The following is a 54,188-nucleotide window of genomic DNA, read 5'->3' as shown; positions in this document are numbered from 1 at the left end:
CGCGCTTGCTGGCGGTGCTGGTGGAGGCGTCGACCGTCGTTTTGGAGGTTTTCTTCGTTGCCACCTTGCGCGCAGGCGCGGCGGTCGCTGTCGCAGCACTGCCTTTACCTGCAGCACGCGCCTTGGCCGGCGCGGCGCGGTCGCCGCCCAACTCGCTCATGGGTTTGTCCTCGCGCAGACGCTTGAATGCGGCCTGCCGCAGCAGGCCTTCCTTCGCCCAGCCGCGGAAGGCGACCTCGGCGATCAAGACCGGCCGTACCCAATGCACATCGCGTGGCCGCCCCGGGATGTGCGTCGGCAATTCCAGCGTGGCGGTGTCGCTGTGCAGCGCCTGCAACAGCGCGGTGATCTTGCCGAGCAAGGCATCGTCGAAGCCGGTGCCCACGCGCCCGACATAACGCAGCGTCTTGCCCTCACGTTGCGCCATCAGCAAGGCACCGAAGCCGCTGCGCGCGCCCTTTGGGTCGGTGTAGCCCACCACCACGAACTCGTCGCTGTCTGCGTGCTTGGTCTTGACCCAATCGGCACTGCGCCCTTCGCGATACCGCGCATCGGCGAGCTTGCTGACGATGCCTTCCCAGCCGGTGCCGGCGCTGGCCGCAAAGACCTCCGGGCCGTGGCCGATCACATGGTCGCTAAACGCCAGCGTGCCCGGCACATCGCCCAGCACGTCGTGCAGCAACTGCTTGCGTTGCAACAGCGGGGTGTCGCGCAGATCCACTCCGGCCACGCCGAGCAGGTCGAACACGATGTAGCGCAGCGGCTGCGTGACGCTGCCATCGAGCGCGCGTTGCAATGCCGAGAAATCGCTGCGCCCCTGCGCATCCAGCACCACCAGCTCGCCATCCAGGCGCGCATCGCGCACCGGCAGGGCCTGCACTGCGCGCACCACGTCCGGGAAGCGCTGTGTCCAGGCCTGGTCGTTGCGCGAGCGCAGCTGCACCTGGCCATCGACCATGTCGGCCAGCAGGCGGTAGCCGTCCCACTTGATCTCGTGCAACCAGCGCTCGCCATCCGGCGCCTGCTCGCGCAGCAAGGTCAGTTGCGCGCGCAGCTCGGTTGGGCATGGCGCATCGCGCGCACCGTCCAGCGCCAGGGCGCGGGTACGCCATTGCCGGGCGTCCGCACGCGCCGGGCGCGCGCGTTTGCCGGCTGCAGTTGTCCCGGCGCTCGCCGTTGCTGCCGGCGCACGCCGCGCCCGGCTAGCCTTGGCACGGGTTGCCGGCGCCACTGCAGCCGATGCGCCAGCGGCCTGCTGCGCCACCAGCGCATCGGCATCCAGATCGGCCGCGTACGCATCGCTGCGCTTGAACAGCAGCCATTGCGGTTTGCCGCCGCGCATCTGCGTGCGCACCAATGCAAAACCGCCGCGCAGCAGCGTGCCCTGCAGTTCGAATTCCAGCTTGCCGGCTTCCAGTGCCGCCAACGCATCGCCTTCGCACTGCCAATGCCCGTGGTCGAACACATCCACATGCCCGGCGCCGTAATGGCCCTGCGGAATATCGCCCTGGAAGCTGGCATACGACAGCGGGTGGTCCTCCACCTGAACCGCCAGGCGCTTTTCGCCCACGCGCAACGATGGGCCCTTCGGCACGGCCCAACTCTTGAGCACGCCGTCGGCTTCCAGCCGGAAGTCGTAATGGCGCGAGCTGGCGTGGTGCAACTGCACGACGAAGATCGGCTGCTTGCTGGCGCGCGCCGGCGTGTCGCCGGCCGGTTCCGGGGTCTGGTCGAAGCGGCGCTTGGCGTTGTAATCGTGCAATGACATGAGCGGGGCCTAGCCGGCCTTGCGGCGCGGCGCCGCCTTGCTGGCGTTGGCTTTGGTGGCCTTGGTGGCCTTGGCCGCGGTCTTCTTGGTGGCCTTCTTGGCCACTTTCTTGATGGCGGTCTTTTTGGCCGACCCCGTTGCCGGCGCGCTACTCTTCTTGGCCGGCGTGCGCGTATTGGCCTGCAGGCTCTTCTGCAGCAGCGACATGAAGTCGACCACATTGGTGCTGGCGTCTTCGTGCTGCGGTGGCTCGACATCCACGGTGGTGGTGCCGCCCTTGGCCTGGATGCGCTTGCGCAGGATCTGCTCGAGCTTGCCGCGGAACTCGTCGTGGTAATCCTCCGGCTGCCAGGTGCCGGACATCGACTCGATCAGCTGCTTGGCCATCTCCTGTTCCTTGGGCGTGATGCGGTACTCGCCCACCGCGCCGGCCGGCAGCTTGAAGTCCTGCGGGTCCACCACTTCCTGCTGGTAGCGCAGCAGCAGCAGGATCAATGCATCGCCCTGCGGCATCACCGCGGCCAGGTATTCGCGCGTGCGGATGACCACCTTGGCAATGCCCACCTTGCCGGTGTCGCGCAGCGTCTCGCGCAGCAGCACATAGCCTTTTTCGGCCTTCTTGCCCGGCACCAGGATGTAGGGCTTTTCGAAGTAACGCGGGTCGATATCGGCGGCATCGACAAAGGTTTCCACCTCCACCGTCTCGTGGCTTTCCGGCGAGGCCGAACGGATGTCCTGTTCCTCGACGATGACATAGCTGCCCTTGTCGTACTCGAACGCCTTGACGATCTCCTTCCACGGCACCTCATCGCCGGTGTCGGCGTTGACGCGCTCGAAGCGGATCGGCTTCTTGTCGCGCGAATCGAGCATGCGGAAATGCAGATCCACCTTGCGCTCGCCCGACATCAACGACACCGGCACATTGAGCAAGCCGAACGAGAGCGTTCCGGTCCAGATCGGTCGTGCCATCGGCGTGTGACTCCGGGTGTTGTATGAGTTGACCCATAGCTGTAGCGCGGCCACCGTGATCCATGCGTGAGCCGTGCGTCTGCAGCAGCCACTGCGCCCCCTTCACCCGGCGCGCGGTGAACTGCGCATCCATCCCCATGACCAGGAGCACCGCATGTCCCGCGACCCACTGCGCGACCAACCGACCCAGCCGGGCGAACAGCACGGCAAGCGCGATGCCGAACACTATGAAGACCGCGGTGCCGGCGATGCGCCCGACACGTTGGTTCCCGCCAATGGCGACACCCCGGCCAAGAAGCCCGGCACCGCGCCGTCGACCGTGGCAGACCGCTGAAACCAGCCGGCTGATTCCCCGCCCGGCAGCACCGCCAGGCGGGCCAGGGTTACGCCCGGCCTGCCCGCTGCAGCTGGGCGAACTCCTCGTCGGCAAACAGGCGCGAGCGCACCAGAAAGCGCACGCCCTCGCCGTTTTCCAGCGAGAACATGCCACCGCGCCCCGGCACCACATCGATGATCAGCTGGGTGTGCTTCCAGTATTCGAACTGCGCGGGGCTGATGTAGAACGGCGCGCCGCCGATCTCGCCCAGCAGCACGTCGCGGTCGCCGACGATGAAGTCGCCCACCGGGAAACACATCGGCGATGAGCCATCGCAGCAGCCGCCGGATTGATGGAACAGCACATCGCCGTGGCGTGCGCGCAGCGTGTCGATCAACTGCAACGCCGCCAGCGTGGCCATCACCTGCAAGGGCGGGTCTGTCTGCGTGGTGGTGCCCTGCATCGTCTGCCTCCTGCGGCGCGGTCAGGCCGCCATGTCGAGCACGATACGCCCCTCGATCGTTCCGGCGTGCATGCGCGCGAACACCTCGTTGATGTTGTCCAGGGTGTCAGTGGCCACGGTCGCCGCGACCTTGCCCTGCTCGGCGAAGGCCAGCGACTCCTGCAGGTCCAGCCGGGTGCCGACGATCGAGCCGCGCACGGTCACGCCATTGAGCACCATGCCGAAGATGTCCAGCGGGAACTGGCCCGGTGGCAGGCCGTTGAGCGACACCGTGCCGCCGCGGCGCACCATGCCGATCGCCTGCTCGAAGGCCTTGGGCGATACCGCGGTAACCAACGCGCCGTGTGCGCCGCCGATTTCCTTCTTGAGGTAGGCCACCGGATCGGTGGTGCGCGCATTGACCGTCACCGTGGCGCCCAGGCGCCTGGCCAGTGCCAGCTTGGCGTCGTCCACATCCACGGCGGCCACGTTCATTCCCATCGCCTTGGCATATTGCACTGCCATGTGGCCGAGCCCGCCGATGCCGGAAATCACCACCCACTGGCCCGGCTTGGTATCGGTGACCTTCAGGCCCTTGTAGACGGTGACGCCCGCGCACAGGATCGGCGCGACCTCGACGAAGCCGATGTCCTTGGGCAGATGCCCGACGTAATCGGCATTGGCCAGCGCGTACTGCGCGAAGCCGCCATTGACCGAGTAGCCGCTGTTCTGCTGCGCCTCGCACAGGGTTTCCCAGCCGCCCAGGCAGTGCTCGCAATGCCCGCAGGCCGAATACAGCCAGGGAATACCCACCCGGTCGCCTTCCTTGACGTGACGCACACCCGCACCCACCGCCACCACATAGCCCACGCCCTCATGGCCGGGGATGAACGGAGGATTCGGCTTGACCGGCCAGTCCCCCTGCGCGGCGTGCAGATCGGTGTGGCAGACCCCGCAGGCCTGGATTTTGACCAGCAGATCGCCGGCCTGGGGCCGCGGCACCTGCACTTCCTCGATCACCAGTGGTGCGCCGAACTGGCGCACCACTGCGGCTTTCATTGTCGTGTCCATGCTGCACTCCGCACTGATAGTGCGGCCCACCCTAGGCGCCTTGAGGACGCCGTGCCTTGATCGAGGTCAATTCGCGCGTGCGCGGTTCATGAACAGCCGGTGCAGCGGCCCGGCGTTCCTGTGCCCGATCCATCACGCATTGCAGTCGAGCAGTAGCAGGCCTACGCATCAGAAAAACCCTAGCGCCTTCGGCGAATAGCTCACCAACAGGTTCTTGGTCTGCTGGTAATGGTCGAGCATCATCTTGTGATTCTCGCGGCCGATGCCCGACTGCTTGTAGCCGCCGAACGCGGCATGCGCCGGATAGGCGTGGTAGCAGTTGGTCCACACGCGCCCGGCCTGGATCGCGCGGCCCATGCGGTACAGGCGCGACGCATCGCGGCTCCACACACCGGCACCCAGGCCGTACAACGTGTCGTTGGCGATCGCCAGCGCCTCGGCCTCGTCCTTGAAGGTGGTCACCGACACCACCGGCCCGAAGATCTCTTCCTGGAACACGCGCATCTTGTTGTGGCCCTTGAACACCGTCGGCTTGACGTAGAAGCCCTCGGCCAGCTCGCCATCGAGTGTGTTGCGTTCGCCGCCGATCAACACCTGCGCGCCCTCCTGCTTGCCGATGTCGATATAGGACAGGATCTTTTCCAGCTGCTCGCTGGAGGCCTGCGCGCCGACCATGGTGTTGGGATCGAGCGGGTTGCCCTGCTTGATCGCGGCCACGCGTGCCAGCGCCTTTTCCATGAACCTGTCGTAGATCGATTCCTGGATCAGCGCGCGCGAGGGGCAGGTGCACACCTCGCCCTGGTTGAAGGCGAACAGCACGAAGCCTTCCACCGCCTTGTCGAGAAAATCGTCGTCTTCGGCCATGACATCGGCAAAGAAGATGTTGGGCGACTTGCCGCCCAGCTCCAGCGTCACCGGGATCAAGTTCTGGCTGGCGTATTGCATGATCAGCCGGCCGGTGGTGGTTTCGCCGGTGAAGGCGATCTTGGCGATACGCGGGTTGCTGGCCAGCGGCTTGCCGGCCTCGAGCCCGAAGCCGTTGACCACGTTGAGCACGCCCGGCGGCAACAGGTCGCCGATCACCTCCATCAACACCAGGATCGAGGCCGGGGTCTGCTCGGCCGGCTTCATCACCACGCAGTTGCCGGCGGCCAGCGCCGGTGCCAGCTTCCAGCACGCCATCAGCAGCGGGAAGTTCCACGGAATGATCTGTCCGACCACGCCGAGCGGTTCGTGGAAGTGATAGGCGATGGTGTCGCTGTCGATCTCGGAGATGCCACCTTCCTGCGCGCGGATGGCGCCGGCGAAATAGCGGAAGTGATCCACGCACAGCGGCACATCGGCATTGAGCGTCTCGCGCACCGGCTTGCCGTTGTCCCAGGTCTCGGCATAGGCAAGCAGCTCCAGATTCTGTTCGATGCGGTCGGCGATCCTGAGCAGCACATTGGAGCGCTCGGTGGTGGAAGTCTTGCCCCAGGCATCCTTGGCCGCATGCGCCGCATCCAGTGCGGCTTCGATGTCCTGCGCGTTGGAGCGCGCGATCGAGGTGAACACCTTGCCGTTGATCGGCGTGGTGTTGTCGAAGTACTGGCCGCTGTGCGGCGCCACCCACTGGCCGCCGATGAAGTTGTCATAACGCGGTTTGAAGATGGACTGCGGGTCGGTGTTGAGCGGTTTTGCAGAGGCAAGCGCGTTCATCATGGTCTCCTGCGGAGGTGGTCCGATGCGCACGTGTATACCCGCGCGAGCGCTAGCGCAATGTCATGTCATGCGCTGTTGCGCTGCGTCATTGCAGCGCAGCCGTGTTTCCCCGCGCCGTGGTGGACGTTGCGCTGCAGCGCATCATCCGCGTGCACGCGGCAAGGGCTCCGCAACCAGGCGCCGGATCGGCCGCCGTGCACCAGCACGCATTGCACAACCATCAAATCCAGACGTCGTTGTCTGCGGTGTATGCGCCGCCCGCATCGCCGGTATTGACCACACCGCGCGGCTCGACCAGCAGCACGCTGCATTCGTGCTCCGCCGCCGGGCGGTGTTCGACCCCCTTGGGCACCACGTGCATCTGCCCGGCCGACAGCGCCACCACGCCGTCGCGAAACTCGATGGTCATGTTGCCGTCCAGCACGATGAACACCTCGTCCGTGTCCGCATGCTGATGCCACACGAACGCACCTTGCAGCTTGACCAGTTTGAACTGGTAGTCGTTCATTTCCGCGACGACACGCGGGGACCAGTGCTGCGACAGCAGGGCGAGCTTGTCGCTGAAATCGATCGGGGCGTAGCGCGTCTTCAACGGAAACATCCTTGTGCAGGGAGTGCGCTTGCAAGCTTAGTGCATCGCATCACCGGCAGTCACCGCTGCATCAACGCGGCGCATTGCAGCCGCGCGTGGCGAACAGCGCAAGCGGTTTGCCCGGCGCGATGGGTTCATGCGCGCGCGTTGCGGGCGTCTGACGCGCGCCACGCCCGCACCGCTGCGATGACCTGCGCACCGTGGCTGGCGCTGGCATCACGCGCGGCAAAATCGTGCGGCCGCCATTGCACCTGTGCGGCCAGCCGTGCGCAGGCGGCATGCCCGTCTGCCAGCACGTCGGCCTGCTCTTTTGCGTTCAACGCCAGCAGAAGCGAGAAGCCGGTGGCCGAGATCGTGCAGTTGATGTCCAGCCAGTAGCGATTGTCCGCACGCAGCAGAAACCAGTCTGCGGGGGCGTGATCGATGACGATCATGGTGGGGCCTGGTGTGGTCAGTGGCGTGTCGATGGCAGACCTTGCGTTGGCGGGATGGCTTTGTCGCGCCCGGGGGCGCTCCTACGGGCGGTGCGTGTTGTTGAATGCGCACCGCCTGCGGCCGGATCAGCCGCCGAAATCACGCTGCAGGCCGAGCGTTTGTTGGAGATGCATCGCCGTGGCGACGCGCGCGTTGGCGGGACGGCCTTGTCGCGCCCGGGGGCGCTCCTACGGGCGGTGCGTGTTGTTGAATGCGCGCCGCCTGCGAGTAGCTCAGCCGCCGAAATCCCATTGCAGGCCAACCGTGTAGGTGCGGTCCGGACCGGGTTCGTAATAGCGCCCGTTGCCGTCGTTGACGATCACCGAGCCGATGTAGTGCCGGTCCAGCGCATTGTCGATGCGGGCGAAGGTGCGCACCCCACCCAGCGTGGTGGTCCAGCGCCGGGAGGCTTCCAGGTTGACCAGCGCGTAGCCGGGCGCACGCTCGCTGGCAAGGTCGTTGACCACGGTGGCGTCGGAGGCCACCGTTTCGGCGGCGAACTGCCATTGCGCCGGCTGCCACTGCCAGCGCGCGAACAGCTGCTGGCGCGGCACACCCGGCAGGCGCGCGCCGCTGGCCACCGGCGCGGTGGGCGTGGCGCAGCCGCTGCTGGCGCAGGTGAGGTAGCCATCGCGCACGGTGGCATCGACGAAGGTGTAGGCCAGCTGCAGCTGCTGGGTGGTGCCCACCGGTTGATTCCAGCTCAGCTCCGCGCCCTGGCGGCGGGTGGCGCCGATGTTGCGATAGGTGCTGCGGCCATTGGTGTTGCTGGCCACGGCCAGTTCGTCGTCGGTGTCGGCGCGGAACAGCGCCACTTCCACCGCTGCGCCGCTCTGCGCGCGCCACTTGCTGCCGATCTCATAATTGCGGCTGGTCGCCGCGCCCAGATCCAGCGCCAGGCCGGCGCCGCCATCGCTGCGATAACCCAGCTCGTTGAAGGTGGGCGTTTCGAAACCGCGCCCGACCGAGGCGTAGAAACGCAGGTCTTCGGCGGCACGGAACACGATGCCGGCCACCGGCGTGGTTGCCGAATAATCGCGCCGGCCGCTGTCGTCGGGGTTGCGCCCGAGGATGTAGTGATCGTCCGAGTCGAAGCGCACCTGGCTATGCCGCACGCCCAACAAGGCGGACCAGCGCGCGCTCCACTGCCACCACGCCTGCGCAAACTGGTCCACGTTCTCGACCTGGTCGCGCTGGTTGCGGCGCAGCGCGCCCTTGACGCCGAGCGTGTCGCCGACGAAGTTTTCGTAACCGGTGCGGTGCTGACGCTGGCGATCGACGTTCGCGCCCACGGTCAGCTGCAACGGCCGGCCCAGCGCCTCGCCCTGCCAGGCCCAGCGCGCATCGGCGCCTTCGTAATTGCTGTCCAGATCGATCACCCCGCCCGAATGCAGCGGGTTGCGCTGCACCGCCACCGGGATCGCCAGGAATTGCTCCACGCTGCGCTGCCCGCCGTAGGCCATCAGCCGCAGCGTCTGGCTGTCGAACTGCTGGGTGAAGATGGCGCCGGCCTGCGACTGGCGCACCGACTTGCGGGTGTTGAACTGGGTGGCCACCGCCGTGGCCTGCGCCGGGTCGGCATTGAACTGCGCGCGGGTCAGGCCGAGCGGGTCCTGCGCGTCGGGTGCGTCCAGATAGTTGAGCACCAGGTCCAGCCGGCGCCCCTCGGCCAGATCGAAGCCGAGCTTGGCATTGACCGAATCGCGCTTTGCGCGGCTATGGGCGCGGAAGCCGTCGGTTTCGAAATGATTGGCCGCCAGGTTGTAGTGCACCGCGCCCTGCTGGCCGAGCAATTGCGCGCCCGTGTTGACGGTGGCATTGCTGCCATAGGTGGCGCGCAGCCGCCATGGGTCGCCCGGCGCGCCGTCGGCGCTCCACAGCTGCAGCACGCCGCCGGAGGAGTTGCCGTACAGCGCCGAAAACGGCCCGCGCAGCACTTCCACCCGCTCGGCGCCCAGCACGTTGAAGTGCGAGAGCTGGCCCTGGCCATCGGGCATGCTGGCCGGGATGCCGTCGACCAGCAGGCGCACGCCGCGCACGCCGAAGGTGGAGCGCGCGCCGAAGCCGCGGATCGACAGCTGGGTGTCCTGCGCGTAGTTCTGGCGATCGCGCGCCACCAGGCCGGGGATGCCGTCCAGCAGCTCGGACACCTGCGCGCCGCGGCGGTTGTCGGCATCGGCCGCCACCACGGTGAAGGAGGCCGGCAGGTCGAAGTCGTCCACCCCGCGCACGCGTGCGGCGTCCACCTGCACGGTGGGCAATCGCTGGATCGGTGTGGAGGCGGGCGGCGCCGGATCGGCAGCCAGGACGGGCGGCGCGGCGCTCGTGGCGAACAGGCCGCAGGCGGCGGCCAACAAGGTAAGTCTGGGCATGGGCGTAGTGTCCCTCATCCGTACTGTGGCCGCATCGTTGCGTACGGAACGAAGCATGCTACGCCGGCCATGGGCTGCTACGATGAAGTGGTTTGGCCCAGCCGCGGCCGAGCATCCCGGAAGTCCCTCACTCTTTCGTCCTTCAGCGAGTCATGCCGTGTCCTTCTTTGCAAACGTGGAACAGGTTCCAGGCGACCCCATCCTGGGCCTGACCGAGGCCTACAACGCCGACAGCCGCCCCAACAAGGTCAACCTGGGCGTGGGCATCTATTACGACGAAAACGGGCGCATCCCGCTGTTGCGCGCCGTGCACAAGATCGAGCAGCAGCTCGCGCTGGACGCCAAACCGCGCGGCTACCTGCCCATCGACGGCCTGGCCGCCTACGACAAGGCCACCCAGGAGCTGCTGTTCGGCGCCGAGTCGGCGCTGGTGGCCTCCGGCCGCGTGGCGACCTCGCAGACCGTCGGCGGCAGCGGCGCCTTGCGCGTGGGCGCGGACCTGCTCAAGAAGCTGCTGCCCACCTCCACCATCGCCATCAGCAACCCGAGCTGGGAAAACCATCGCGCAGTGTTCGGCGCGGCCGGCTTCGAGGTCGTGGACTACACCTATTTCGATGCCGCCAGCCATGGGCTGAACTTCGACGGCATGCTCGCCGATCTGGCAAAACTCGAACCGGGCACCGTGGTGCTGCTGCACGCCTGCTGCCACAACCCGACCGGCGCGGACCTGAGCAAGGAGCAGTGGAAGCAGGTTGCCGGGCTGTTGAAGGAACGCAACCTGTTCCCGTTCGTCGACATCGCCTACCAGGGCTTCGACAAGGGCATCGAGGCCGATGCGTATGCGGTGCGCCTGCTCGCTGCCGAAGGCATCGACAGCTACGTGGTCGCCAGCTCGTACTCCAAGTCGTTCTCGCTGTATGGCGAGCGCGTGGGCGCGCTGTCGGTGGTCTCGGCCACTGCGGCCGAAGCCAAGGCCGTGCAGTCGCAGGTCAAGCGCATCATCCGCACGATCTACTCCAGCCCGTCCACGCACGGCGCCGCCCTGGTGGCCGGCGTGCTGACCAGCCCGGAGCTGCGCGATCTGTGGGAGCAGGAGCTGACCGAGATGCGCGAGCGCATCCACGCCCTGCGCGCGGGCCTGGTGGCCAAGCTGGACACATTGGGCGCGCCGGAGTTTGCGTTCATCCAGCGCCAGGCCGGCATGTTCTCGTACTCGGGCCTGACCAGGACCCAGGTGGACCGCCTGCGCGAGGAATTCGCGATCTACGCCGTCGGCACCGGCCGTATCTGCGTGGCCGCGTTGAGCCAGCGCAACCTGGACTACGTGGCACAGGCCGTGGCCACCGTCAGCCGCATGTAAGCGCATCGCGATCGGCCGACGCGGCCGACGCCGGCAAACCGGGAGCGCGCCAGCCTCCCGGTTTTTTTATGCGTGTTCGCCGCTCCTGCGCGCGTGCAGAGCTGCGCCAAGACCGCGTGGTACATGTCTGCAACCCCAGTCTTGGGCACCACATTCGAGCATGTTCGATCAGGTTTGCTGCAAAACGCGCATCCAGTGATCGAAATCTAACGGCGCAATGGCGACAATGGCGGACCACTTCCTACACAGGCTGCCCGCTCCCATGTCGCGTCCCTCGCTGACCCGCTTCCTGATCGAAGAGCAACACGCCGGCCGTATCGACCCGGAATTGCGCCAGCTGATCACCATCGTCTCGCGCGCCTGCAAGCGCATTTCCATCGCCGTGAGCAAGGGCGCCCTGGGCGGCGTGCTCGGCGATGCCGGCACCGGTAACGTGCAGGGCGAGGCGCAGAAGAAGCTCGACGTGCTCAGCAACGACATCCTGCTCGAAGCCAACGCCTGGGGCGGCCACTTGGCCGCGTGCGCGTCGGAAGAAATGGATCACAGCCAGCCGGTGCCCGACCAGTACCCCAGCGGCGATTTCCTGCTGCTGTTCGATCCGCTGGATGGCAGCTCCAACATCGACGTCAACGTCTCGGTGGGCACCATCTTCTCGGTGCTGCGCGCGCCCAAGGGCACCGAGAAGCCCGGCGACGAGCACTTCCTGCAGCCGGGCACCCAGCAGGTTGCCGCCGGCTACTGCATCTACGGCCCCAGCACGATGCTGGTGCTCACGCTCGGCCACGGGACCCACGCCTTCACCCTGGAGCGCGAGGAAGGCAGCTTCCTGCTGACCCAGGCCAACATGCGCGTGCCCGAAGACACCGCCGAATACGCCATCAACATGTCCAACCAGCGCCACTGGGAACCGGCCATGCAGTCCTATGTCAGCGACCTGCTGGCCGGCAAGGACGGCACCCGCGGCAAGGACTTCAACATGCGCTGGATCGCCAGCATGGTCGCCGACGTGCACCGCATCCTCACCCGCGGCGGCATCTTCATCTACCCCTGGGACAAGAAGGACGCATCCAAGCCGGGCAAGCTGCGCCTGATGTACGAAGCCAACCCGATGAGCATGCTGGTGGAACAGGCCGGCGGCGCGGCCACCACCGGGCGCGAGCGCATCCTGGACCTCCAGCCGACGCAGCTGCATCAGCGCGTGCCGGTGTTCTTGGGGTCGAAGAACGAAGTGAACGAGGCCACGCGCTATCACCTTGAGTTTGATAACGCACAAGGCTGATATTTCAGCTCTTTTTAGCGGCCCTACGGGCGCGGCATCCGAGACCTGATTCCGGATGCCGGTTCCATGGAGCCCCATCGCCATGCGTGGGACTGTCGCGTCGTTCCGTTGCGTTGTTCAAGGATTCCTGCAACTCAAGGGTGTCACTGAGGACTTCCGGTCTCCAGCTGACCAGCAGCCTTGAGAAGTGCAAGCGCCCACTCCACACGCGCCGATGCGGTGGCGACCAGGTCGTCCGGGTGCTCGCCCAGCAGCGCGCGCAGTTGATGCGGCGCGAACACCAGGTCGACGAAGTGGCTTGCCAACGCAGATGGATTGGCCGGTTGATCCGGGCCGTCCAGGATCGTCATCTGCACGCGCCGCAGCCCGCCCTCCCAGCCGATGCGGTTGACTTCAGCGGCAAGCGCTGGCGCGCGGATGGAGGTGCCGACGACCAGGCGCATCATGGCCACCGTCTGTGGCTGTAATGCATGCGCAAGTATCCCTTGTCCTGCGTGTCTCAGGCGCCCCTCCAGATCCATGGGGACGCTGGCTGCGGCAGGCAGCGGCTGGGTGTCGACATCGCGACGGACCACCGCCTCGAAGATGGCGTCTTTGTTGGCGTAGCGCGCGTAAAGGCTTGCCTTGCCCGCGCCTGCCAGCCGCGCGATGTCCTCGCACGAGGTGTGCTCGAACCCGCGTTCCAGGAAGAGTTGCAGTGCCGCATCAAGTAAGCGCCGTTCGACATCGCCCGCCTTATCGAGTGGCGGCCGTCCGCCTTTTGATTTTTGCTTGACCGCTTTCATGCACGAAAACTTACACGCCGCTTGCATTGCCATCAACTGAACGTTATCGTTCAGTTATTCGCTGTGTGGTCTGCCAAGCCGGCGAATGGCCTGGGTGCTGCGTGACAGACAGCCTGCATCTTCTGTTGCAGTTCCCGTTGCCGTCGTTGGCGCAAAAGACCCAAGCGAGAGGCAAGTCATGACGTCAGATGTGAGATCCCCAATCGTTGTTGCAGGCGCCACCGGCGACCTGGGTTGCCGCATCGCCTTTGCCCTGCAGGACCAGGGCGCCGCGGTGGTTGCGCTTGTTCGGCAAGGCGCAGGCAAGGACCGTATTGCGGCCCTGCAACGCAGGAACATCACGATCCGCTACGTCGAGATGGAAGACGCCAACTCGTTGCGTGAAGCGGTCGGGAATGCGGCATGCGTCGTTTCCGCGCTCAACGGCCTGGAAGACGTCATGCTGGGTCAACAGGGAAAGCTGTTGCATGCAGCGGTCAGCGCCGGCGTGCCTCGCTTCATCCCGTCTGATTTCTCGCTGGACTATACGAAGACACGGCCGGGCGACAATCGAAACCTGGATTTCCGGCGCCGATTCAGAGACCAACTGGATGCCGCGCCGATCGCGGCCACCTCGGTTCTGTGCGGCGGTTTTCTTGAGCTTCTTGAGGGCAGTGCGCGCCTCGTGGTGCCGGGCCGTCGCGTCATGCATTTTGGCGACGCCAACCAGCAGCTCGATTTCACCGCCAAAGATGACGTCGCCAGCTACACGGCGGCAGCCGCGCTGGATCCCACGGCCCCACGGGACCTGCGCATTGCCGGCAACAGCATTTCGCCCAACGACATCGCGCAACTGCTCACCCAACTCACCGGGCAGCGCTATCGCACGCTCAGGCCGGGCGGGCTCGGGACGATGTCGGCAATCATCAGTGCGGTGCGTGCACTCACGCCCGCAAGCGATGACCCCTTCCCTCCCTGGCAGGGCATGCAATACCTGCGCGACATGATGAGCGGGCGCGGCAAACTGGTCCCACTGGATAACGATCGCTACGGTGCGCGCGCCTGGCAAACAGCCCGCCACACACTGGCCAATACGTATGTACGGGAGTCTTGAGATGCGCGATGGCATTGCAGCGTTCCACATCCAGGTTGCACAGGCGGAGCTGGATGACCTCGCACACCGGCTTAGGCAAACGCGGTGGCCAAGTAGGGAAACCGTGGAGGACCACAGCCAGGGCCCGCAGAGCGAGCGCATCCGGCGCCTGGTGGACCGCTGGCAGTCTGGCTACGACTGGCGTGCGACCGAGCGGTTATTGAACGGCTGGAACAGCAGTCGCACCACGATCGATGGACTGGAGATCCAGTTCCTGCATGTCCGCTCGCCGGAGCCAGACGCGCTTCCGTTGCTGCTGACGCATGGGTGGCCCGGATCGGTGCTCGAATTCCGCGAGGTGATCGGCCCCTTGAGCGACCCGGTGGCCCATGGCGGGCAGGCGTCGGACGCGTTTCATCTCATCATCCCATCCCTGCCTGGCTTTGGTTTCTCTGCAAAGCCAACCGCCCGTGGCTGGGGCGTCGGGCGCACGGCTGCCACATGGGTCGAACTGATGCGCCGTCTGGGGTATGGCAAGCGTTGGGCCGCACAGGGCGGCGATTGGGGCAGTGCGATCACCACCGCGCTTGGATTCATGCAGCCACCCGGCTTGCGGGGTCTCCATCTGAACATGGTGATGTTCGAACCCAGCACGCAGGACATCGCCGAAGCCACACCGGCCGAGCAGAAGATGCTGGAAGACGCCCAGCGCTACTACGCGGAATTTTCCGGCTACATGAAGCTGCAAAGCACACGGCCGCAGTCGGTGGGCTTCAGTTTGGCTGACTCCCCGGTGGGCCTGGCTGCATGGATCTATGCACTCTTTCAGGACGTCTCACAAAGCGACGGCGAACCGGAGAACGTGTTCGCCCTGGACCACCTCATCGATGACATCATGCTGTACTGGCTCCCGAACGCAGGGCCCAGCTCTGCACGCCTGTATTGGGAAGCCGCGCATGAGGCGATGGCGGAGATGCCTTCGCATCCAATGCCCACACCCACCGGCATCAGCATGTTTCCCGGCGAGCAGGTGCGCATTTCCCGGCGCTGGGCAGAGCGACGCTTTGCCGACCTCCGCTTTTTCGGCGAAGCGGAGCGGGGCGGACATTTTGCGGCAATGGAGAATCCGCCGGTGTTTGTCGATCATCTGCGAACGACCTTTCGGTCTCTGCGGTAACGGCGGCCGAGCCTGGCATGCCGGCACGGCCTTCGCGCCACGGCCCTGCCGACGCTGCCGATGTCTCCGCTTTGCAGCTGGAGTTGCCTGACGCCAGGCCGGCACTGCCCCCTTGACCGCCGTCGCCTGCACGGGCCAGTCTCGGGGGCTGGCGCGGCGGGGAGTCGTGCCGCTGGCCTTCAACGGAGAACCGCCGTGGACCGTCGTACCTTCCTCACCCTGTCCGGCATTGGTGCTGCCGGGCTGCTGCTGCCGAACACGCGCCTGATCGCGGCCGAGCAGTTGCTCACACCCAACGATGCCGCGCGCAGCCGTCGCTTGTCCGATACCGCGCTCAGCACCGCCAAGGCGGCCGGTGCCAGTTATTGCGATGTGCGCGTGGGCCGTTATCTGCGCCAGTTCGTGATCACCCGCGAGGCGCAGGTGGAGAACGTGGTCAACGCCGAATCCAGCGGCGTGGGCGTGCGCGTGCTGGCCGATGGCGCGTGGGGGTTTGCGGCCACCAACACGCTCACCAGCGATGGCGTGGCCACCGCCACCCGCCAGGCGGTGGCGATCGCCAAGGCCAACGCGCGGCTGGGCGGCTCGCCGGTGCAGCTGGCGCCAGTGACGGCGGCCGGGCAGGTGCGCTGGCGCACGCCGATCAAGAAGAATGCGATGGAAGTGCCGCTGCAGGACAAGGTGGCGCTGCTGATGGACGTCAATGCAGCCGCGCTCAACGCCGGCGCCACCTTCGTGGCCTCGCGCATGTTTGCGATCAACGAGCAGAAGTACTTCGCCAGCAGTGATGGCTCCTATATCGATCAGGATGTGCACCGGCTGTGGCTGCCCCTCACCGTGACTGCGGTGGACAAGGCCAGCGGCAAGTTCCGCACCCGCGACGGGCTGTCTTCGCCGATGGGCATGGGCTACGAATACCTGGACGGCGATGCCAGCCAGAAGCACCGGTTGCCTGGCGGACTCATCGGCTACGGCCACAGTTATGACGCGCGCGAGGATGCGATCGCCGCCGCCAAACAGGCACGCGCCAAACTCACCGCACCGTCGGTGAAGGCCGGCAAATACGATCTGGTGATCGACCCGAGCAACCTGTTCCTCACCATCCACGAGTCGGTGGGCCACCCGCTCGAGCTCGATCGCGTGCTCGGCTACGAGGCCAATTACGCCGGCACCAGTTTTGCCACGCTGGACAAGCGCGATGCCGGTTTCCGCTGGGGCAGCGATGCGGTGACCTTCGTCGCCGACCGCACCCAGCCCGGCAGCCTGGGCGCAGTGGGGTACGACGATGAAGGCGTCAAGGGCAAGCAGTGGGAGCTGGTGAAGGACGGCATCCTGGTCGATTACCAATGCACGCGCGATCAGGCGCATCTGCTCGGCAAGACCGCATCCGATGGCTGCAGCTATGCCGACTCGTGGTCCAGCGTGCAGTTCCAGCGCATGCCCAATGTCTCGCTGGCGGCAGGCAAGACGCCGCTGGCTGTTGCCGACATGATCAAGAACGTCGAGCGCGGCTTGTACATCCACGGGCGTGGCTCGTATTCGATCGATCAGCAGCGCTACAACGCGCAGTTCGGCGGGCAATTGTTCTACGAAATCGAGAACGGCCAGGTCACGCGCCTAGTGGAAGACGGCGCCTACCAGATCCGCACGCCGGAATTCTGGAATGCCTGCAGCGCGGTCTGCGATCAACGCGATTTCCGCCTGGGCGGCTCGTTCTTCGATGGCAAGGGCCAACCCAGCCAGGTATCAGCGGTCTCGCACGGGTCGTCCACGGCACGCTTCGATGGCATCAACGTGATCAACACCGCGCGCGCCTTGGGTTGAGAGAAACTGGTCGGTCGCGGGCGCGATGCCCTCACCAAACAGTTGATTGGTTGCCTTGTTTAAAACCACGCACACCGACCATCTCGACAGGTCCTTGTCCGCCCACCGTCGCGGGACCTTACGCGGCATGGATGCCGCGTAAGAGCCTACAGGGACGTACTTGCGGCGTGTCCCGCGATGGTGGGCGGGCAAGGGCCCTGCAACCAAGCCGCAGACCAAACGCTTTCAGCCAGCCCCCATGAAGCAAACACCGCCCCCGACGACCTGCGGATCGCACATGTACGATCGCAGACAAACCACGCATGCCTGACATCCAGACCTCTCGACGCGCGGCCACATCCATCGCAGCCGGTCAGCAGCGCTCGCCACACGCGCAGGCCTGCTGCGCTACTCGCTTCGTGCGGGTATCGCGTTTGCGCACGGACCCCTGCCGAAAGTCATTTGACGCAGCGTTCATCGCCCGGCAAGAATCGGCGATACCGCGCAGATAGCGATCTGTGCGTCACCACACTACCTGCGCGCCGCGCGGGATCATTGGGGAGTTGCCGTGCAGCGACGTGATTTCCTGGCCCTGACCGGGCTGACCATGGGCGGCCTGATCGTGCCCGCCTACTTCGGCAAGGCGATCGCCGCCGAGCAGTTGGTGACGCAGCTGGATGTGGGCCGCAAGAAGCGCCTGGCCGATGCCGGCCTCAACGCCGCGCGCCAGGCCGGTGCGAGCTATTGCGATGTGCGCATCGGCCGTTATCTGCGCCAGTTCGTCATCACCCGCGAGGACAAGGTGCAGAACGTGGTCAACACCGAATCCATTGGTGCGGGCGTGCGCGTCCTGGTGGCTGGCGCCTGGGGATTTGCCGCCACCAACGAGCTCACCGAACAGGGTGTGGCCAAGGCCGCCTCGCAGGCCGCCGCGATCGCCAAGGCCAATGCCAAGGTGCAGGGCACGCCGGTGCAGCTGGCGCCCACGCCGGGCGTGGGCGAGGTCAGCTGGAAGACGCCGATCAAGAAAAACGCGATGGAAGTGCCGATCAAGGACAAGGTGGACCTGCTGCTGGGTGTCAACGCTGCCGCCACCGCTGCCGGCGCCAACTTCGTCAATTCGATGCTGTTCGTGGTCAACGAGCAGAAGTACTTTGCCAGCACCGACGGCTCGTATATCGACCAGGACGTGCACCGCATCTGGGCGCCGCTGAGCGTGACCGCCATCGACAAGGCCAGCGGCAAGTTCCGCACCCGCGACGGCTTGTCCGCGCCGATGGGCCTGGGCTACGAATATCTGGATGGCGCCGCCTCGGGCAAGTTCGTCTCGCCCAATGGCGTGGTGAATTACGGCCTGTCCTACGACATGAAGGAGGACGCGATTGCCGCGGCCAAGCAAGCGCAGGAAAAGCTCAAGGCGCCGTCGGTGAAGCCGGGCAAGTACGATCTGGTGCTGGACCCCTCGCACACCTGGCTCACCATCCACGAGTCGGTCGGCCACCCGCTGGAGCTGGATCGCGTGCTCGGCTACGAGGCCAATTTCGCCGGCACCAGTTTCGCCACGCTGGACAAGCTCAAGGCCGGTTTCCAGTACGGCAGCGACAAGGTGCATATCCTGGCCGACAAGACCCAGCCCGGCAGCCTGGGCGCGGTGGGCTACGACGATGAAGGCGTCAAGACCAAGCAGTGGGACCTGATCCGCGACGGCAAGCTGGTGGACTACCAGGCCATCCGCGACCAGGCGCATATCCTCGGCAAGACCGCCTCCGACGGGTGCTGCTACGCCGACTCGTGGTCGAGCGTGCAGTTCCAGCGCATGGCCAATGTGTCGCTGGCCGCCGGCAAGACACCGTTGAGCGTGAGCGATCTGATCAAGAACGTGGAAAACGGCATCTACATCATCGGCGACGGCTCGTTCTCCATCGACCAGCAGCGCTACAACGCGCAGTTCGGCGGCCAGCTGTTCTACGAGATCAAGAACGGCGCGATCACCCGCATGCTCGAGGACGTGGCCTACCAGATCCGCACGCCGGAATTCTGGAACGCCTGCAGCGCGGTGGCCGATCAACGCGACTACCGCCTGGGCGGCTCGTTCTTCGACGGCAAGGGCCAGCCGAGCCAGTCCTCGGCGGTCTCGCATGGCTCGTCCACCGCCCGTTTCGACGGCATCAACGTCATCAACACCGCCCGCTCGCTCGGCTGACAGGAGAAACCCACATGAGCATCCTTACCGAAGCGCAGGCCAAGGCCATCCTGGACAAGGTCATCAAGCTGTCCAAGGCCGACGAGTGCACCGCCACGCTCAGCGGCTCGATCGACGGCAATATCCGTTTCGCGCTCAACAACGTGTCCACCAGCGGCATCGTCGACAACACCGACCTGCAGGTGCAGGTGGCGTTCGGCAAGCGCGTGGGCATCGCCACCATCAACGAGTTCGACGACGCCGCGCTGGAGCGCGTGGTGCGGCGTGCCGAAGACCTGGCGCGGCTGGCGCCTGAAAATCCGGAATTCATGCCGGCGGTGGACAAGCAGACCTACAAACCCAGCCCCACCTTCAGCGAATCCACTGCCGCCATCGACCCGGCATTCCGTGCGCAGGTGGCCGCCGATTCGATCGCCCCGTGCAAGGGCAAGGGATTGATCGCGGCCGGCTTCCTGGAAGATGGCCAGAGCTTTACCGCGTTCGCCAACAGCAAGGGCAACTTCGGCTACCAGCGCGGCGCGCGTTTCGACTACACCTGCACCGTGCGTACCGAAGATGGTCGCGGCTCGGGCTGGGTGGGCCGCAACCTCAAGGATGCCGCCGACTTCAAGGCCGAGCAGGACATCCGCATCGCCATGCGCAAGGCCAGCGACTCGTCCGAAGCCAAGGCGCTGGAACCGGGCAAGTACACGGTGATCCTGGAGCCGGCAGCGGCGGCAGGCCTGATTTCTTTCATGATGCGCTACTTCGATGCGCGCATGGCCGACGAGGGCCGCAGCTTCCTGTCCAAGAAGGGCGGCGGCAACAAGCTGGGCGAGCAGGTCTACGACCCGCGCGTGAACATCACCGCCGACCCGTGGGATGCGCGTGCCGCCGTGCTGCCGTGGGACGAGGAAGGCCTGCCGCGCGAGAAGATGCCGATCGTGGAGAACGGCAAGATCGCCAACCTGCAGTACTCGCGGTTCTGGGCGCAGAAGAACGGCAAGCGCGCGGTCGGCGAGCCGGGCAACCTGCTGATGGCCGGTGGCGACAAGAACATCGCCGAGCTGGTGCGCGGCACCGAGAAGGGCATCCTGGTCACGCGCACCTGGTACATCCGCATGGTCGACCCGCAGACCGTGCTGCTGACCGGGCTGACCCGCGACGGCACCTTCTACATCGAGAACGGGCAGATCAAGTACCCGGTGAAGAATTTCCGCTTCAACGAATCGCCGATCATCATGCTCAACAACATCGACGAGCTGGGCAGGCCGGTGCGCGTGGCCGGCGATGAATCCAGCTACGTGATGATGATTCCGCCGATGCGGTTGCGCGACTTTACGTTTACCTCGTTGTCGGATGCGGTGTGACTGAGAGCCGGGAATCGGGAGTGGGGAATCGGGAATGGGAGAGCGGAGCAAGCTCTTCGCGGCCCGATGGTTTTCCTGCACATCCCGTTCCCGGTCTACACGCCCTGGCGGCGCACGCGACGCGCCGTCATTTCCTTGGATTGCTGCTCGGTAGCGTCGCTGCGTTGGCGCTACCGCGGCAGGCGCGGGCGGCGGGCAATTACGATTTCTGGTTTACCCGGCTGCGCTACGACTCGGGCGATTGGGATGTGGATGCGCGCATGCCGTCCAACCTGATCACCTCGTTGATCGACTACACCCAGCTGCGCGTGGACCCGCAGGAGCATGTGCTGGATCTGGCCGATCCGCGCATGCTGCAGGCACCGTTCTGCTATCTGTCCGGGCACAAGCTGGTGGAGTTCAATCCCGCCGAGCGGCGCAACTTCGAGCGCTATGTGCGCAATGGCGGCTTCGTGTTCGTGGACGATTGCAACCACGATATCGACGGGCTGTTCGCCACCTCGTTCGAGGCGCAGATGACCTCCATCTTCGGCAAGACCGCGCTGCAGAAATTGCCCAAAAACCACCGTCTCTACAGCGCATTCTTCAAATTCCCCGACGGCCCGCCGGCCACCAGTTTCGAGCTCAATGGCTGGGGCGACGACCTGGTGCACGATTATCTCAGGGGCATCAGCATCGACGGCCGTCTCGGCGTGTTGTACAGCAACAAGGATTACGGCTGCGAATGGGATTACGACTGGCGCAACAAACGCTTCCTGGCCGAAGACAACACCAAGTTCGCAGTGAACATCGTGATGTATGCATTGACCAACTGAAATCGATCCGTAAGAGCGCGCTGGCGCGCGATGCCGTACCGGTAACACCGCCTCGCGCGCCAGCGCGCTCCTACACAGATCGCGTGAGATGTTTCGCAGGCACGGGCACGGCATCCACCGACGTCGCACCCGCGAGCCCCGCACGCCTTTGTAGGAGCGCGCCTGCGCGCGATGCAGATTCACCCGTAGCGCATCGCGCGCCAGCGCGCTCCTACGCCAGCAGCCCCACAACGAGACGGTTCCCATGACTTCCCCCAACGACGACACCCTCACCCGGCAGCTCTCCCAACTCGGCGCGTTGCGTGCGGCCCTGGCGCAGGCGGTGGTGGGCCAGGACGCGGTGGTGGAGCAACTGCTGATCGGCCTGCTCGCCGGCGGCCACTGCCTGCTGGAAGGCGCGCCCGGCCTGGGCAAGACGCTGCTGGTGCGCTCGCTGGGGCAGGCGCTGGAGCTGCAGTTCCGCCGCGTGCAGTTCACCCCGGACCTGATGCCCAGCGACATTCTCGGCACCGAGCTGCTGGAAGAGGATCACGGCACCGGACATCGCCAGTTCCGGTTCCAGCAGGGGCCGATCTTCACCAACCTGCTGCTGGCCGACGAGCTCAATCGCACCCCGCCCAAGACCCAGGCCGCGCTGCTGGAGGCGATGAGCGAGCGCACGGTGAGTTACGCCGGCACCACCTATGCGTTGCCGGCGCCGTTCTTCGTGCTGGCCACGCAGAACCCGATCGAACAGGCCGGCACCTATCCGTTGCCGGAAGCGCAGCTGGACCGCTTCCTGTTGCATGTGCGGGTGGACTATCCCAGCGAGCAGGAAGAGCGCGACATCCTCAGCCAGACCACCGGCACCAGCAGCGCGCAGGTGCCCAGGGTGATGGACGCCGACAGCGTGCTGGCGCTGCAGCAACAGGTGCGGCACGTGCATGTGGGCGCGGATCTGCTGACCTGGATCAATCGCTTGGTACGCGCCAGCCGCCCAGGCCCGCAGGCCAGTGAGGACGTGCGCCAGTGGATCAAATGGGGCGCCGGCCCACGCGCCGGGCAATCGCTGGTGCTGGCGGCCAAGGCGCGTGCGCTGTTGCATGGCCGCCTTGCCGCCACCCGCGAGGATGTCGTCGCGCTGGCCGCGCCGGTGATGCGCCATCGCCTGTTGCTGTCGTTCGCCGCCGAGGCCGAACAACGCAGCGCCGACGATGTGGTCGCCGCGCTGCTGCGCGCCGTGCCGTTCCCGGCGTGAGGCGCGTTGCGGCGTGAGCATGGACGTGCCGGCACTGATTCCCGCCGAGCTGCGCAGCCGCCTGCGCGGCCTGCAGTTGCGTGCGCGGCAGGCGCAGGGCGCGCAAGGGATCGGCCAGCACGCCAGCCGCAGCCGTGGCGCCGGGCTGGAATTCTCGCAATACCGCGCCTACGAGCCCGGCGATGCCTTGCGCCAGATCGACTGGAAGCTCTACGCCCGCTCGGACCGGTTCTTCGTGCGCGAGGCCGAGCGCGAAAGCCCGCTGACGCTGTGGGTGTTGCTCGACGCCACCGCCTCCGCCGGCCAGACCGACCAGGCGCGCCCGCAGGTCACCCGCCTGCAGGCGATGGCGACCCTGGCCGCGTGCGCTGCCGAGGTCGCGCTGCGGCAAGGCGACCAGGTCGGCCTGTTCGCGGTGCATGGCGATGGCCTGGTGGCCGTGCCGGCCGGTGGCGGGCCGCGCCAGCGCGACCGGCTCTGGCTGGCCCTGCACGGGCTGCGCGCCGGTGGCCGCTGGCCGGGCATGGACGCGCTGCGTCCGCTGTGGGAACGCATCGCCGCCCATGCGCTGGTGCTGTCGATCGGCGACGGCTTCGACCAGGACCTGCTCGGCGCGCTGGAAAAACTCGCCGCCGCACGCCGCGAGGTGATGCAGCTGCAGGTGCTGACCTGCGACGAACGCGATTTCCCCTTCAGCGGCGGGCACCGCTTCCGCGACCCGGAAACCGGCGAAGAACTGCTCGGCGACGGCGCCGCGATGCGCACTGCGTATCTGCAACGCTTCGGCGCTGCCCAGCGCGCGCTGCAGGCGCGCTGGCAGGCGGCCGGCATTGCGCACGCGGTGCATTATCTGGATGCGCCACCGGATGCGGCATTGCGCGAGCTGTTTGCACACGGTGCGCGGCGATGAGCCAGCGCGCCGGCGCCACCGCCGCAGCTGAGGGAGCGCAGCAGTGAACCTGCTCCTGCTGTTTCCCGCCGGCCTGGCCGCGTTGGCCGCACTGCTGCTGCCGTTGCTGATCCATCTGGCCCGACGCAGCGAACACCGGCCCACCGACTTTGCCGCATTGCGCTGGCTGCGCGCGCAGCCGCGACCCCGGCACCGGCTGCGCTTCGACGAATGGCCGCTGCTGCTGGTGCGCCTGCTGTTGCTGGCCGCAGTGGCACTGCTGCTGGCCGAGCCGGCCTTGCGCGACCACCAGCAGGCGCGCCCGCGCATCGCGGTCAGCCCCGGCGTGGACCTGGCCGCGGCCCGGGCGCTCGGCCACGCGGCCAACGCGCAGTGGGTATGGCTGGCACCGGGCTTCCCGCCGATCGCTGCCGATGCCGCACACCCACCTGCCACGCCCGCCGGCACCGCGCCGTCGGTCGGCAGCCTGCTGCGCGAACTCGATGCCAGCCTGCCGCCGGAGACCGCGCTGCGCGTGATCGTGCCCAGCCAGTGGGGTCCGCTGGATGCGCAACGCCTGCAGCTGTCGCGCGAGGTGCGCTGGCAGGTGCTGCCCGGCCAGTCGCCGGCGGCCGCCGTGGCGCCCGTCCCACCGTTGCGGCTGCAGGCAATCGCCGACACCCCCACCGAGCCGGCCCTGCGCTATCTGCGTGCCGTGCATGCCGCCTGGGCACTGCCCGGCGCATTGCCGGTGAGCGCCCCCAGCGCTGCCGAGTCGGCACGCTGGCCGGCCGGCACGGTGGTGGCGTGGCTATCGCAGCGCCCACCACCGGCGCCGGTCATCGCCTGGGTCGCGTCCGGCGGGCAGCTGCTGCTCGATGCGCAGACGCCGGCCCCGCCCGCACTGGCGGGCCCGCTGCAAGCGCTGCTGCAGGACGCACACGGCGCCGCGCTGATCGATGCCGCAACGGTTGGCCGCGGCCGCCTGCTGCGCTGGGCCGCGCCTTTGCAGCCGCAGCGGCTGCCGGCGCTGCTGGATGCCGACTTCCCCACCCGCCTGCACGACGCCCTGCAGTCGACACCCGCACCACAGCGCGCGCTGGCGCAGACCCAGCAGCCGCAGCGCGGCCCCGCCATCCGCCTGGCCAGCGCCCCCTGGCCGCTGGCGCCATGGCTGATCGGCCTGGTGCTGCTGCTGTTTGCGATCGAACGCTGGCTGGCCACCGCGCCCCGCCGGAGCCGCGCGGCATGAGCACGCCGGCCCTGCACCTGGCCTGGCAGGCCGCGCGGCGACGGCAGGCCGCAGGCGTGCTGCTGTGCGGGCTGCCGCTGGCCGCGCTGCCGGCGCTGCTGGCGTGGCGTGCCGGTGCGCAGCCGGCGATCCTGCCGTTGCTGCTCCTGGGCCTGCTGGCGCTGATCGGCGTGGCGCTGCTGGCGGCACGCCGGCTCGACCAGACCTGGCTGATCCGCCGGCTGGATCGCGACGCGGATCTGGAAGACAGCAGCGACCTGCTGTTCGCCCCGGCCGGGCAGCTCGGCCCGTTGCAGGCCCTGCAGCGCCAGCGCCTGGAACAACGCCTGCGCAGCACCCCGCGTGATCTGCGCCCGGCCTGGCCCTGGCGGCGCGCCTTGGCATGGGGCTTGCCCGGCCTGCTCGCCTGCGCCGCGGTGCTGCTGTGGCCGCACACCGCTCACCGGCCCACCGCAGGCAACGACCGGATCGCTGCCGCACGCGCCGGCACCGGCGCCCCCACCCTGGGTCAGGCGCGGCTGCACAGCACGCCGCCCGCCTACACCGGCCTGCCGCCCGCACGCCTGCCCGGCCTGGATGCGCGTGTGCCCACCGGCACCCGGCTGCACTGGCAGCTGCAGGTCAACCCGGCCCCGCGCAGCGTGGCGCTGCGGCTCAGTGACGGCCGCAGCATCGCGCTGGCCCGGCAAGGCAGCACCGATCAATGGCAGGGTCAGTGGGTCGCCGAGCGCGCCAGCCTGTACCGCATCCTCATCGACGGCGCGCCGGCCGACCGCCAGCTGCACCGCCTCGACGTGCTGCCGGACCGCCCGCCGCAGGTGCGCGTGCTGGCACCCGAACAGAGCCTGGTGCTGTGGACGCCGTCCCAGACCGGCAATCGAGGCTGGGCGCTGCGCTTCGAAGCCAGCGACGACTACGCGGTCGCCGCCAGCGCCGAGCTGCGCCTGACCCTGGCCCAGGGCAGCGGCGAAAACATCACCTTCAAGACCCAGCGCCGCACGCTCGGCGGCAGCGGCCCGGCCCGGCTGCGCGGCTTTTCCACCACGCTGCAGCCGCAGGCGCTGGGCATGGCCGCCGGCGACGACCTGATCGCCCAGCTCATCGTGCACGACACCCGCCAGCCTGGCCCGCAGGAAGGCCGCAGCGCCAGCGTGATCCTGCGCTGGCCACCGCCGGAGCAGACCATGGCCGCCGGCCTGGAGGCCAGCGTCAAGCAGACCTTACCGGCCTATTTCCGCAGCCAGCGCCAGATCATCATCGACGCCGAGGCGCTGCTGAAGGAAAAGCCGCGCCTGGACCCGGCCACCTACCTCAAGCGCGCCGACGCCATCGGCGTGGACCAGCGCCTGCTGCGGCTGCGCTACGGCCAGTTCCTGGGCGAGGAGAGCGAAGGTGCGCCCAAGGGCCCGCCGACCGCCGACGAAGCGCCGACCAGCGACGCCCCGGCCGAGGATCTGCCCACCGCCGACATGCCCACCGCGGATGCGCCGGCAACGCCTGCGGCGCCCGCGCCCGCCCGGGACGAACACGGGCACGATGCGCACGACCATGCCGCCGAGGCCGGCGCTGCCGCGCTGGACGACCACGACCATGGGCATGGCGACGGCGGGCCGGAGCGCGGCGGCTTCGGCCAGGCGCAGGACGTGCTGTCCGAGTTCGGGCACACCCACGACCATGCCGAAGCCGCCACCCTGCTCGACCCGCAGACCCGCGCGCTGCTGCGCGCCGCGCTGGACCAGATGTGGCAGTCCGAGGGCGAGCTGCGCCAGGGCCACCCGGAGCGTGCGTTGCCGTTTGCCAACAAGGCGCTGGGCTTCATCAAGCAGGTGCAGCAGGCCGAACGCATCTACCTGGCGCGGGTCGGCACGCAGTTGCCGCCGATCGACCCCAGCCGCCGCCTGAGCGGCGACCGCGCCGGCCTGGGCGACCGTGCCGCCGGCCTGGACAGCCGCCCGGATCCGGACCCGTCGGCGCTGCAGCTGTGGGACGCGCTCGGCGAGCAGGCCCCGGTGCCCGACGCCACCCTGGCCCGCTACGCGCAGTGGCTGCAGGCCCAGCAGGAGCGCCTGCAGGATCCGCTGGGCCTGGCCGCGGCGGTGGAAACCCTGCGCGCCGAACCCGCTTGCGCCAGCTGCCGCGCCCAGCTGCGCGCCCAGGTCTGGCGCACGCTGGTCGCCCCGCCGGCCCCGCTGCACCGCCGCGCCCCTGCCGACGCACGCGGCCAGCGCTATCTGGATGCCCTGCACCAGGAGCCGCAACCATGATGCTGCCACCACCCCGGTTGACCGCACGCGGCAGCGTGCGACTGCTGCATGCGCGCGCGGCCACCCGGCGCCTGGGGCCACGGCAGGCTGGATGTACGCAAGCGGAGCCGCAGGCATGACGCTCGCGCTGCCCTGGCTGGTCGGCAGTGCCTTGTTGCTGCTGGTGATGCTGAGCTGGTTCCGGCTGCTGCGCGCACATGCCCGGCAACCACGCGCGCGGCTGTGGCTGTTGCTTGCCGCCCAACCACTCCTGGCTGGCCTGCTCTACCCGGTGCTGCTGCCGCCGCCGCGCGCCGGCAGTGCGAGCGAACTGCATGTCGCCACCGCAGGCACCCCGGCAGACCAGGTTCGCCCGACTGCTGCGGCGTGGGTCGCCCTGCCCGAGGCGCCCGCCTTGCCCGGCGTGGCACACGTGCCGGACCTGGCCACCGCGTTGCGGCGCGCGCCCGGCACCACCGCGCTGGTCGTGCATGGCAGCGGCCTGCCGGCGCGCGACCGCGACGGCCTGCGCGTCCCTGTGCGGCTGGCGCTGGCTCCGCTGCCGACCGGTCTGGTCGCCGTCTCCACGCCGCCGCCGGTCGCACCCGGCGAACGCATCGCCATCAACGCGCGTGTGCAGGGCCTGCCGGGCGCGCGGGTGGAGCTGCTGGACCCGGCCGGGCAGGTGGTCGACACCGCCGCCACCGATGCGGCCGGCCAGGTGCAGCTGCGTGGCCAGGCGCGCGCACCGGGGCAGGTGCTGTTCGCGCTGCGCCTGCGCGATGGCGCAGGCGCCGAACGCGGCCGCGTGCAGGTGCCGGTGCTGATCGCCGCAGTGCCGTCCGCACGCATGCTGCTGCTGGCCGGCGCGCCGCAGCCGGAACTGAAATACCTGCGCCGCTGGGCCAGCGATGCCGGCATGCAGGTGCGCAGCCAGATCGCCGTCGGCCCCGGCGTGCAACTGGGCGAGGGCGCTGCGCTGGATGCCGCCAGCCTGGATGCGCTGGACCTGCTGGTCATCGACCAGCGCCGCCTGGTCGCCCTGGGCAACGCGCAGCGCCAGGGCGTGCGCGCCGCGATCGGCCGCGGCCTGGGCGTGCTGGTGCGCACCGACGGCCCCCTGGATGCTGCCACCCGCGCCGCGCTCGGCGAGCTGGGCCTGGCCGTGACAGGCGGCAGCACCAGCGCAGCGGTCCCCGCGCCGCGCTCGCTGGTGGCATCGCCCGGCGCAAGCGACGCAGCCGCAGCGCCGGCCGACGCCGCGCCACTGCCGCCCCTGCAACGCCGCACCCTGCAGCCGCAACAGGCCGACGCCGTGATCGCCGCACGCGCAGACGACGGCAGCGCGTTGGGCTGGTGGCGGCCGCAAGGCCGCGGCCGCATCGGCATCGGCCTGATCGAAGACAGTTTTGCCCTGGTCCTGGCCGGCCGCAGCGACCTGCATGCCGCGCTGTGGGCGCAGCTGGTGAGCGCTGTCGCCCGCGCAGGCGGCAGCGCGCCGGCTGCGGTGCAGACTGGCTGGTCGCAACACCGCATGACGCTGTGCGGCGTCGCCGCGGACGCGGCCGTCATCGGCCCTACGGGCGCATCTCAAGCGCTGCTGATCGATCCCGCCAGCGGCGCGCGGGCCTGCGCCGCCTACTGGCCGGCCGCCGCAGGATGGCATCGTCTGCAGACCGGTACCGAACAGCGCTGGCTCTATGTCCGCGCACCCCGCGATGCCCCCGCGCTGCACACCCAGCAGATCCGCGACGCCACCGTTGCGATGGCCGCCATCGACACGCCCGCAAGCGTCGGCGCGCCAACAGCCCAGCCCGGCGCCCGCTGGCCCTGGCTGCTAGCCTGGCTCACGCTGGCCGCAGCACTGTGGTGGCTGGAACGACGCCGGCGCTGACTGCGGCAGTGCACGGCCACTTCATCAGCGCAGGCCCGCGTGCGGCGCGCTTTCCAGGGCCTTTGCACTTCACTGGAAAACAGCGGCGCTGCAATATCAGCAATCTCTCGGCGACACACTCAACGCGACTGACGCGCCCACACCCGGCAACAGTTGTTCGCCGGCAACGCCACATCGTCGATCAACTGCAAGCCCACCGACGCCGCCAGTGCATCCACCGCTTCGGCATCGCGAATGCCCGATGCGGCATCGCGTTCGCGCAGCATCGCATCGAACGCGCGATTGCTCTGGCTGGTGAATTGGCCATCGCGGTTGAACGGCCCATACACCACCAGCAGCGCATCCGGCGCCATCACCGCCGGCAACCCCGCAAACAACGCCTGCACCTGCGGCCAGCCCATGATGTGCAAGGTATTGGCGCTGTAGACCGCGTCGTAGCCGGCAGGCTCGCCCGCCTGCGCAGGCGGCAATGGCGGCGTGGGCGCCAGGCCCGGTGTCGGCGTCAGCGCCGCCTGCAATGCAATCGGTGGCGGCGTATTCGGCAGTGCCGCCTCGTCCAGCCACTGCGTCATGCCCGGCAGATGGTCGGCATGATCGCTGGCCTGCCAGCGCAACCACGGCATCGCCGCCGCAAAATGCACCGCGTGCTGCCCGGTCCCGGCACCGATTTCCAGCACATTGCGGCGGTCGGCAAAGTGCCGTTGCAACACCTCCAGGATCGGGTCGCGGTTGCGCGCGGAGGCTGGCGAAAAGGGTTTGGTCATGGAAGATATCCAGGAAGAGCGAAGCCGATTGTCGCGCGCGGCGGCGGCGTTGCGCAGTGCGCACGAGGGCATCGATGCGGCGCCGCGCCCGCATGCGAGTGCGCGTGCATCAACGCAGGCCCGCAAATTCCGTGGATGCTTGCAGGTTGCCTGGATGGAGCTTGCAGCTTGCCTGCGGCAGATGCGCGGCACCGCGGGGCGTTAGGTTCAACGCGCCGCCGGCAATGCGTCATACGCACGTCGCACCGCTTCCTCGCCATAGCGCCGCTCCAGCCGGCGCACGATGAAGTGCCCGCGCGCCATCGCCTGGAAGTGGCGCATGAACACGGTATTGAGGGTTGCGCCGCTCACCGCACCGACCAGCGGCACCGCCTGCACGGCGAGTTTTTCGCCGACATTGACCGAGAACTTGGCCGCAACGCGCGACACCAGCGACACCAGCACCGGCGCGCCCTTGCTGGCAAACCCGTGCGCGGTGACGTAATGCGCCGCAGCGCTGAGTTGTTGCGCCATTGCCGCGCGCACCGCGAAGTAGCCCGATTCGGCGCCGTCGTCGCTGACACTGCGCCCGCCATGCGCCAACACTTCCAGGCAGGCCAGCGCGGTGTCCGGATCCTGCAGCGATTCGCCTTCGGAACGGGCGATATCGGCGATGGAGCGCAACATCACCGTAGTGGTCACCGGCAGCTCCACCAACAGCCCGGGCAGGCCGAAGAATCCGCCGGCACCACCGGCGACAGCCACCGCCATGGTGTGGCGTGCGGTGGACGCAGGCTGCTGCAGATCGGTCTTGCCGCGCAGGCTCAGTAATGCCGATTTCATCGCCACCTGCAGCGCGCGGCGGGTCACGCCGTCGATGCTGCGGGTGACCAGCTTCGGCAGCCGTCGGGTGATCAGGCTCTCGATCGGCGCGCCCATTGCATTGGCCAGTCGGGCGGCCACGCCGGGGTTTTCCAACAGCGCGTGCGCGGTGGCCAGATCGCGTTGCGCGGCAACGTCCATCACCGGGATCGGAAGCGTCGTCATGCCTGCTCTTCGTCGTTGGGGGCTTGCGGCGATGGTACCCAGCGCCATGTGAGCGCCGGACGAGCGAACTCGGCAAGCGAAAAACACCATCCTGCAAATGGCTGGCAAAATGCGCGATCATCGGGGTTCAAGCAGCCAATGCCGATCACATGAATCGTGAGATCCGCCACAGCATCGTCATTGCGGCCGCGCCGGAAGTGGTCTGCGCCGCTTTGTCCGAGCCCATGCAGCTGGCGCGCTGGTGGACACGCGAGGTGAGCCTGGTCGAGAACCGGGTGCGGCTGGACTGGAGCCGGCAGGGCTGGCGGGTGGAGCTGAGCATCGACGACGGCGCCGACTACCGCCTGGTGCGCTGGCGCTGCCACGCCTCCAACATGCTCGACACCGACGCCTGGAAGGGCACGGTGATGCGCTTTGACCTGCATTCCACCAGCCAGGGCACGCAGGTGGAGTTCGAACACTCCGGCTATCGCGACTCGCCCTGCAAAGAGGCCTGCGCACGCGGCTGGCGCTTCTTTCTGGGCAGCAGTCTCAAGCGCTATGTGGAAACCGGCGAAGGCATGCCGTCGGCCGATATGCGCAGCCCTGAGCTGCCCGACAGCGGCGGTCGCCTACCACGCTAGGGGCGGCGACTGCAGGGATCCATTGGCATAGCGGCGTGCACGCTCGCCCGCCCCTGTGTGAATCCAACCGGCCTTGTGTGCCCGCGTTGGCACACAAGGCCGATCGCGCCGGGTCCGCTTACGCCGTATGCGGCTGGCCCATGGCAGGCGCCGTGCTGCCAGGCAGCTGCGCATCCACCGTCACCGGGCTGTCGCTGCGCAGCAATGCGCGCGCCTCGGCATCGGTGGCCACCGCCGGCGGCGAGCCGCGCAGCGGCAGGCCGGCGGTTTCGCGCACGAACAGCATGGTCACCAGGCCGATCGCCGCCGCGCCCATCAGGTAGTACGCCGGCACCAGCGGGTCGCCGCTGCGCTCCACCAGCCAGGCGGTCACCAGCGGTGTGGTGCCGCCGAACAACGACACCGACACGTTGAAGGCGATCGACAACGCGCTGTAGCGCACCGGGGTGTAGAACAGCGCCGGCAGCGTGGACGGCATCGAACTGGTGAAGCACACCAGCGCCAGGCCGAGCAGCATCAGCCCGGCGAAGATCAAGCCGTCGTGGCCGCTGCCGATCAGCAGCAGGCAGGGGATGGCCAGCGCGAACAATGCGATGCAGGCGCCGATGATCATCGGCCGGCGGCCCAGCCTGTCGCTGAACAGGCCGCCGACGATGTTGAGCGGCATCATCACCAGCATCACCAGAATGATCAGCAACAGGCCCTTGCTCTCGGCATAGCCCATGGTGACGCTGAGATAGCTGGGCATGTAGGTCAGCAGCATGTAGTCGGTGACGTTGAACACCAGCACCAGCCCCACGCACTTGAGCAACTGCGGCCAGTGCAGGCGCAGCATCGTCAGCAGGCCCTGCGCGGCGGTTTCGCGCTCGCGCTGTTCCGATTGTTCGGTATAGGCGCGAAATGCCGGGGTTTCTTCCAGCTTCATACGCATGTACAGGCCCAGCAGCCCCAGCGGGCCGGCAATCAGGAACGGCACGCGCCAGCCCCAGTCGAGCATCTGCGCCTGGGTCACCGTCATGTGCAACACCGTCACCGTGGCGGCGCCGGCGATGTAGCCACCCAGGGTGCCGAATTCCAGCCAGCTACCCATCAAACCACGATTGCGGTCGGTGGCGTATTCGGCAATGAAGGTCGCCGCGCCGCCGTATTCGCCACCGGTGGAAAACCCCTGCAACAGCCGCGCCAGCAACAGCAGCGCCGGCGCCCACAGGCCGATCTTGGCGTAGGACGGAATCAGCCCGATGCTGAAGGTGCCCAGGGCCATCAGGATCATGGTCGCGGCCAATACCTTCTGCCGCCCGTAGCGGTCACCGAGCGGGCCGAACACCAGCCCGCCGATCGGCCGCACCAGGAAGGCGACGGTAAAGGTGGCAAAGGTGGCGATCAACTGCGCGGTGGGATTGCTGGCCGGGAAGAACACCTGCCCCAACGTCACCGCCAGATAGCCGTACACGCCGAAGTCGAACCACTCCATCGCATTGCCCAGCGCGGCGGCACCCACCGCCTTGCGCAGCATGCCGCGGTCCACCACGGTGACCTCGTCCAGTTGCAGTTGGCGGCGGCGCTTGAACCAACCGAAGTGCGAGGCAATCGCGCGCGTGTCGTGCATGTGTTGTGTCTCCATGTGCGGCCATCGCTGCCCGCTCGCCCTGGCAACGCACAGGACACGGCGCATCACGCAGGCATGGCAATGGCACATGCACAAGATGACGCCGGAGGCATTCCCGGACGGCCGCGTGGACTCAGCGACGCTGCGGGACAGACGACCAAGGGATGGGCAATGCCCAAGGGCTTGATCAGCCCGTTATGGTACTACAGCGCGCAGATCGCTGCAGCCGCGATGGCGGCGCATCGCTGAAAAGTGCTTGTTTCACGGCATCTGGCGCATTTGGCGCGTATCTCACGCCCTCGGTGCACTGCGCATGTCCTGCCGTAGTGCATGCCATCGAATCAGGCGCTGTGCATGCTTACACCAGCGCCTCACCCAGCTGCGACAGCAGCGGCTGCAGATCCTCGCGCGTCTGCGGGCGCACGGCGCGCGCCACTTCCACACCGTCGCGCAGCAGGATGATGGTCGGCCATAACTTGACGCGGAACGAGCGGCCCAGGGGCCGCCCTTTTCCATCTTCGATCTTGCGGTAGTCGAGCGCCGCCACGCCACCCAGCAGTTTCTGCAGCAGTGGTTGTGCGGCAATGCAGTGGCCGCACCAGTCGGTGCCGAACTCCAGCACCTGCAGACCGGCCTGTGCATCCACCTCGCTGCGTTCGGGCGCCTGGGTGGCGTAGTCGCGAACAAACCCCATCGTCTAGCGGCTCCGGTGTGCTTACGACAATGCGCGCTGGATCTCTTCCAGCGGCAGGTTGGTCAGGTCCTTGGCCAGGTCGCCGACCAGGCGCTGCTGGGTTTCCTTATGCAGCAGCGGGCGCACGCGGCCCAGCGTGGTCGGGTCGGCGACCAGCACCAGATGCGTGTACTCGTGCTTCAGCGCGCCATCGTTCAAGGCATGCGACAGCTGCTTGGCGAAGGTCATTTCATCCATGTCCGCCTCGCTGAGATCCTGCGGCGCCTTGCCGGCCGGGCCATCGTCGTCGACGTTCTGCACATCGGTGCGCGCGTGCTGGCGCAGCACCACCTTGGCTTCGTTACCGGTGTTGGTGAACCAGCGCGCTTCGCCGCCATCGGCCACCACCACCAACGCACCCTGAGGAATTTGCAGACTCATTCGATTCTCCTGATAGAACGGCGCTGCATGTGCAACGCCAGTCGGCCTCAAGCTAGGTGAGAGGATGTAAGCGCCGCGCCTAGCCAGTGTCAGCGTGGCGTTAGCGTGGTGCGGCCAGCGGCGGCGGCGGCAGGCCCAGGTGCTTGCTGAAGAAACGCGCCGCCACCCGCAGCGCCTGCTGGCTCTCCGGCAGTGCATTGGTGAGGTGGAAGGCGTGCCCCAAGCCATCCCACACATGCAGGTCCGATTCGCGGCCCAGGTCTACCAAGCGCGCATGCGTGTAGGCGGCATTGCTCAGCTCGGCAGCACGCGTGGCGGTCAGAAACAGCGTCGGTGGGAACTGCTGCAGTACCGCATCGGAAAACACCGGCGACACCAGCGGGTCGTGGAAGTCCACGTTGTCGCCGTAGTACAGGTCTTCCCAGATCGGCAACGCACCGGCCTTGTCCGGCAACAAGGCATCGTTGACTGCCGCCACCACAATGCGCGAATCGCCGCGGTAGCGCGCATCGCCTGCGGCGCAGAACAGCCCGGCCGCCGCCGGCATCGGCAACTTTTCCTTGGCAAACCACGCCAGCGATTCACCGGTGAGCACGCCGCCTGCCGAACAACCGAACAGGCCGATGCGCTCTGGCGCATAGCTCTTGAGCGCGGCGCGATACACCGCCGCCACATCCTCGCTGGCGGCCGGGAAATGGTGCTCGGGCCCCATGCGGTAATCCACCGCGACCACGGTCATGCCGGTCATCGCCGCCAGCGGAATGGCTTCCATCAAGCCGAACGAGGCCGCGCTGCCCATCACGAAGCTACCGCCATGCAGTTCGATCAACATGCGCTTGGCCTGCTCGGGTGTGCGCGTGCGCGGCTCCACCCGCAGCACCGGCACACCGTTCCAGGTTTCGGGCGTGATCTCCACCGCGTAGCGCGTGCGCAGCTGCGCAATCACGCCTTTGGCCCAACGCTCGGTGTCGGCGCGGATGCTCGGCAATTGCTTGAGCAAGGTGGCGTTGTCGGCCTTGTCCAACGGATCGGCGCGGGCCACCCCGGCGGCCATATGCGCACGCGCGGCCGGGCTCAGATATTCCGACACCGGCAGGTCGAATGCGGGCACATGCCGGATGCCATCGGGGGCCGATGCGGCCGCCGGTGGTGCCGGCTCGGCGGCGATTGCGTGCACGCTGCACGCGGTACAGATCAACGTGAGCGCCAGCGTCTTGTTCAACCAATGACGTGTCATGCAGTGCCCTCCCAGGCAAGTCGAACCGCCAAGGATACCGTCAGCGGCCGGCTTGCATCGCGTGCAGACAATGGCGCTGCATGTAACGACGCGATGTAACGCAAATGCTGCAACTACGCACACCACAGCGTGCAATCGGAGCATCGCATCAAGCGTGCGCGAGCGTTCTCTATCGCAGGCAGGTTGATGCGTTTGCTTGCATCCGGCGGACATCGACATCGCGACTACCACGGCGCGTGCCGGTGCATCGACGCATGCACTGAAGTCATGCGCTCAGGCGGCAGGTGTCGACGCCGCAGTCGGTGGCAGATGCTGCACCGCCTGCAGCGTGGAGGTGGTCAGTGGCGACGGCAGTGCATCCAGCGCGAACCAGCCGATGTCGGCGATCGCCTCGGGCTCGCGGCGCTCGGCGTGCTCGCTGCCCTGGATCGCGGCCAGATACACCGGCGCGACCCAATGCTGCGGCGGCGTCAGGTCCGGCTCGAAGTAGCTGACGATGCACAGCACGCCTTGCAGTTGCACGTGCAGGCCGGTTTCTTCCAGCACTTCGCGCACCACCGCGTGCTCCACCGTCTCCATCCAGTCCACCTTGCCGCCGGGCAGGCCCCAATGGCCTTGCTCGGGCGCACGCCCGCGCTGCACCAGCAGCAGGCGGCCATCGGCGCGGCGGATGAACGCGCCGCAGCCAACGCGTGGACGTCGGTCGGTATCGATTGAGTTGGACATAGGCATTCCGGACGTTGTGACGCGTAGTGTCCCAGATGTGCGGCAGGCAGGTGGTGCATCTGCGCCCTGCATGCCGGTGGCGACGACGCTGCGCGATGCCGCCCGGTCGATGCGGTGCATTGCACGCGCCTGCTCGCGTGATGCGCAGGGCGAGCGCCGTGGCGCCGCATTACACAAGCACCCGCTGGATCGAATCCACGCACCTGCAAGTGCATGCGCATACGGAGCGCCTCTCCACGCCCATCCACGCTGCCTTAGCGCCAGGTTGGCGAGGATGCGTGCAGCCCGCGCCGTCATGGCGCACCGTCTTGGAGGTTGGAATGTCGCGTATCGTCGTGATCGGTGGCCATGGCAAGGTCGCGCGTCTGCTGACGCCGTTGCTGGCACGCGGTGGGCATTCGGTCACCGCACTGTTTCGCAATCCTGCGCACGCAGACGATGTGATTGCCGACGGCGCCACCCCGCAGGTGTTCGATATCGAACAGGCCGACACCGATGCGATCGCCGCGCAACTGGCCGGGCACGATGCGGTGGTGTGGTCGGCCGGCGCTGGTGGCGGCGATGCGGCGCGCACCTACGCGGTGGACCGCGATGCGGCGATCCGGTCGATGCATGCCGCCGCACAGGCACGCGTGCGCCGCTATGTGATGGTGTCCTATCTCGGCGCCGGGCTGGAACACGGCATCGGCCCGGACGATGGCTTCTTCGCCTACGCGCAGGCCAAGGCCGCCGCCGATGCGCAGCTGCGCACCACCACGCTGGACTGGACCGTGCTGGGGCCGGGGCGGCTCACGCTGGAGCCGCCAAGCGGCCGCATCACCCGCGATCCAGGCAGCGATGCCGATGGCGGCGTGTCGCGCGCCAACGTCGCGCAGGTCATTGCCGCGGCACTGGCCATGCCGGCCACCATCGGTAAGACGGTGGGCTTTATCGACGGGCAGACGCCGATTCAGCAGGCCTTGTCGCAGCTGGAATGAACGCCAGGCCTATCGCGATGCCTGCACGCGGCGCACCGTGCACCGGCCTAACGAATTCCTAAAGCCGGCCTCGGCATAGTCGCGGGCGCAGCCCATTGTGGAGGTCGCTTATGTCTGCATTCGTCACGCCACGCCGTGCCGGCATCCTGCCGCCGTACCTGCTGGACCATGTGGCCCAGGCCGCGCCCGAGCGTGCGCGCCAGTGCGCGCTGTTGTCCCGGCAGATCACCGCGCAGCTGCGCCAGCAGCGCGCGCTCGGCCTGCTCGCACGGGCCCAGACGCTGTCTGCCGATGCTGCCAGCGCCCCCACCGCGCAAGCCGTGCAGCGGCAGATCTACGACGCCCAACAAGGCACCGCGCTGCCCGGCACCCTGGTCCGTGCCGAGGGCGCTGCCGCCACCGACGATGTGGCGGTGACCGAGGCCTACGATTATCTCGGCGCCACGCACGACTTCTTCCAGACGGTATACGGGCGCAATTCCATCGACGGCGACGGCATGCCGTTGATCGGCACCGTGCATTACGAGCGTGGCTACGACAACGCCTTCTGGAATGGCGAGCAGATGGTGTTCGGCGATGGCGATGGCGAGGTCTTCAACCGCTTCACCATCGCCATCGACGTGGTGGGCCACGAGCTGACCCATGGCGTGACCGAGCGCACCGCCAACCTGATCTACCAGGGCCAGTCCGGTGCCCTGAACGAGTCGCTGTCGGATGTGTTCGGCGTGTTGATCAAGCAGTACTCCTTGCAGCAGCAGGCAAGCGAGGCGGACTGGATCATCGGCGCCGGCTTGTTGATGCCCGGCATCAACGGCGTGGGCCTGCGCTCGATGCGCGCGCCCGGCACGGCGTACGATGACCCGGCCCTGGGCAAGGATCCGCAACCGGCCAGCATGGCCGGCTACGTCGACACACAAGAGGACGATGGCGGCGTGCACTACAACTCCGGCATTCCCAATCACGCGTTCTATCGCGCAGCCGTGGCCATCGGTGGCTACGCCTGGGAGAAGGCCGGCCGCATCTGGTACCGCGCGCTCAGCGGCGGCAACCTGGCCGCCGGTGCGGACTTCGCCACCTTTGCCGCGCTCACCGTCAGCATTGCCGGTGCGGACTATGGCGCCGGCAGTGCCGAGGCAACCGCGGTGCAACAGGCCTGGCGCGACGTGGGCGTGCTGGCATGAGTCCGCAGCGTCCACCGGTGGATGCAGGCGTGACCTTGCGGCTGGCACGCGAGGGCGGGGTGGCCGCCTTCCCCGCCATGCGGCGCGAACGCCAGCTGGTGATGGATGACCTGGACGAGGCGCAGCGCCTGCAGCTGCGCACCTTGCTGGACCAGTGCCTGGTGCATGCGCTGCCGCGCCCACAGGCCGGTGGCGGCGACCGCCGTTATTTCAGCATTGCCTGGGACGGTGCCAGCGAGCCGCTGCGCATCCCCGAAGAACATGCACCGGCCGCGATCGTGCGGCTGTGGAAACAGGGCACGCTGTAGCGCGCCTGTGCCGCGATGCCGCCGCCCGCGATACAGCGCGCGTGCCCATCGCCATCCACAAACGAAGACACCGCGCAGTGCGCGGTGTCTTGGTATCGAAAGTGGTCCAACTGCGGATGCCTGCACCCTTTAAGCTGCCTAGATGCTCTAGGGCTGCACAGCTGGTGACGCATAGTGCGGCCTGCGGCGTTAGCGCCACGTGCAGCGCAGCAGTCAACTTGAAGACACCCCACTCATCGCTGCAGTGCAGCAGGTCATTGCCGGTATCCGGCCCTGGCGCGCGCGTGGCGGGCGCCATTGGCATCGCACGCCGCCGCACGTCTGCATTGCCGTCAACACCGGCTTCGCGGATAGTCGCTGCACCGATCGGACGACTCCTGGACCTTTGTGATTGTGTTGCTGCTTGCTGCCGGACTGCTTGCCGGCCTGGGACTCGCCGGCGTCGTCGCCTGGCTGCTGCTGCGCCAGCGCGCGCGCACCACGGCTGCCTCTGCCGCGTCTGCCACCGTCACGCATGCCGCAGCAGCGCCGCACGTGCCGCAGCCGGCGGCTGAGCAGGTGCCGGCGCCGCCGCAGGCCCAGGCGCATGCCGCCGCTGCAGCACAGCCCCTGCCGTCCGGGCCGCCTCCGATGCAGCCGCTGCTGCGCCGCATGTATGCCGCGGTGATGTCCACCCCGGCGCTGGCCGACGGCCACCTGCCGACCGACCCGGCCCAGGCCGCGGTGCTGGCGGCGGTGGGCGCTGCGCTCGACCACGTGGACCTGCGCCCGCAGCTATTGCCGCGCCGCCCGCAGTTGTTGCCGCAGCTGATGCGCGCGGTCAACGACCCGGATGCTTCCGGCCGTGGCATCGCCGCGATCATCGCGCAGGACCCGGCGCTGGCCGCCAACCTGCTGCGCATCGCCAACAGCGCGCTGTATCGCCCGCAGGGCGGCCCGCTGGAAAGCCTGGAGCGGGCCGTGGTGCATATCGGCACCGAGGGCGTGCGCCAGATCGTTGCCGCCGCCGTGATGCAGCCGGTGCTGAGCCTGGAGGGCGGCCTGTACGCACGCCTGCCGGCGGCAGTGTGGGACTACGCCCTGCGGACCGCCGCCGCTGCGGCCGCCTACATGCGCGAGCGCGGTGGCGACACCTTGTCGGCGCAGCTGGCCGGCCTGCTGCAAGGCCTGGGCGCGGTGGTGATCCTGCGCGTGCTGCGCGATGCCTATGCCGAGCGCCCGAGCCTGCCCTACAGCCTGGAAGTGGCCGCCGCGCTGGTCGAACGCCATACCGCCGCCGTCGCCAAGACCATTGCCACCACCTGGGACCTGCCCGCCGCGCTGGGCACCGCGCTGGACGAGCAACGCCCCGAGCACGACACCACCCTGCTCACCAGCTCGCTCGGCATGGCGCTGCGTTACGGCCGGCTGGCCGCCGCGCTGGCCATGCTCGCCCGCCACGGTGCCGAGCAGGAGGAGCATGCGCTCAGTGTGCTGTCCACGCTGGAGCCGGACCACGCGGCCAACGCCGCGCTATGGCAACGGCTGGTCGCCGCCAGCGTGGAGTGAGGCCGGCCCGGTCGCCGCAGGCCGGGCACACGCACCGGCCCTGACCGGCGCATGCGCAGCGCCACCGCTCAGCACTCGCTCGCAATCATCTCCTTGACCCGCGCCGCCAGCAGGCTGACGCTGAACGGCTTGGCCAGTACTGCCATGCCCGGTTCCAGGTGGCGGTCGTTCAACTGCGCGTGTTCGGCAAAGCCGGTGATGAACAACACCTTGAGCCTGGGCCGGCCCACGCGCGCCGCATCGGCCATCTGCCGGCCGTTCATGCCGCCGGGCAGGCCCACATCGCTGATCAGCAGGTCGATGCGCGCCGGCGACTGCAGGATGCCCAGCCCGGTGGCGCTGTCGCCGGCTTCCAGCACGGTGTAGCCCAGCTCCTCCAGCACCTCGGTGAACAGCAGGCGGATGGACGGTTCGTCGTCGACGATCAACACGGTTTCGCCGGCCAGCGAGGGTGCCAGTTCCAGCGTGGCGGCACCACCGTCGCTGCTGTCGTCGGCACCGGCATGCCGCGGCAGGTAGATGCACACCGTCGAGCCCTTGCCCACTTCCGAATGGATGCGCACCTGCCCGCCGGATTGCTTGGCAAACCCGTAGATCATCGACAGGCCCAGGCCGGTGCCCTCGCCGATCGGCTTGGTGGTGAAGAACGGATCGAACGCGCGCGCCACCACGTCCGGCGGCATGCCGGTGCCGGTATCGCTCACGCACAGCGAAAGGTAGTGGCCTTCCGGCATGCCCAGCTGCTGGCCCATCTCGCGGTCGATCCGGCGGTTGCTGGTCTGCACGCACAGGCGTCCGCCGTCGGGCATCGCATCGCGCGCATTGATGCACAGGTTGAGCAGCGCGTTCTCCAGCTGCGGCGCATCCACCAGGGCCAGCCACAGCTCGGTCGCGGCAAGGTTTTCCACGCAGATCCCCGGGCCCACGGTGCGCTGGATCAGCTCCAGCATGTCCACCACCAGCCGGTTGACGTTGGTCGGCTTGGGCAACAGCGTCTGCCGCCGCGCAAATGCCAGCAGCCGGTGGGTCAGCGCAGCCGCGCGCGTGGTGGCGCCCTGCGCGGTGGCCACGTAACGCTCCAGGTCGCGGAAGCGGCCTTGTTCGATGCGCAGGCTCATCAGCTCCAGCGCGCCGGAAATGCCCGCCAATAGATTGTTGAAGTCGTGCGCCAGCCCGCCGGTGAGCTGCCCCACCGCTTCCATCTTCTGCGATTGGCGCAGCGCCTCTTCCACCGTCATCAGCTCGCGCGTGCGCTCGGTGACCCGCTGCTCCAGCGTATCGCTCAGCTCGCGCAGTGCCGCCAGCGCGCGGTCGCGCTCTTCCGACAGTGCGTGGCGCGCCTCGATGTCCAGCAGCACACCGGGAAAGCGCAGCGGCGTGCCATCGGCGCCCTTTTCGACCCGGCCATTGGCTTCCAGCCAGTAGTACTTTCCGTCGCGCCGCTTGACCCGGTACTGATGCGCGTAGGCACCGCCGCGGGCGAGCGCTTCGCCAATGGCCACGCGCAGCCCCTCGCGGTCGTCCGGGTGCACGGTCTGGATCACCTGCTCCAGCGACAGGCCGCTGCGGCTGGTGGACGGATCGAAGCCGAAGTTCTGCGCAAACGCCTCGTCCACCGAAAACGCGTCGGTGGGCAGGTCCCAAATCCAGGTACCGATGATCGCCCCGGCCGCCAGCGCCAGCTGCACGCGCTCGGCATTGCGGCGCGCCACGGTTTCGGCCTCCAGTGCGCGATCGCGCTCGCTGGTGCGGTTGACCACCTCGTGCACCAGGTGGGTGTTCTCGTTGCTCAGCATCGCGTGCTGGATGTCGCGGTTGCGGTCGGCCGCCACCTGCGCGGTGGTTTCGATGGCGATATTCATCAGCCCCACGATGCTGCCGTCTTCGCCGCGGATCGGCGAGGCGGTGGCATTCCAGTAGGTCATCTCGTTGACGCCGTTGCGCAGCATCGGCAAGGCGATGACCCCCTGGCCGAAGCCCTCACCGGTTTGCATCACCCGGGCGAAGTCCTGTGCGATGGGCGCGTAGGTTTCCTTCCACACCTCGGTCACCGGCTGGCCCAGCGCCTGTGGATGACGGTCGCCCATCGATTGCACGTACACGTCGTTGTAGAGCAGCCGCAGCTCCGGCCCCCACAGCACCGCACCGAGCAGGGTGGAGTTGAGCACCACCGACAACGACGAGCGCAGCGACTGCGGCCAGGTCTCCGGCGCGCCCAGCGGCGTGGCGGCCCAGTCGTGTGCACGCATCAACGCGCCCATCTCGCCGCCCCCCGCAAGAAACTCCAGGCCGGCGGACTCGATGGCGGGGCGCTGTGTGCTCACGTGACGGCATTGCCTGGCGGAAAGTGCGCGCATTGTGGCACGCAGCGACCTCAGCAAGCCGTGCAGACGCGCGCGTGCCCTGCGGTGGCGCTGCGCGCCAGCTGGGCGTGCTGACGCGGGGATGACGGCATGCCCACGTCGCACTCACGTCCTGCGGGTACAGACTGGGCTGCAACATCCCCAACCGTATGAGGCACCCCGTGGACAAGAACCGTATCGAAGGTACCGCCAAGCAGGTCAAGGGTTCCATCAAGGAAACCGTTGGCCGTGTCACCGGCGACAAGAGCACCGAGCTGGAAGGCGCTGCCGAAAAGAATGTCGGCAAGGTGCAGAACAAGGCTGGCCAGGTCGCCGACAAAGTGCGCGACGCCGCCAAGTAACGCTGGCAAGTCAACACTATAGGCAGGCATTACGCCCGCCGCGCTGAAGCAGTGGATTGGCCGTCAGGCGTCACGCACAACGACGTAGACGGTGGATTCCACTTCGGCGAGAGATCGCACCAACGCCCCGACCTGATCGGGGCGTTGGCGTTTTAGGGTTTGGAAATGGTTTTTGAGTTACCAGGCTGACGGCCAGGAGTGTTTGCACGTCGCCGCAACGGTGATCAAGCCACGTGCATGCGCATAACGCGCTCCCTGGACTGCGTCCTAAACGCCGGCCTTGCGCCCGCGTGCAGCGGGCCGCTTTGCAACGCTGTCGCCATGTTGCTGCCACCACGCGGTCAGCGCTTCCATCGTTGGGCCCAGTCCGCGCGCCTTCGGCGTGATGGCGTATTCCACGCGCGGTGGCACCTGCGCAAACACGGTGCGCGTGACCAGGCCATCTGCTTCCAGCTCGCGCAATTGCGCCGTGAGCATGTGTTGGGTAACACCGGGGATGGCCTTGCGCAGCTCGCCGAAGCGATACACGCGCTGATTGAGCAGCCACATGATTTCCAGCTTCCATTTGCCAGACAGCAACGCAAATGCGCGACGCATCTGTTCGTGCATGTTGTGCTCGCCGTCCTCAATGGTCTGCTTTTTCATACTAAGCCCTGGTGATTCATCCTACTTTTCAATCGATATCTTAGGCGACATTCTGATGCCCGGTTGCATTTAAATATTGACTGGCAAACACCATGAGCATTTCTATTTACTGGATCAGTACCGCGCTGCTGTGCCTGTTGTACCTGGCTTCTGCCGGCATGTATCTGGCCAAGGGCGAGTTCGTGCGCAAGGCGCAGGCCGAGCTGGGGTATTCGGCACCGTTGCTGGTGCCCTGGATGATCGTCATCAAGATCCTGGGCCCGGTGGCGATTGTGTGGCGCTTCAACACCGCGTTGAGCGATCTGGCCTACGCCGGCATGTTCTACCATCTGCTGTTGTCGGGCATGGCGCATCTGGGTGTGCGCAAGCCCAAGGACACGGTACCGGCCGTGTTGGGGCTGCTCTTCCTGCTCGCTTCGTTCGGTACGCAAAACGCCGCGCGCCAGCTCCCCTCGCCCTATGCACCAACTGCAGCGGCCATCCACGCAACGCTGCAGTAACGCGACACAGGATTGGGCGCTGCCAGCTGGGCGGCTGTGCCGCACCAAAGGCCAGCACGCTAGATGCAACTGCGATTCCGCCGCAGCAATGGGCACAGTGCCTGTAGCACCTGTCCGAGCAGCTAGTTTGATGCCTCGTTATGCGTCGTTAGCATTGCCTGGGAGCACGTGCTGGCAGTAGCGCCACTCATGAACGGGCTGGTCGTCCAAGTAAACATCTGGCTTGGGCAAGAAGCCTTCAAAGCACTCTTCGATGCCCAGCTCCACTGCCGAGTCGCGGGCATACTCTGCGCCCCCGGAACTCCAGAGGTAAAGCGCTACTCCTTGCTGGTGCAACTCCCGCACGCGGGCGATGACAGGAGGCATAGGAATGCGTTTGGTGCCGAAGGTGCGAACCAATGTGTCATCAACATCTACAAACACCACACGTTGTTTCATGAGATACCTAGAGTTTTAACGAGGAGCGAAGCGCGTCAGTACAGATAAAATGTTAGGCCGCAAAGCGCTAGCATTACGGGTACGAACATGACTAGCGGATTTTTAGTGCCGTCAGACAATGGCATGGTTTGCGATTTGGCTAGTGTTGGACCGCGAAATGCGGCATCGCACGATCCTCGACCAGTCATGGACTATCCCCAATCTTTCGCACCTCTGTCTTCGTCATTTTTGCTAAGCGAATGCGCCCGATGAAAACGAGCCCGAAATCTAGGAACAGCTGCATAGTTTATAGGTCCAATGACACGCGCTCGCAAACCGTTAGGCATCAGGCGCACGCACACATCTCCGACTAAGCGCATGCATCAGCACGATGATGAAAGGCACGACAACGAGGAGATAGAACACCTGAAACGCAGGAACGATGAAGAAGTTCCAGCCGTTCGTGGAAGCGTCTGTCGCAAACCACCACGCGTTCGGCACGACTGACAGTGCGACTAGGACACACAGCACGATTGACTTCAGCATCGGACCAGCCTTAGATGCTGGTATAAATGCGGTATAGATGGCATAGGGTGCTGCTCCAATCAATGCCGTGACCCCAAATGTAATGAACGCAGCCCACCAAGGGCCTTTATCGGCGAATACTTGCCACTCAATGGCGGTAGCCGCGAATGCGGCGGTGAGAAGCGCGCAGCACCAAGCGATGCGCTTTAACACCTGATGCAAGCGAGTGACAGAGCTCTTCATTGTGCCCAACTACTGGTCTACCGTCGGAATACGGCGTCGTACTATCCTCGCCGGACGGTGGACTAGCGTCAATAATTGAACTATCAGCCATCGTATCCGATCAAGCCTGTGGTTTGCGGAAGGTCTGCAATGAACTGTGCGATACGCGCATCATGAGAGACCGAGCGAAACGCAGCTGCCTGTTGCGCGCATGGCCGAATGAGGGCTTGCTTTTCTTCTGCCGATGAAGATTGCAGCTCTGTTGTCATCGCCTCCATCACTGCAACCGCCGAGTCCGGATCAACGACGTCATTGCCAGAAAACTCCAAGAAGACAAAAGCGGCAATAAGAGACTTGCAGAGATTTTCCATAAAGTCCGGCGAGTTGGATTCCTGAGTGGACCAGGAGAGACTCTAGCTCCTGGTGGTGAACGGCCTTGACTGGCCGTGATTACCAACCCGGGCGATGCATTGCCCTGGCGTTACTCGCTCACCGCCGCGCGGCAGGCGGCCAGGGCGCGGCTGATGTGCTTTTCCACCATCTTGACCGAGATGCCCATGACGGCGGCGACTTCCGGGTAGGTGAGGCCGTCGAAGCGGTTGAGCATGAAGGCCTGGCGGCATTTGGGCGGCAGCGCGGGCAGCGTGTGGGTGTGCAGGTGCTGCAGGGTGCGGCGGGCGTCCACCAGCTGGTCCACCGCCGTGCCGGTGGCGGCGAGCGGTTCGCTGCACTCCAGCGGCACGTGGCGGGAGGCGTGCCTGCGGTGGCGCGTGCGCCAATGCTCCAGCACCACGTTGTGGGCAATGCGGTACAGCAGCAGCTTGTAGCTGTGGATGTCTGGCGTGTCGCGGTAGGCCAGCAGGCGTAGCAGCGCTTCCTGGGCGAGGTCGGCGGCGGTGTGCGGGTCGCGCAGGCGCCGCCGCATGTAGGTGAGCAGCTCCGCCTGCAGCTGCACCACGGCCTGGTCGAAGCGCTCCCTGGCAGGTGCGCGCTCCTCGCGCACCTGCCAGCGCGTGGTGAAGCGGGCAAGCGCGTAGATGCCCGCCATGGGCGCGCGGGCCGGCAGCTCGCGCACGGCGTAGGCGCTGCGGTGGCGCCACGGGCGGCTGCCGTATCGCTCAACCGTCACCCCGCTTGCGACATGCGAGCGTGCCGCGACCGTCTTGCCGATAACACCGTGGCGGTCTGTACGCGACGCGCCGGTCATGCCCTCACTCATCATGCGACGTCTCCAGCAACGGGCCGGGCACATGCGGTGCGCGCATGCGCTGCGGCGTGATCAGCGTGGGTCTACAACGCTGATGACCAGCTCGCCATCGCGCTGGCGGATGTGCAGCTTGCTGCCGATGGCAAAGCCCAATTGTTCCAGCCAGCGGCCGCGCAGGCGCAGGGTGGGAATGCGCTGGTGACTGTCGGGATAGTACCCATAGCCGACGGTGCACTGCTGCGGCGCACGCGGGCGGCCGGGCCGCCGTGGTGTGCGGGGTTCGGCGCGAGGCTCGGGGACGGGCGTGCGCTCGAGGTAGGGCCGCGGCTGGATCGAGGGATCCAGCGAGCGCCAGACGACTTCGGTAGGCGGCGGCACCGTGACGCGCTTGCGCGCTGACGTGGAACGGGATGGGGATCGACGCATGGCAAAGCCCTCCTTGACGAACAAGCCCCGTCGCACGACGCGACGGGATGTCGGGAGGCTAGAAACCATAGACAGACTTCAGAATTGTTTTCCCGAACATCTTTGCATTGGCTGCACTCCGACATAGGCATTCGCGTCGGCTGCACTCGTACAAAAAGTCCAGGCACAAAAAACCCACCGGTTTGACGGAGGTGGGTACCGCTGTCTGAGGAGTTTCTAGGCTCCTTGCAGCCGAGATTGCTACCTGTTTGGCGATGTGTCAACTGATAGCTGGCGCGTGATTGCCGCAGCGCGTCCATTCGAAAAAATTACGTGCAAAGCCGCACGTGTGAGCGCCGGACATCGCTTCAACTTGACCCAACTCACCGCCACACGCACACTTCCGCTCGGAGCCTAGAAACTCCACACAGACAGCGGTACCCACCTCCGAGAAATTGGTGGGTTTTTTGTGCTCGGCCATCTGGCCTGGCACTGCTCGGCGTTCTTGCGCCGGGAGGGCGGCGAATACAACACCCGCAAGGGGAATAAGCCCGCCGGCTGTCTGCGGTTTCTAGCCTCCCGGCATCCCGCTGCGTTGTGCAGCGGGAGCTGCCTCACGGCAAGGAGAGCGGCATGCACAACGAACCCGGTTACTGGATGTCCGAAGGCACGCAATACCACCTGCTGCGCGTACGCGACCAACTGCGCCTGCTGGCCACCTTGGCTGCGCCGCGCGCCCGCGACGAAGGCTCGCTCGGTGTACCAGCCATTCCACTCCAGCAATGGGCGCACTGCCTTCAGCACTTGGCCGAGCAGGTGGACGAGGTACTCAATGATTTGGGAACTGCTTTGTAGCGATATCTATGTGCACGACGGCTTTTACTTGCTATCCCTCGTAGTTTCTTGACATTGGGCGACTGACCCGCGCGCATGCACGCAGGCTTGGATTGTCGCGCACACAGCCAAGGCAGCGCGCAGAATCGCAATCGCGCACCGTGCCACGGTGGAGCATTAGATTATTTCCCATCGACGGTCCAAATCTTAGGTTGTAAAATTTATTATGCAGAGTCAGCTTAATCCCCCGAAGATCTGACACCACAAAAAATTCCTCTAGTGTTTAAAAAACCTTAAATAAACATGTTTTTTTGTTAGATATTACTTAGCTCGGCAGGCTCTCGGATAGTGGCTTCAATTTTATATCAAACAGCTTCTGTGCCTTGCTTTACCATCAGACCTATAGCCAGTGCATTTCGCAGAACCATTGACTTTTTGCTGCACCAGCATACATGGCGGATCGCCACGAATTTAGGCTCAGCGCTTTATTGTCCTCACATCTATTCTCTAATTCATGTCTCACGCCAGCCGCACCCGCTTGCTTGTATATTCTAAACAATGGACCGGCGAGGCTCGCCACCTCGGTGGCAGCTTGCGTTTCATAAAGAACTTTTAATTTTAGTTTCTCAAAATGCGTGACTGCTCGAGATGAAAATAGCGCCCCTCCATTGCCAACTTTGACACAAAACTCGAACCTCACGGGCGTTGATTCTACGACATCTGCGCAAAGCCAATCGTAAGCGTCTTTGTTATCGAAATACGGATGAAACAAAGTATCCGCCGGAGAGTTCGGGCTATATTCTTTCTTTTCGGCGTTACAATCTCGGCAAGCCGGGACTAAGTTAACCTGACATACGGAAAGCATTTTCCACTTGGAGCGAGGCAAAAAGTGGTCCAGCGTTTTTACAGGCAATTGACCGCAGTAGGGACAGATTCCAAATGGGGGGGCTAGTTTTATCCGATCATAATCCGCACGTCCGCCCCCTTTTTTTCTAACCATCGATGTATCATAGAGATCATGCATCTCCTGATCACTGATGTGGTCTGTGATAGTTCCCAGCTTCTCCTTGACTTCAAATGAGAACAATTGAGCGCTTGGTGCTATTTCTATGTACTTTGCGTACAGCTCCGATACTTCTGGCAGGACTGCTTTCAACCTGTCTCTAACAGCGTGAGGTATCTTGTTCTCGACACAACGTAGATATACGCGACCGTAAGCCGACTTATCTGGAATCACAAATCTGACTCCCCTGCAAGAGCGACGCGCAACAAAGATCTCCCTTCAAGTCCCAATTGTCCCGAGAACTCTCCAAGAAGCTCTTCATAATCGAGGCGAGGATTTTCTCTAACAACTCGCTTAATTAATGAGTTGTAGCCTGACTCGGTTACTTCAAGTGAAAACACTGAGTGAGATATTATTCCAACATTTTCTCCAAATGTCTCTGCTCCTGGACGTTGAGCAACCATTATCCGACCCGATCTATTTAATATCCATGAACATACTGCCGGTACTTCCTGCAAAATTACTGGAGAGTGCGTAGCAATGATCGCAACACCATTCCGGGAAACTAGAAGGTCGGATAGCGATCTAACGAATGCGGCAAGTAGCGGTGGGTGCAGATGAGCCTCGGGCTCATCAAGAAGCACTAAAGTCCTTTCACCAACCAACCTGACAAGCTCCGTCATTGTCAAGAGTACGATCTTGTGGCCGGAGCTTAAAAGATCGAAGAATTTTTCGGCTTCTTCAAAAGTACTGTACAAAGAATATTTAGCAACATCAAGGGAGGAAAATATTGGATCGCAGTTTAGAGATTCGATTACACGACGGAGCAGAGACGATTTAGCTTCCATTCGGATCTTTGAGATACTTTGAATCCAGTCTTTTGTTAGATCACGAGGCGTTTTTGTACGAGGGGCACCGGCGCTGTGATCCCTAAGGCCGACATAATCTATTTTTAATCGTGCATTTATGTATGCGGTCTCTACCTTTGATTTGAATTCGTCAAAAGCGCTAAACGAAACTGCGATTATGCCTGCAAAGTCCACTGGGCTTTCCATTCCATGACTCATGGATTCGGAGATTTTTATTTTCAGCTTAGCCTCTTCATCCTGAAGAAGTGCCTTCTGCATCTGCTGCATAAGATAAGTTTTTCCTACCCCGTTACGTCCTATCATCACGTGGACGTTTGTCGGTGGAACAGATTCTGGTATGACTTCAAAAGCTAGTGAAAGAGGATTTTCCTCATCGTAACCCGCGAACTCAAAGCTGTATGGCGTTAATGTGGCATCACCATAAGCAAGCCGCCGAAATCTCCCCCTTATTTCGGACTCACTAATAGAACGCAGGAGAGAAACCTGCATTGATTCCTCGCTCCTGTTCTCTATGTATATATTTTCGTCATAGGCGCAGTCTCTCAAGCAAGAAAAAATCCTTTCAGCTAACTCCCCGCCTAGCTCACGAACAGCCTCGTAATATGATTCACTCTGTCCTAAAGAGAAAAAATCCGATCCAATTGAGTCCGTGAAGTAGCTGGGAACCGCAGGCCTACGTTTTTCAGACGTGAGACCTTTTTGCCCTACCTTCAATTCTCCTAGCGAATAATATTTTTTATCGGGTTTCCAAATCCCAATATTGAAAGTCGTCTCAAACTTAAACCAATCATCCCAGTTGTTATCGATCAAACATATTACGTACCCCCCAGTCGGACTGCCTGGTGATGTTCCTCTCCTGAACTCAACGGAAAAGCCATTACTCATGTCGTACTCCATTCAGCTTTATTTGTATAACTTCAGGTGCAAACAGTCTCAAACCGCATTAGCGTTGAGATGTACGAGCTGTACGTCTCGCGCACGATGCTGACGCTCACCTGCTGGCGTTTACATTGTCTGCATTGCGCAAGTGTGCGGCGAGGGTCTTTACGCAGGATCAGCTCAGTGCCGCTCAGGCCGCTTTCGTTTAAAGCGCAGTATTGATAGCGGAAGGTCTTACCCGCTAGCAGTTCTAACTGCCACGTGTCATTGGCGGCTAAGTTTGCTACTGCTGTGCTGATACTCAGCTGCTCGCGGTGCTGGTAACCGCTAGAAAATGAAGCAGGAGTGGCCTGCCAGCATTTGTCCAGCACCATCCATGCGGCGAGTGCCACCGTCGCACCGAGGGCTTGAATGAAACCTTGTCCGGGTGGGCCGCCTTGTTGCAACAGTAGCCACAGCATGCCATTGCAGATAGCAAAAAAGGCGCCAATTCCCGCAGCGAGCCCAAGCGGCCACGGTAATGACCGCACAGCTGTAAACCCGGTACTTCCCCGTCCGCTTCCCATCCATGAAACCCCCGTTCCAGACTGCACACTAACGTTGTGTAACAGTTTTGTCAGCGGGGTACCCGAAATTTTGTGCCAGCGGTGTCATCGGTTGTGACTCCACGCCCTGAGATCACTTGAGTAAGAGGCGCTCGTGCTTGGTCGAGCGCCTTCACCGATTTACTGCAGTGTTCGCTTAGTTACTTCTTTTTCTTGTCCGGCGCTTGACTTAAAGCGGACGCGGCCGCTGTTTTTGAATTCTTGCCGGTGCTGCCACTTTTCAGGACCTTGCTAGCCGCCTTTGCCGCCTTTGCCGCCTTGGGGCCGGTTTTCTCGTTGGTCGCCATGCGCGTGACCTCCTCGCTACCCGAATGGTGGCGAGGCGAAACTAGGCCGATTATGGCGGCCGGACAAGTCTGATGGCAGCGCGCGAGACGGCAGAGTCTGCAAGACCACCGGTGTGTTATCTGGGCCAGTTCTTTGGCGACATGCGTGGTGCTGTGTGCCTGCTGTTTTAAGGCCGGCATGCCACAGCAGCGTGCCGAGTCATCACTGCGGCGATGGTTCGGTCAACGGCTGCCGCGCCTGGCCCCAGGTGAGCATTGCATCCAGCGCAGGGCACAGGGCCTGGCCCCACGGCGTGAGGCGGTAATCCACCTGCGGCGGTACCTGCGCGTAGATGGTGCGCAGCACCAGGCCGTCGCGTTCTAGCTGGCGCAGCTGTTGGGCCAGCATCTTCTGTGAGATGGCGGGAATCAGCCGCTCCAGATCCGAGTAGCGCTGCACCTTGCCGTCGAACAGGTGGAACAGCAGCAGCAGTTTCCAGCGGCCTTCGATGAGTTTGAGCAGGGCTTCGACATCGCACGCGGCGGTGTCCGGGGTGTGCGGCTTTCCCATGGGTGCGTGACTTACCTTTGCGTGCGTTCTTGCGGCAGGTGATGCCGCTGCTGATCATGGCATACCGTTTCTACCGGACCGCCACCATGTCGCTAGCCCTGCCCGCCGCCATTGCCTGCTTTTTTACCGCCAGCAACGCCGGCGATGCCACGGAGCTGCTGCCGCACCTGGCCGACGATGCGGTGGTGTACGACGAGCACCGCCAGCACCGTGGCGCTGCCGCCATTGCTGCCTGGCTGGCACAGGCGCAGGCCACCACGCCGTATCGTGCGGTGCCGGTTGGCGTGCACACCCAGGGCGAGCAAGTGAGTGTCACTGCGCAGGTGTCTGGCGATTTTCCGCAGAGCCCGCTGCAGCTGGAGCATGTGTTCCAGCTGGTGGGCGGCAAGATTGCGGCGTTGCAGATTCATTGACGCGGCATGCCGGCATGTTTCGCCGGTAGCACGTGCCCGGATGCGGACCTTCCACAGCCGCATGACGCAACCGCACGCGCGGTTAGTGAGCGGTTGCTTGTTACCTCGAATGCGCGTTGCGCCTCTGAGCAAATGTAGGGCGTCGCTAGTCGCCTTCTGCCTGAAGTCGAAACACCCTGCCGCCCTGTTCCGTCTCTTCGCCAAAGGTGACTGTGACCGTCGCGCCTGCGTTGATGGCCTCATGACGAAAGGACAGCTCGGCGTGATGCAGTCTTAGGCTGCTGTCAAATGTGGTGCCGCTCGATAGGCAGGCCACCGAGTCCATTACCGTGGCGTCTGCAAGCTCTGTTTGCCCATGCTGCATCAGGTAGGCGCAGACGGCCTGCGCGGCGGGGTCGCCACCGTGCTCACACCGTTTGGCGGAAAGCGCCTGCTCTTGCGCATGCTTGAAGTTGGTTCCCCATGAGGTGTGAAACGCAAAGCTGCGCACCTGGCCCGGCTGTACTGCACCGACAAAGGCGCGCAAGACCCCGCATAAATCAGCGGCAGGGGCTGCGTGGGCGGTTGCCACCGCCGTTAGCAGGATCGCGGGGACAGCGGCATAGACGAATAAAGCGCGCACGTGTCATCCGCTGAAGAGGGCGTGCGCATTATTGAGTCGCTGCACTTGCGCCGCAACGTGGACGCACACTGCAGCGCTCGGTGTCGCGCTTGAAGGCTGTGGGTGTTGCCGTTCGCCTGCTACTGCCTTCGAAACGCTCAGCCGTTGAGCGTGCGGCCGCCGTCGACGATGAGTTCCGAGCCCACCGTCCAGCGGGATTCGTCCGAGGCCAGGTACAGCACGGCCTTGGCCACTTCGTCCGGGGTGCCGAAGCGGCCGAGCGGGATGGTGGCGGCGATGTCCTGGTTGACCTGGTCGCGGTACGCGTCGGGGATGCCGAGCTTGTCGTACAGCGGGGTTTCCACCGGGCCGGGGCTGACCGCGTTGAGGCGGATGCCGCGCGCCAGCAGTTCGCTGGAGAGGGTCTTGGCCATGCTCAGGAACGCCGCCTTGGTGGCTGCATACACCGATGAGCGGGCCGCGCCCACATGCGCGTTGATGGAGGTGTTGAGCACCACCGCGGCGGGGTTGGCGAACACCGGCAGCAGCGCCTGCATGAGGAAGTACGGGCCTTTGACGTTGATGGCGAAGGAGGCGTCGAAGGCCTGCTCGGTCCAGTCTTCGATCGGTGCCCACACCGACACGCCCGCATTGAGGAAGGCGATGTCGAGCTGGCCGTAATGCGCCTGCACCGCCTGCGCCAGCTGCTGCTGCGCGGCGACGCTGGCCGAATCGGCGCGCAGCACCAGCACCTCGGCGCCCAGCGCGGCCTTGGCATTGGCGATGGACTCCGGGTTGTTGCCGGTGACGATGACGCGGGCGCCTTCGGCCAGGAACTGGCGGGCGGTCTCCAGGCCAATACCGCTGGTGCCGCCGGTGATGAGGGTGCGTTTGCCTGCTAGACGGGACATGGGTGCTCCTGGGAGGGTGGCAGGCCCGCCGCATGTGGCCGGCCTTCGATGGGGTGCAGCGTGCGCCCATGCCGAATGTGGCGGAAGACCGCGCCGGCACATACCATTCATGCAGTATGCGCATGAATGAGGATGGGCGATGGACCGGTTTCTGCTGATGACCTGCTTTGCGCGTGCGGTGGAAACCGGCAGCTTTTCAGCGGCCGGGCGCGACCTGGGCCTGGGCCAGCCCAATGTCAGCCGCCACGTGGCGGCGCTGGAAGAGCACCTGCACACCCGGCTGCTCAACCGTTCCACCCGCAAGCTGGTGCTGACGCCGGAGGGCGAGCGCTACTACGCGGAGGTGCGCCGCATCCTGGATGCGGTGGGCGAGTCGGAGATGGCGCTGCACGACAACGTGCAGCCCTCCGGCTTGCTGCGGGTGGCCTGCCCCAC

Annotated in this window: 55 protein-coding genes; 25 read left to right on the top strand and 30 right to left on the bottom strand. The window is 65.7% G+C overall.

Going from position 1 to position 54,188, the window contains the following annotated elements:
- Both ligD and ku read right to left on the bottom strand, forming a co-directional pair.
- Window positions 1-1,768, bottom strand: a 1,768-nt coding sequence (gene ligD, locus AC1KVE_RS20330; protein WP_481093106.1) for a non-homologous end-joining DNA ligase, incomplete at its 3' end; no start/stop codon positions are given.
- Between the two features lie 9 nt (window positions 1,769-1,777).
- Window positions 1,778-2,737, bottom strand: a complete 960-nt coding sequence (gene ku / locus AC1KVE_RS20325) for a non-homologous end joining protein Ku (RefSeq protein ID WP_481093010.1) — start codon at window positions 2,735-2,737, stop codon at window positions 1,778-1,780.
- A gap of 154 nt (window positions 2,738-2,891) precedes the next feature.
- Here ku and AC1KVE_RS20320 point away from each other — a divergent pair, with 154 nt between their 5' ends.
- Window positions 2,892-3,071 (top strand): hypothetical protein, encoded by a 180-nt coding sequence (locus AC1KVE_RS20320; RefSeq protein WP_039509619.1) that lies wholly within the window; start codon window positions 2,892-2,894, stop codon window positions 3,069-3,071.
- A gap of 49 nt (window positions 3,072-3,120) precedes the next feature.
- Here the strand turns inward: AC1KVE_RS20320 and AC1KVE_RS20315 are convergent, their stop codons facing one another.
- From AC1KVE_RS20315 to AC1KVE_RS20290, 6 genes are all read right to left on the bottom strand, one after another.
- Window positions 3,121-3,516 (bottom strand): DUF779 domain-containing protein, encoded by a 396-nt coding sequence (locus tag AC1KVE_RS20315; protein WP_481093009.1) that lies wholly within the window; start codon window positions 3,514-3,516, stop codon window positions 3,121-3,123.
- 21 nt (window positions 3,517-3,537) lie between these two features.
- Window positions 3,538-4,566, bottom strand: a complete 1,029-nt coding sequence (gene adhP / locus AC1KVE_RS20310; protein ID WP_481093008.1) for an alcohol dehydrogenase AdhP — start codon at window positions 4,564-4,566, stop codon at window positions 3,538-3,540.
- 168 nt (window positions 4,567-4,734) lie between these two features.
- Window positions 4,735-6,264: an aldehyde dehydrogenase gene (gene adh / locus AC1KVE_RS20305; RefSeq protein ID WP_102580204.1), complete on the bottom strand. Its 1,530-nt coding sequence runs from the start codon at window positions 6,262-6,264 to the stop codon at window positions 4,735-4,737.
- A gap of 223 nt (window positions 6,265-6,487) precedes the next feature.
- On the bottom strand, window positions 6,488-6,868 hold the full coding sequence (locus tag AC1KVE_RS20300) for a cupin domain-containing protein (RefSeq protein ID WP_481093007.1): 381 nt from the start codon (window positions 6,866-6,868) through the stop codon (window positions 6,488-6,490).
- A 125-nt stretch (window positions 6,869-6,993) separates the two neighbouring features.
- Entirely contained in the window at window positions 6,994-7,293 is a 300-nt protein-coding gene (locus AC1KVE_RS20295) for a hypothetical protein (protein ID WP_102255271.1), read from the bottom strand.
- 273 nt (window positions 7,294-7,566) lie between these two features.
- Entirely contained in the window at window positions 7,567-9,705 is a 2,139-nt protein-coding gene (locus AC1KVE_RS20290; protein WP_481093105.1) for a TonB-dependent receptor family protein, read from the bottom strand.
- A 157-nt stretch (window positions 9,706-9,862) separates the two neighbouring features.
- Here AC1KVE_RS20290 and AC1KVE_RS20285 point away from each other — a divergent pair, with 157 nt between their 5' ends.
- Window positions 9,863-11,065, top strand: coding sequence for an amino acid aminotransferase (locus tag AC1KVE_RS20285; RefSeq protein WP_024940473.1), 1,203 nt, complete (start codon window positions 9,863-9,865; stop codon window positions 11,063-11,065).
- Between the two features lie 262 nt (window positions 11,066-11,327).
- Window positions 11,328-12,344, top strand: coding sequence for a class 1 fructose-bisphosphatase (locus AC1KVE_RS20280; RefSeq protein ID WP_024940474.1), 1,017 nt, complete (start codon window positions 11,328-11,330; stop codon window positions 12,342-12,344).
- 143 nt (window positions 12,345-12,487) lie between these two features.
- On the opposite strand, the gene AC1KVE_RS20275 is transcribed toward AC1KVE_RS20280, so the two are convergent.
- On the bottom strand, window positions 12,488-13,129 hold the full coding sequence (locus tag AC1KVE_RS20275) for a TetR/AcrR family transcriptional regulator (protein ID WP_481092987.1): 642 nt from the start codon (window positions 13,127-13,129) through the stop codon (window positions 12,488-12,490).
- A 178-nt stretch (window positions 13,130-13,307) separates the two neighbouring features.
- Here AC1KVE_RS20275 and AC1KVE_RS20270 point away from each other — a divergent pair, with 178 nt between their 5' ends.
- From AC1KVE_RS20270 to AC1KVE_RS20220, 11 genes are all read left to right on the top strand, one after another.
- Window positions 13,308-14,222, top strand: coding sequence for an NmrA family NAD(P)-binding protein (locus AC1KVE_RS20270; RefSeq protein ID WP_481092988.1), 915 nt, complete (start codon window positions 13,308-13,310; stop codon window positions 14,220-14,222).
- Between the two features lies 1 nt (window position 14,223).
- Window positions 14,224-15,378 carry an epoxide hydrolase family protein gene (locus AC1KVE_RS20265; protein WP_481092989.1) on the top strand — a complete coding sequence of 385 codons (1,155 nt, stop codon included), beginning with the start codon at window positions 14,224-14,226 and terminating at the stop codon, window positions 15,376-15,378.
- Between the two features lie 195 nt (window positions 15,379-15,573).
- Window positions 15,574-17,202 (top strand): TldD/PmbA family protein, encoded by a 1,629-nt coding sequence (locus AC1KVE_RS20260; RefSeq protein ID WP_481092990.1) that lies wholly within the window; start codon window positions 15,574-15,576, stop codon window positions 17,200-17,202.
- A 547-nt stretch (window positions 17,203-17,749) separates the two neighbouring features.
- Window positions 17,750-19,384: a TldD/PmbA family protein gene (locus AC1KVE_RS20255; RefSeq protein WP_024940479.1), complete on the top strand. Its 1,635-nt coding sequence runs from the start codon at window positions 17,750-17,752 to the stop codon at window positions 19,382-19,384.
- 14 nt (window positions 19,385-19,398) lie between these two features.
- Window positions 19,399-20,733, top strand: coding sequence for a TldD/PmbA family protein (locus AC1KVE_RS20250; RefSeq protein ID WP_039517956.1), 1,335 nt, complete (start codon window positions 19,399-19,401; stop codon window positions 20,731-20,733).
- Window positions 20,730-21,548: a DUF4159 domain-containing protein gene (locus AC1KVE_RS20245; protein ID WP_024940481.1), complete on the top strand. Its 819-nt coding sequence runs from the start codon at window positions 20,730-20,732 to the stop codon at window positions 21,546-21,548. Before AC1KVE_RS20250 ends, AC1KVE_RS20245 begins: the two co-directional genes overlap by 4 nt.
- A 244-nt stretch (window positions 21,549-21,792) precedes the next feature.
- Window positions 21,793-22,785: an AAA family ATPase gene (locus tag AC1KVE_RS20240; RefSeq protein ID WP_024940482.1), complete on the top strand. Its 993-nt coding sequence runs from the start codon at window positions 21,793-21,795 to the stop codon at window positions 22,783-22,785.
- A 13-nt stretch (window positions 22,786-22,798) separates the two neighbouring features.
- Window positions 22,799-23,695 (top strand): DUF58 domain-containing protein, encoded by an 897-nt coding sequence (locus AC1KVE_RS20235; protein WP_481092991.1) that lies wholly within the window; start codon window positions 22,799-22,801, stop codon window positions 23,693-23,695.
- Between the two features lie 43 nt (window positions 23,696-23,738).
- Window positions 23,739-24,926 carry a BatA domain-containing protein gene (locus AC1KVE_RS20230; RefSeq protein WP_481092992.1) on the top strand — a complete coding sequence of 396 codons (1,188 nt, stop codon included), beginning with the start codon at window positions 23,739-23,741 and terminating at the stop codon, window positions 24,924-24,926.
- Window positions 24,923-27,190 (top strand): hypothetical protein, encoded by a 2,268-nt coding sequence (locus AC1KVE_RS20225; RefSeq protein WP_481092993.1) that lies wholly within the window; start codon window positions 24,923-24,925, stop codon window positions 27,188-27,190. Before AC1KVE_RS20230 ends, AC1KVE_RS20225 begins: the two co-directional genes overlap by 4 nt.
- The gene (locus AC1KVE_RS20220; RefSeq protein WP_481092994.1) at window positions 27,162-29,063 is read left to right on the top strand and encodes a carboxypeptidase regulatory-like domain-containing protein; all 1,902 of its coding nucleotides are present in this window, start codon (window positions 27,162-27,164) and stop codon (window positions 29,061-29,063) included. The genes AC1KVE_RS20225 and AC1KVE_RS20220 overlap by 29 nt, the downstream gene beginning before the upstream one ends.
- Window positions 29,064-29,182: 119 nt before the next feature.
- Here AC1KVE_RS20220 and AC1KVE_RS20215 read toward each other — a convergent pair whose 3' ends face one another.
- Window positions 29,183-29,827 carry a DUF938 domain-containing protein gene (locus tag AC1KVE_RS20215; RefSeq protein WP_184457645.1) on the bottom strand — a complete coding sequence of 215 codons (645 nt, stop codon included), beginning with the start codon at window positions 29,825-29,827 and terminating at the stop codon, window positions 29,183-29,185.
- Here AC1KVE_RS20215 and AC1KVE_RS20210 point away from each other — a divergent pair.
- Window positions 29,826-30,032, top strand: coding sequence for a hypothetical protein (locus tag AC1KVE_RS20210; protein ID WP_481092995.1), 207 nt, complete (start codon window positions 29,826-29,828; stop codon window positions 30,030-30,032). The two genes, AC1KVE_RS20215 and AC1KVE_RS20210, sit on opposite strands and share 2 nt — an antisense overlap.
- Window positions 30,033-30,034: 2 nt before the next feature.
- Here AC1KVE_RS20210 and AC1KVE_RS20205 read toward each other — a convergent pair whose 3' ends face one another.
- On the bottom strand, window positions 30,035-30,829 hold the full coding sequence (locus tag AC1KVE_RS20205; protein ID WP_184457960.1) for an EcsC family protein: 795 nt from the start codon (window positions 30,827-30,829) through the stop codon (window positions 30,035-30,037).
- 173 nt (window positions 30,830-31,002) lie between these two features.
- Between AC1KVE_RS20205 and AC1KVE_RS20200 the strand changes: the two genes are divergently transcribed.
- Window positions 31,003-31,476 carry an SRPBCC family protein gene (locus tag AC1KVE_RS20200; RefSeq protein ID WP_184457643.1) on the top strand — a complete coding sequence of 158 codons (474 nt, stop codon included), beginning with the start codon at window positions 31,003-31,005 and terminating at the stop codon, window positions 31,474-31,476.
- Between the two features lie 118 nt (window positions 31,477-31,594).
- Here the strand turns inward: AC1KVE_RS20200 and proP are convergent, their stop codons facing one another.
- The 5 genes from proP to AC1KVE_RS20175 form a co-directional block, all read right to left on the bottom strand.
- Window positions 31,595-33,085 carry a glycine betaine/L-proline transporter ProP gene (proP, locus tag AC1KVE_RS20195; RefSeq protein WP_024940035.1) on the bottom strand — a complete coding sequence of 497 codons (1,491 nt, stop codon included), beginning with the start codon at window positions 33,083-33,085 and terminating at the stop codon, window positions 31,595-31,597.
- 358 nt (window positions 33,086-33,443) lie between these two features.
- Complete coding sequence (locus AC1KVE_RS20190) at window positions 33,444-33,779, bottom strand: thioredoxin family protein (protein ID WP_047126468.1); 336 nt, start codon at window positions 33,777-33,779, stop codon at window positions 33,444-33,446.
- A gap of 21 nt (window positions 33,780-33,800) precedes the next feature.
- Window positions 33,801-34,199, bottom strand: coding sequence for a host attachment family protein (locus AC1KVE_RS20185; RefSeq protein ID WP_016902952.1), 399 nt, complete (start codon window positions 34,197-34,199; stop codon window positions 33,801-33,803).
- A gap of 100 nt (window positions 34,200-34,299) precedes the next feature.
- Complete coding sequence (locus AC1KVE_RS20180; protein WP_260214081.1) at window positions 34,300-35,436, bottom strand: alpha/beta hydrolase; 1,137 nt, start codon at window positions 35,434-35,436, stop codon at window positions 34,300-34,302.
- A 273-nt stretch (window positions 35,437-35,709) separates the two neighbouring features.
- Window positions 35,710-36,168 (bottom strand): NUDIX hydrolase, encoded by a 459-nt coding sequence (locus AC1KVE_RS20175; protein WP_104646594.1) that lies wholly within the window; start codon window positions 36,166-36,168, stop codon window positions 35,710-35,712.
- Window positions 36,169-36,482: 314 nt separating this feature from the next.
- Here AC1KVE_RS20175 and AC1KVE_RS20170 point away from each other — a divergent pair, with 314 nt between their 5' ends.
- From AC1KVE_RS20170 to AC1KVE_RS20155, 4 genes are all read left to right on the top strand, one after another.
- On the top strand, window positions 36,483-37,139 hold the full coding sequence (locus AC1KVE_RS20170) for an SDR family oxidoreductase (protein WP_481092996.1): 657 nt from the start codon (window positions 36,483-36,485) through the stop codon (window positions 37,137-37,139).
- Window positions 37,140-37,249: 110 nt separating this feature from the next.
- Window positions 37,250-38,320, top strand: coding sequence for a M4 family metallopeptidase (locus AC1KVE_RS20165; RefSeq protein ID WP_481092997.1), 1,071 nt, complete (start codon window positions 37,250-37,252; stop codon window positions 38,318-38,320).
- Window positions 38,317-38,628: a protealysin inhibitor emfourin gene (locus AC1KVE_RS20160; protein WP_026064425.1), complete on the top strand. Its 312-nt coding sequence runs from the start codon at window positions 38,317-38,319 to the stop codon at window positions 38,626-38,628. Before AC1KVE_RS20165 ends, AC1KVE_RS20160 begins: the two co-directional genes overlap by 4 nt.
- Window positions 38,629-39,015: 387 nt before the next feature.
- On the top strand, window positions 39,016-40,176 hold the full coding sequence (locus AC1KVE_RS20155) for an HDOD domain-containing protein (protein ID WP_104574755.1): 1,161 nt from the start codon (window positions 39,016-39,018) through the stop codon (window positions 40,174-40,176).
- A gap of 68 nt (window positions 40,177-40,244) precedes the next feature.
- Here the strand turns inward: AC1KVE_RS20155 and AC1KVE_RS20150 are convergent, their stop codons facing one another.
- On the bottom strand, window positions 40,245-42,533 hold the full coding sequence (locus AC1KVE_RS20150; protein ID WP_481092998.1) for an ATP-binding protein: 2,289 nt from the start codon (window positions 42,531-42,533) through the stop codon (window positions 40,245-40,247).
- Between the two features lie 167 nt (window positions 42,534-42,700).
- Here AC1KVE_RS20150 and AC1KVE_RS20145 point away from each other — a divergent pair, with 167 nt between their 5' ends.
- Window positions 42,701-42,880 carry a CsbD family protein gene (locus tag AC1KVE_RS20145; protein ID WP_016902944.1) on the top strand — a complete coding sequence of 60 codons (180 nt, stop codon included), beginning with the start codon at window positions 42,701-42,703 and terminating at the stop codon, window positions 42,878-42,880.
- A 267-nt stretch (window positions 42,881-43,147) separates the two neighbouring features.
- On the opposite strand, the gene AC1KVE_RS20140 is transcribed toward AC1KVE_RS20145, so the two are convergent.
- Window positions 43,148-43,525, bottom strand: coding sequence for a winged helix-turn-helix transcriptional regulator (locus tag AC1KVE_RS20140; protein WP_039517994.1), 378 nt, complete (start codon window positions 43,523-43,525; stop codon window positions 43,148-43,150).
- A 92-nt stretch (window positions 43,526-43,617) separates the two neighbouring features.
- On the opposite strand from AC1KVE_RS20140, the gene AC1KVE_RS20135 reads away from it, so the two are divergent.
- A complete protein-coding gene (locus AC1KVE_RS20135; protein ID WP_481092999.1) occupies window positions 43,618-44,025 on the top strand; it encodes a DoxX family protein in 408 nt (135 codons plus the stop codon).
- Window positions 44,026-44,163: 138 nt separating this feature from the next.
- Here the strand turns inward: AC1KVE_RS20135 and AC1KVE_RS20130 are convergent, their stop codons facing one another.
- From AC1KVE_RS20130 to AC1KVE_RS20110, 5 genes are all read right to left on the bottom strand, one after another.
- Window positions 44,164-44,463 (bottom strand): DUF705 domain-containing protein, encoded by a 300-nt coding sequence (locus tag AC1KVE_RS20130; protein WP_104594126.1) that lies wholly within the window; start codon window positions 44,461-44,463, stop codon window positions 44,164-44,166.
- Between the two features lie 318 nt (window positions 44,464-44,781).
- On the bottom strand, window positions 44,782-45,210 hold the full coding sequence (locus AC1KVE_RS20125; protein WP_104594127.1) for a hypothetical protein: 429 nt from the start codon (window positions 45,208-45,210) through the stop codon (window positions 44,782-44,784).
- An 83-nt stretch (window positions 45,211-45,293) separates the two neighbouring features.
- Window positions 45,294-45,560 carry a hypothetical protein gene (locus AC1KVE_RS20120; RefSeq protein WP_481093000.1) on the bottom strand — a complete coding sequence of 89 codons (267 nt, stop codon included), beginning with the start codon at window positions 45,558-45,560 and terminating at the stop codon, window positions 45,294-45,296.
- 110 nt (window positions 45,561-45,670) lie between these two features.
- Window positions 45,671-46,396, bottom strand: a complete 726-nt coding sequence (locus AC1KVE_RS20115) for an RNA polymerase sigma factor (RefSeq protein ID WP_481093001.1) — start codon at window positions 46,394-46,396, stop codon at window positions 45,671-45,673.
- 72 nt (window positions 46,397-46,468) lie between these two features.
- On the bottom strand, window positions 46,469-46,822 hold the full coding sequence (locus AC1KVE_RS20110) for a SymE family type I addiction module toxin (protein WP_481093002.1): 354 nt from the start codon (window positions 46,820-46,822) through the stop codon (window positions 46,469-46,471).
- 612 nt (window positions 46,823-47,434) lie between these two features.
- On the opposite strand from AC1KVE_RS20110, the gene AC1KVE_RS20105 reads away from it, so the two are divergent.
- Window positions 47,435-47,656, top strand: coding sequence for an XAC0095 family protein (locus tag AC1KVE_RS20105; RefSeq protein WP_481093003.1), 222 nt, complete (start codon window positions 47,435-47,437; stop codon window positions 47,654-47,656).
- Window positions 47,657-48,035: 379 nt separating this feature from the next.
- Here AC1KVE_RS20105 and AC1KVE_RS20100 read toward each other — a convergent pair whose 3' ends face one another.
- From AC1KVE_RS20100 to AC1KVE_RS20080, 5 genes are all read right to left on the bottom strand, one after another.
- Window positions 48,036-48,791, bottom strand: coding sequence for an HNH endonuclease (locus AC1KVE_RS20100; RefSeq protein ID WP_481093004.1), 756 nt, complete (start codon window positions 48,789-48,791; stop codon window positions 48,036-48,038).
- A 77-nt stretch (window positions 48,792-48,868) separates the two neighbouring features.
- Window positions 48,869-50,392, bottom strand: a complete 1,524-nt coding sequence (locus AC1KVE_RS20095) for an AAA family ATPase (RefSeq protein WP_481093104.1) — start codon at window positions 50,390-50,392, stop codon at window positions 48,869-48,871.
- Between the two features lie 32 nt (window positions 50,393-50,424).
- Entirely contained in the window at window positions 50,425-50,847 is a 423-nt protein-coding gene (locus AC1KVE_RS20090; protein ID WP_481092517.1) for a hypothetical protein, read from the bottom strand.
- Between the two features lie 284 nt (window positions 50,848-51,131).
- Window positions 51,132-51,278, bottom strand: a complete 147-nt coding sequence (locus AC1KVE_RS20085; RefSeq protein ID WP_481092516.1) for a hypothetical protein — start codon at window positions 51,276-51,278, stop codon at window positions 51,132-51,134.
- A gap of 202 nt (window positions 51,279-51,480) precedes the next feature.
- Window positions 51,481-51,828, bottom strand: coding sequence for a winged helix-turn-helix transcriptional regulator (locus AC1KVE_RS20080; RefSeq protein WP_481092515.1), 348 nt, complete (start codon window positions 51,826-51,828; stop codon window positions 51,481-51,483).
- Between the two features lie 86 nt (window positions 51,829-51,914).
- Here AC1KVE_RS20080 and AC1KVE_RS20075 point away from each other — a divergent pair, with 86 nt between their 5' ends.
- Complete coding sequence (locus tag AC1KVE_RS20075; RefSeq protein ID WP_184380645.1) at window positions 51,915-52,241, top strand: nuclear transport factor 2 family protein; 327 nt, start codon at window positions 51,915-51,917, stop codon at window positions 52,239-52,241.
- A gap of 145 nt (window positions 52,242-52,386) precedes the next feature.
- On the opposite strand, the gene AC1KVE_RS20070 is transcribed toward AC1KVE_RS20075, so the two are convergent.
- Both AC1KVE_RS20070 and AC1KVE_RS20065 read right to left on the bottom strand, forming a co-directional pair.
- Window positions 52,387-52,863: a hypothetical protein gene (locus AC1KVE_RS20070; RefSeq protein WP_481092514.1), complete on the bottom strand. Its 477-nt coding sequence runs from the start codon at window positions 52,861-52,863 to the stop codon at window positions 52,387-52,389.
- Window positions 52,864-53,000: 137 nt separating this feature from the next.
- Window positions 53,001-53,753: an SDR family oxidoreductase gene (locus AC1KVE_RS20065; protein WP_039411623.1), complete on the bottom strand. Its 753-nt coding sequence runs from the start codon at window positions 53,751-53,753 to the stop codon at window positions 53,001-53,003.
- Between the two features lie 139 nt (window positions 53,754-53,892).
- Between AC1KVE_RS20065 and AC1KVE_RS20060 the strand changes: the two genes are divergently transcribed.
- Window positions 53,893-54,188, top strand: a 296-nt coding sequence (locus tag AC1KVE_RS20060) for a LysR family transcriptional regulator (protein ID WP_481093103.1), incomplete at its 3' end; no start/stop codon positions are given.

The sequence above is a fragment of the Xanthomonas sp. NCPPB 2864 genome (genome assembly GCF_056675615.1).
This window is presented reverse-complemented; position numbering and strand designations above follow the sequence as displayed.

Excerpts from the sequence above, each read along its gene's own strand:
- ku (WP_481093010.1), bottom strand. The coding sequence starts at position 2,737 with ATGGCACGACCGATCTGGACCGGAACGCTCTCGTTCGGCTTGCTCAAT.
- AC1KVE_RS20320 (WP_039509619.1), top strand. The coding sequence starts at position 2,892 with ATGTCCCGCGACCCACTGCGCGACCAACCGACCCAGCCGGGCGAACAG.
- AC1KVE_RS20315 (WP_481093009.1), bottom strand. The coding sequence starts at position 3,516 with ATGCAGGGCACCACCACGCAGACAGACCCGCCCTTGCAGGTGATGGCC.
- adhP (WP_481093008.1), bottom strand. The coding sequence starts at position 4,566 with ATGGACACGACAATGAAAGCCGCAGTGGTGCGCCAGTTCGGCGCACCA.
- adh (WP_102580204.1), bottom strand. The coding sequence starts at position 6,264 with ATGAACGCGCTTGCCTCTGCAAAACCGCTCAACACCGACCCGCAGTCC.
- AC1KVE_RS20300 (WP_481093007.1), bottom strand. The coding sequence starts at position 6,868 with ATGTTTCCGTTGAAGACGCGCTACGCCCCGATCGATTTCAGCGACAAG.
- AC1KVE_RS20295 (WP_102255271.1), bottom strand. The coding sequence starts at position 7,293 with ATGATCGTCATCGATCACGCCCCCGCAGACTGGTTTCTGCTGCGTGCG.
- AC1KVE_RS20290 (WP_481093105.1), bottom strand. The coding sequence starts at position 9,705 with ATGCCCAGACTTACCTTGTTGGCCGCCGCCTGCGGCCTGTTCGCCACG.
- AC1KVE_RS20280 (WP_024940474.1), top strand. The coding sequence starts at position 11,328 with ATGTCGCGTCCCTCGCTGACCCGCTTCCTGATCGAAGAGCAACACGCC.
- AC1KVE_RS20275 (WP_481092987.1), bottom strand. The coding sequence starts at position 13,129 with ATGAAAGCGGTCAAGCAAAAATCAAAAGGCGGACGGCCGCCACTCGAT.
- AC1KVE_RS20270 (WP_481092988.1), top strand. The coding sequence starts at position 13,308 with ATGACGTCAGATGTGAGATCCCCAATCGTTGTTGCAGGCGCCACCGGC.
- AC1KVE_RS20265 (WP_481092989.1), top strand. The coding sequence starts at position 14,224 with ATGCGCGATGGCATTGCAGCGTTCCACATCCAGGTTGCACAGGCGGAG.
- AC1KVE_RS20250 (WP_039517956.1), top strand. The coding sequence starts at position 19,399 with ATGAGCATCCTTACCGAAGCGCAGGCCAAGGCCATCCTGGACAAGGTC.
- AC1KVE_RS20240 (WP_024940482.1), top strand. The coding sequence starts at position 21,793 with ATGACTTCCCCCAACGACGACACCCTCACCCGGCAGCTCTCCCAACTC.
- AC1KVE_RS20225 (WP_481092993.1), top strand. The coding sequence starts at position 24,923 with ATGAGCACGCCGGCCCTGCACCTGGCCTGGCAGGCCGCGCGGCGACGG.
- AC1KVE_RS20220 (WP_481092994.1), top strand. The coding sequence starts at position 27,162 with ATGCCCTGCACCAGGAGCCGCAACCATGATGCTGCCACCACCCCGGTT.
- AC1KVE_RS20210 (WP_481092995.1), top strand. The coding sequence starts at position 29,826 with ATGGAAGATATCCAGGAAGAGCGAAGCCGATTGTCGCGCGCGGCGGCG.
- AC1KVE_RS20215 (WP_184457645.1), bottom strand. The coding sequence starts at position 29,827 with ATGACCAAACCCTTTTCGCCAGCCTCCGCGCGCAACCGCGACCCGATC.
- AC1KVE_RS20205 (WP_184457960.1), bottom strand. The coding sequence starts at position 30,829 with ATGGACGTTGCCGCGCAACGCGATCTGGCCACCGCGCACGCGCTGTTG.
- AC1KVE_RS20200 (WP_184457643.1), top strand. The coding sequence starts at position 31,003 with ATGAATCGTGAGATCCGCCACAGCATCGTCATTGCGGCCGCGCCGGAA.
- proP (WP_024940035.1), bottom strand. The coding sequence starts at position 33,085 with ATGCACGACACGCGCGCGATTGCCTCGCACTTCGGTTGGTTCAAGCGC.
- AC1KVE_RS20190 (WP_047126468.1), bottom strand. The coding sequence starts at position 33,779 with ATGGGGTTTGTTCGCGACTACGCCACCCAGGCGCCCGAACGCAGCGAG.
- AC1KVE_RS20185 (WP_016902952.1), bottom strand. The coding sequence starts at position 34,199 with ATGAGTCTGCAAATTCCTCAGGGTGCGTTGGTGGTGGTGGCCGATGGC.
- AC1KVE_RS20180 (WP_260214081.1), bottom strand. The coding sequence starts at position 35,436 with ATGACACGTCATTGGTTGAACAAGACGCTGGCGCTCACGTTGATCTGT.
- AC1KVE_RS20175 (WP_104646594.1), bottom strand. The coding sequence starts at position 36,168 with ATGCCTATGTCCAACTCAATCGATACCGACCGACGTCCACGCGTTGGC.
- AC1KVE_RS20170 (WP_481092996.1), top strand. The coding sequence starts at position 36,483 with ATGTCGCGTATCGTCGTGATCGGTGGCCATGGCAAGGTCGCGCGTCTG.
- AC1KVE_RS20165 (WP_481092997.1), top strand. The coding sequence starts at position 37,250 with ATGTCTGCATTCGTCACGCCACGCCGTGCCGGCATCCTGCCGCCGTAC.
- AC1KVE_RS20160 (WP_026064425.1), top strand. The coding sequence starts at position 38,317 with ATGAGTCCGCAGCGTCCACCGGTGGATGCAGGCGTGACCTTGCGGCTG.
- AC1KVE_RS20150 (WP_481092998.1), bottom strand. The coding sequence starts at position 42,533 with ATGCGCGCACTTTCCGCCAGGCAATGCCGTCACGTGAGCACACAGCGC.
- AC1KVE_RS20140 (WP_039517994.1), bottom strand. The coding sequence starts at position 43,525 with ATGAAAAAGCAGACCATTGAGGACGGCGAGCACAACATGCACGAACAG.
- AC1KVE_RS20135 (WP_481092999.1), top strand. The coding sequence starts at position 43,618 with ATGAGCATTTCTATTTACTGGATCAGTACCGCGCTGCTGTGCCTGTTG.
- AC1KVE_RS20130 (WP_104594126.1), bottom strand. The coding sequence starts at position 44,463 with ATGAAACAACGTGTGGTGTTTGTAGATGTTGATGACACATTGGTTCGC.
- AC1KVE_RS20125 (WP_104594127.1), bottom strand. The coding sequence starts at position 45,210 with ATGAAGAGCTCTGTCACTCGCTTGCATCAGGTGTTAAAGCGCATCGCT.
- AC1KVE_RS20120 (WP_481093000.1), bottom strand. The coding sequence starts at position 45,560 with ATGGAAAATCTCTGCAAGTCTCTTATTGCCGCTTTTGTCTTCTTGGAG.
- AC1KVE_RS20115 (WP_481093001.1), bottom strand. The coding sequence starts at position 46,396 with ATGACCGGCGCGTCGCGTACAGACCGCCACGGTGTTATCGGCAAGACG.
- AC1KVE_RS20110 (WP_481093002.1), bottom strand. The coding sequence starts at position 46,822 with ATGCGTCGATCCCCATCCCGTTCCACGTCAGCGCGCAAGCGCGTCACG.
- AC1KVE_RS20105 (WP_481093003.1), top strand. The coding sequence starts at position 47,435 with ATGCACAACGAACCCGGTTACTGGATGTCCGAAGGCACGCAATACCAC.
- AC1KVE_RS20095 (WP_481093104.1), bottom strand. The coding sequence starts at position 50,392 with ATGAGTAATGGCTTTTCCGTTGAGTTCAGGAGAGGAACATCACCAGGC.
- AC1KVE_RS20090 (WP_481092517.1), bottom strand. The coding sequence starts at position 50,847 with ATGCTGTGGCTACTGTTGCAACAAGGCGGCCCACCCGGACAAGGTTTC.
- AC1KVE_RS20085 (WP_481092516.1), bottom strand. The coding sequence starts at position 51,278 with ATGGCGACCAACGAGAAAACCGGCCCCAAGGCGGCAAAGGCGGCAAAG.
- AC1KVE_RS20080 (WP_481092515.1), bottom strand. The coding sequence starts at position 51,828 with ATGGGAAAGCCGCACACCCCGGACACCGCCGCGTGCGATGTCGAAGCC.
- AC1KVE_RS20075 (WP_184380645.1), top strand. The coding sequence starts at position 51,915 with ATGTCGCTAGCCCTGCCCGCCGCCATTGCCTGCTTTTTTACCGCCAGC.
- AC1KVE_RS20065 (WP_039411623.1), bottom strand. The coding sequence starts at position 53,753 with ATGTCCCGTCTAGCAGGCAAACGCACCCTCATCACCGGCGGCACCAGC.